This is a genomic window from Spirillospora sp. NPDC029432, assembly GCF_040703975.1.
In the GTDB taxonomy this organism is placed as follows: Bacteria; Actinomycetota; Actinomycetes; order Streptosporangiales; family Streptosporangiaceae; genus Spirillospora.
Window position 1 is genome coordinate 230687 of the sequence record NZ_JBEZWH010000003.1, and the last position, 45186, is coordinate 275872.

The following is a 45186-nucleotide window of genomic DNA, read 5'->3' on the forward strand; positions in this document are numbered from 1 at the left end:
CCCGCCCGGACCGCGAGAAGCCGCCGAGGGATCCGAAGAAAGAGACCCAGTATGAAGAGAACGGTGACGGCCCTGGCCGCGGTCTGCCTGGCGGTGACGACCGTGGGCTGCGACGTCCAGGCCCGCAAGGAGATCGAGGCCGAGAAGAAGGCGCAGGAGCAGGGGCCGCCCCCGCCGGAGCGGATCGCGCAGTCCTGCAAGGTCCAGGGCCGCGCGCCGAAGATCGGGATCGTGCCGATCAACCTCCAGGCGCTGTTCTTCAACCAGATCAACTCCGGTGCGAAGACGGTGGCGGACAAGGCGGGCGCGCAGACCCAGATCGTCAACGGCAACGACGACTCCACCACCCAGGCCAACGCCATCGACGACCTGGTCGCCAACAAGTACGACGCGATCATCGTGGACGCGGTCGACACCGAGGGCATCAAGCCCGCGATCCGGCGCGCGCACGCGGCCGGGGTGAAGGTCGTGGCGGTGGACGCGACGGTCGACGACGAGGCGGTGTCCACGCAGGTCGGCACGGCCAACGCCGAGGGCGGCCGGCAGCTGGCCGAGCATCTGAACAAGATCTCCGGCGGCGAGGGCGAGATCGGCATCGTCGGCGCGCTCAACAGCACGGTCCAGCTGGAGCGGCAGAAGGGCTTCACCGACACGATCACCGCCAAGGGCATGAAGATCAAGACGGTGGTGGACGGCCGCAACATCCAGGAGAACGCCCAGACCGCGGCCGAGAACCTCCTCACCGGCAGCCCCGACCTGCCGTACGCGTACGCCACCGGCGAGCCCGCCCTGATCGGCCTGGCCGCGGCGGTGAACTCCCAGCAGCGCAGCGAGGACGTCAAGGTCGTCGGCTGGGACCTGTCCACGCAGGCGGTGGACGGCCTGCGGGCCGGCTGGATCGTCGGCGTCGTCCAGCAGAACACCTTCAGGTTCGGGCATGAGGCCATGAACGCGGCGATCGACCTCGCCTGCGGCCGCACCCCGGCCGAGGACGTCCCGGTGCCGACGCAGATCGTCACGCCGGAGAACGTGCGGGACTACCTGTACTACCTGGAAAAGTGAGCAGGTGAAGTGAGCATGAGCGACACACCGCTGGTGAGCCTGCGCGGCATCACCAAATCGTTCGGCGCGGTGCAGTCCCTGCGCGGGGTCGACCTGACGCTGAACCCAGGCGAGGTGCTCGGGCTGGTCGGCGACAACGGCGCCGGGAAGTCCACGCTGATGAAGGTGCTGGCCGGGGCGCTGCGGCACGACTCCGGGACGATCGCCCTGGACGGCCGCGAGGTCCGCTTCGGCAGCCCCGCCGACGCGCGCGCCGAGCGGATCGGGATCGTCTACCAGGACCTGGCGCTGTGCGACACCCTCGACGTCGGCAGCAACCTGTTCCTCGGCCGCGAGCCGCGGCGCGGGCCGTTCATCGACCGCAAGGAGATGCACCGCCGGGCCGCGGACATGCTGTCCGACCTGCACGTGCGGGTGAAGTCGACGCACCAGGAGATCGGCCACCTGTCCGGCGGGCAGCGCCAGGCGGTGGCGATCGCGCGGGCGGTCTCGTTCCAGCCCCGCGTGCTGATCCTGGACGAGCCCACGGCCGCGCTGGCGGTCGCCGAGGTCCGCCAGGTGCTCGCGATGATCCGCCGGGTGGCCGAGCAGGGCGTCGGGGTCATCCTGATCACCCACCGGCTGCAGGACCTGTTCGAGGTCTGCGACCGGATCACCGTGATGTACGAGGGCCGCAGCGTCGAGGACGAGAAGATCGCCGACCTCGACATCGAGCGGCTGGTGGGCATGATCACCCGCACGAACGAGGAGGCGGCGTGATGTCCGTCCAGACGGCTCCCGAGCGCAAGGCGACGGTGACGGCGTCCAGCCCTGGGCTCTGGGAACGTGCCAACAAGGCGACGCTGGCGATGCTGGGCGTCACCGTGGTGCTGTTCCTCGGCTTCGGACTGGCCGCCGACAACTTCCTGACGTTCGGCAACCTGACCAACCTCGCCACCCAGATCTCGATCACGCTGATCGTGGCGGTGGCGATGACGTTCGTGATCAGCACCGGCCAGATCGACCTGTCGGTCGGCTCGACGGTCGCGTTCGTGGCGGTCGCCACCGCCGAGCTGCTCCAGGCCGGCTGGGACTCCTCGCTGGTCATCGTGGCCGGGCTGGCGGCCGGGCTGTTCTGGGGCGCGGTGAACGGCTGGCTGTCGGCGTACCAGAAGATCCCGCCGTTCATCGTCACGCTGGCGACGATGTCGGTGATCCGCGGGCTGGCGCAGCTGTGGACCGAGGGCTTCTCGGTGCCGATCGACAAGCGGCTGTTCGTCGCGAAGATCGGGGACGCGGAGTTCCTCGGCCTGTCGGTGCTGGCCTGGATCGCGATCGCCGTCGTGGCCGTGGGCGCGGTGCTGCTGTCCAAGATGCGGTTCGGCACGTACGTCAACGGCATCGGCTCCCAGGAGGAGTCGGTGCGCCGGGCGGGCGTCAACACCGACCGGATCAAGATGATCACGCTGATGCTGGCCGGGCTGGCGGCCGGCGCGGCCGGGATCCTCACCGCCGCCCGGCTGGGCTCCGGCTCGGCCAACTCCGGCGAGGGCTTCGAGCTGACCGTGATCGCGGCGGTGGTGCTGGGCGGCACCAACCTGTTCGGCGGGCGCGGCACGGTGGTCGGCACGATCATCGGCGCGGTGATCACCGGTGTGATCGCCAACGGGCTCACGCTGCTGGGCGTCAGCCCGTTCCTCACCCCGATCGTCACCGGCCTGGTGCTGATCGCCGCGATCTGGATCAACCTGCGCGGCCGGACGTTCGCCGACCTGTTCGCGCACCTATCAGGGAAACGATGACGGAAGTGATGACGGTGACCGGCCCCGCCCCCGCGGCGGGGCTCGGTCTCACCCTCACCCACGAGCACCTCTGGAACGACGTCCGCGGCGCGGTCGGCGAGCCCGCCGATCCCGCGCTGCGGTTCCTGCGCGACGCCCGCACCACGCCCGAGCTGGCCTGGCTGCTGCGCGAGAACCCGTACGCCTGCCTGGACCACTGCGTCCTGGACGACACCGGCGCGATGCTGGAGGACCTGCTCGGGTTCGCCTCGTCCGGCGGCGGCACGGTCGTGGACGTCACCCCGCCGGGCCTGGGCCGCGACCCGCTGGTGCTGCGCTCGCTCGCCGAGCGCAGCGGCCTGCGGGTCGTCATGGGGTCCGGCTGGTATCTGGAGGCGTACCACCCGCCGCACCTGGCGGCCGCGACCGAGGAGGAGCTGGCGGCCGAGCTGGTCGCCGAGTTCACCGGCGGCGCGGACGGCACGGGCGTCCGGCCAGGCGTGATCGGGGAGATCGGCGTCTCGCCGGACTTCACGCCCGCCGAGCACCTGGCGCTGCGGGCCGCGGCGCGGGCGCAGCGCGAGACGGGCGTGCCGCTGTACGTGCACCTGCCCGGCTGGCAGCGGCGCGCGCACGAGGTCCTCGACATCGTGCTGGACGGGTACGGGGTGCCGCCAGGCGCCGTCGTGCTGTGCCACATGGACCCGTCGGGCGGTGACCCGGCGTACCAGAACGCGGTCGCGGACCGGGGCGTCTGGCTGGAGTTCGACATGATCGGCATGCCGTACCTGTATCCCGGCGAGGGCCAGTCCCCGGCACCGCACGAGACCGCGCTCGCCGTCTCCGGCCTGATCGGGCGGGGCCACGGGCGGCGGCTGCTGCTGAGCCACGACGTGTTCCTGAAGGGAATGCTCACCCGGTACGGCGGCAACGGCTTCCGCTACGTGCCCGCCCTCTTCCTGAACCGCCTCGCGGAGCTGGGCGTCCCGGCCGGGGACGCCGAGGACCTGCTGCGGGGCAACCCGGCCCGGCTCTTCGAGTCGGCAGCCGGCGAGAACTAGACCGACAGAGAGCCAGAGAGCCAGAAGGAGTCCCCACATATGAGCCGCGTCCTCATCGCCGGCGAGAGCTGGATCACCCAGTCCACCCACATCAAGGGCGTGGACCACTTCACGGCCAGCTCGTACGTCGTCGGCGTCGGGCCGCTGCGCACGGCGCTGGAGAGCCGCGGGCACGAGGTCGTGCACCTGCCCGCGCACCTGGTGCCCGCGGAGTTCCCCGACGACCCGTCCGGGTACGACGTGGTCGTGCTGTCCGACATCGGCGCCAACTCGATCCAGCTGTCGCCCCAGGTGTTCGAGCAGGCGCGGCCGGGCGCCGACCGGCTCGGCGCGCTGCGCTCCTGGGTCGAGGGCGGCGGCGGGCTGCTCATGGTGGGCGGCTACCTGTCGTTCACCGGGTTCGAGGGCAAGGCGGCGTTCCGCAACACCGCCCTGCACGAGGCGCTGGCGGTCGAGCTGCTCCCCGAGGACGACCGGGTCGAGCTCCCGGCGGGCGGCACCGCGGCCGTCACCGGCGCGTCCCACCCGGCGCTCGGCGGCGTCTCCGGCGAGTGGCCCGCGCTGCTCGGCTACAACCGGACGCGGCCCCGTCCCGGCACCGAGGTGCTCGCCACGCTGAACGGCGACCCGCTCGTCGCCGTCGCCGAGTACGGCCGGGGGCGGTCGGCCGTCTTCACCTCCGACTGCTCCCCGCACTGGGCGCCGACCGCGTTCTGCGAGGACTGGGACGGGTACGCCAAGGTGTTCGGCGGCCTCGTCGAGTGGCTCGCCGGATGAGCGAGGGGCACGGGATGGGCCCGTCGCGGTCGCGGGAGCTCGTCGAGAGCTGCTCCGGCGTGCTGGAGCAGGCGCTGAACGTCCGCTTCATCACGGAGGTGCACAAGGGCGAGGTGAGCGACGAGACGTACGCCGGCTACCTGCTCATCGAGGAGGCGTTCGTCGAGACGGCGGCGCGGCTGCACGGCCTCGCCGTCTGGGACGCCCCGGACCGGGACGCGCTGGAGCGCAACTCCGCCGCCGTCCACGCGCTCACCACCGAGCAGGCGGACTACTTCCGCGCGGCGCGCGCCGCCTGGCCCGTCCGGGCGGAGCTGGGCGAGGCGGCGCTGGCCCGCGCGAACCACCTGTCGACGTTCGCGCTGGAGACGGCGCGGACCGGCGGCTACGCGGCCGTCACGACGATGCTGTTCGCCGCGGAGACGCTCTACCTCACCTGGTGCACGCGCGCGCACGAGGAGGGGGCGGTACGGCCCGGCCCGATCGCGGACTGGGTGGCGCTGCACGCGCGCGAGCCGTTCCGCGGGGGAGTGGCGGCGCTGGCGGCGCAGGTCGACCGGCTCGACCGGCCCGGCTCGGAGCTGGCGCTGTGGTTCACCGGCATGCTCAAGGCGGAGATCGTCTTCCACGACGCCCTCTACGGGTAGCGGTCGCGCGGACGGCCGTGACCTCGATGGCGGCCGGGTGCGGATTCCGTTCCGGACCCGACCGCCATTGATCACGTTCCGGCCCGGTTCCGGACACCCGGCCCGGGGACGCTCCTTTCAGCCCCACCCAGCACAGGAGCGTCCATGCCTCGCAAAGCCCCCTTCGCCCTCGCCGGAACGCTCGCCGCGCTCGCGGCCCTGACGGCGCTGCCGGCCCCCGCGCATGCCGCCCCGGCGCCGCCGTCCCCGCCGGCGCCGCCCGGGTTCGTGCCGCGGACCGACCCGCTCCCGGCGGAGCTGCGGCCCATGATGGCGAACCCCGGCAAGCCCCAGGGCACCGCGAAGGGCGTGGTCATCGGCGGCGACCAGGGCGGCCACCGCGTCGTCGTCATGAACGCGCGGCCCCGCACCTGGACCGAGCAGAGCGCCAGGTGGACGTGGACGCCGACCGCCGCCAACGGCTTCGGCGACGTCGCGGGCGGCTGGAGCCTGCCGTCGGACGTGCGCGTCCGTACGGCCAAGGGCAGGACGTACGTCCTGGCGGCCGACTCGAAGGGCTTCCTGGGCGCGGTGCAGTACCCGTCCGGCAAGCGGCTCTGGGCGACCAACGCGGGCGCGCCCAGCAACCCGCACGCCACGGAGCTCCTCCCGAACGGCAACGTCGCGGCGGCGGCGAGTACGGGCGGCTGGATCCGCGTCTACACCGCCTCGCAGGGCGCCGCGTCCGCGGCGTACACCGAGTTCAGGCTCAAGGGCGGGCACGGCGTCCTGTGGGACCCGCGGCGCGAGGTGCTCTGGGCGATCGGCGACGACGACCTCGTCTCGCTGAAGGTGGGCGGCACCGCCGCCGCGCCGACGCTGGAGGAGGCGAGCCGGATCGCGCTGCCGAGCCAGGGCGGCCACGACCTCGCCCCCGTGTACGGGAACCGCGACCGCCTCTGGATCACCACCAACCACGGTGTCTACCAGTACTCGAAGTCCCGGAAGGCGTTCACGAAGTCGTACCGGCACTCCGGCGACGTCGATCTGCCGGTGGTGAAGGCCGTGGGGAACAACCCGTCCACCGGGCAGGTCGTGCTGACGCGGCCCAAGGCGGGGTGCGCGACGACGTGGTGCACCGACACCGCCGAGTTCTTCGGCGCGCGCTCGATGGACGCGACGCGCACCCTGCCGGGGGCGCAGTTCTACAAGGTGCGCTGGTTCGTGGCCGCGTACCAGTGATGCCGGCGGGCCGTCAGAGCTTCCTGGCGGTCCGGATCGTCTTGGCGAGCGCCTCCAGGATGGGGGCGCAGCCGGCGTAGGAGAAGACCGGCTCCGGGTTCCAGCCGATGACCTGGTTCGCCTTGACGGCGGGCAGGTCGCGCCAGGCCGGCTTGGAGGCCAGGTCCTTGGCCTGGAGGGCCTGGGTGCGGCTGTCGAGCATGAGCAGGTCCGCCTCGTACTTGTCGGCGTTCTCCCAGCTCAGCTCCTCGAAGTAGCCGTCCTTGTTCAGCCTGTCCGGCGTGATCAGCTCGACGCCGAGCTCCTTGAAGTAGATCAGGTCGGTGTTCTTGGCGGGGCTGGAGGCGTAGAAGAGGTCGGCGCTGCCGGAGCAGGCCAGCACCTTCAGCCCGCCGTTGGCCTTGACGGCGGCGCGCACCGACTCGGCGGCCTTCTCGAACCGGGCCTTGTCCTGGGCGACCTTGGCCGACTTGGGGTCGGCACCGAGCGCGGCGGCCAGCTGGGCGTACCGCTCGATCGGCTTGGTCAGCGTGATCGCGCCGGTGGAGATCGCCAGGCCGGGCGCGAGGGCGAAGATCTTGTCGGCGCTCTCGGCCGGGACGTAGAACAGGTTCGGCTCGACGAACATGTTGTCGATCAGCAGTTCGGGGCGCAGCGCGGCGTACTTCTCCAGGTTGAACTCGCCGTACGCGTTCCCGATGATCTCCAGCTGGTCGACCGGCAGCGAGCCCGCCTGCGGGTCGGCGCTGCCGTCCTGCCGCTTGGCCGGGCCGTAGACGCCGACGATCTGGTCGGTGATGCCGAAGTCGCGCAGCGCGGCGCCCGCGCCGACGTAGGTCACGATCCGCCGCGGCCGGGCCTTGAGGTCGATCTTCTTGCCGCGGTCGTCGGTGAACGTCCAGGCCCCGCCGCCCGGCGCGGCCTGCGCGCCGCCGTCGCCTCCGCCGCACGCGCTGATGAGGGCGCCGAGCGCGGCGGCGCCGCCGGCGGCCATGAAGCCGCGGCGGGAGAGCTGGGAGGCCCGGGAAATCGACATGGGTGTTCCGTCCTGCCTTGCGAAGATGATCCGTTGTGCGGGCTTAGGTTAACCTAACCTAATAACTTGTCCAGAGACCGGCGTCACGACCGCGCCGGCCGTCCCCGGAGTCCGTACGTTGCCCCTCACGCCATGTCCCTCATAAAGGCCCCCTCGACCCAGGCGCCGCCCGGTGCGGACGAGGTGCCCGAGAGGCGCGGCGGGCGCCGCCTCACCCGGGCGTCCGGGCTGGTCGCGGCCGTCGCCGTGCTCGCGGCCGTGGCGCTGCTGAGCCTCGCGGTGGGCGCCCGGCAGCTCTCCCTCGCGGAGGCGTGGAACGGCCTGCTCGACAGCGGCGCCGAGCACTACACGGTCGTCCACGAGATGCGCCTGCCGCGCACCCTCCTCGGCCTCCTGGCGGGCGCGGCCCTCGGCCTTGCGGGCGGCGTCATGCAGTCGCTGACCCGCAACCCGATCGCCGACCCCGGCATCCTCGGCATCAACGCGGGCGCCTCGGCGGCCGTGGTGTCGGCGATCTCGTTCCTCGGCATCGGGTCGTTCACCGGGTACGTGTGGTTCGCCTTCTTGGGATCGGGCGCGGTCGCCGTGCTGCTGTACGCGGTCGGCGGCGGCCGCGGCGCCACCCCGGCCCGGCTCGCGCTGGCCGGGGCGGCGCTGAACGCCGCGCTCTACTCCTACGTGTACGCCGTCCAGCTCCTCGACACCGCGTCGCTGGACCGGATGCGGTTCTGGACGGTCGGCTCGCTGGCCTCCGCGCAGCCGGGCACGATCGTCCGGGTGCTGCCGTTCATCGCGGCCGGCGTCCTGCTGGCGCTCGCGCTGGCCCGCCCGCTGAACGCGCTGTCGATGGGCGAGGACGCGGCCCGCGCGCTCGGCTCCCGGCCCGGCGCCACCCGCGCCGCCTCGATCGTCGCGGTCACGCTGCTGTGCGGCGCCGCCACCGCCGCCTGCGGCCCGATCGTGTTCATCGGCCTGATGGTGCCGCACATGGTGCGCGCGCTGACCGGGCCGGACCTGCGCTGGGTGCTGCCGTACGCGGCCGTCCTGGCGCCCGCGCTGATGCTGGGCGCCGACGTCCTCGGACGGGTCGTCGCCCGTCCCTCCGAGATCCAGGTGGGGGTCGTCACCGTGATCACCGGCGGGCCGCTGTTCCTGGCCCTGGTCCGGCGCCGCCGGATGGCCGCGTCATGAGCCGCGATCTGGTCGTCCGCACCGGCGGCGGGCTGTCGCTGCGCTGGCCGCCGCGCGGCTTCGCGGTCGCGCTGCTGTGCGCGCTGGCGGCGTTCGGGATCGGCGTGCTGGCCATCGGCGGCGGCGACTACCCGATGAGCCCGGGCGTGGTGCTGAACACGCTGCTGGGGAACGGCGGGCCGGCCGAGACGTTCATCGTGCGGGAGCTGCGGCTGCCCCGCGTGGGGACCGCGCTGACGACCGGCGCGGCGCTCGGCCTCGGCGGCGCGATCTTCCAGTCGCTGTCCCGGAACCCGCTGGGCAGCCCCGACATCCTCGGTTTCAGCCAGGGCGCCGGGGCGGGCGTGCTCGCCATGATCGTCCTGTTCGGCGGCGGAAGCCTGGCGGTCGCGGCCGGTTCCGTGCTCGGCGGCGTGGCCACCGGCGCGGTCGTGCTCGCGCTGACCGGCCGGAACGGCGCGCACGGCACCCGCCTGGTGCTGGTCGGCATCGGCGTCGCCGCCATCCTCACCGGCGTGAACGGCTACCTGCTCACCCAGGCGCGGATCACCGAGGCGGCGCGGGCCGTGCTGTGGCTGACCGGCAGCCTGGACGGCCGCGACTTCGGCGACTCGTTCCCGCTGGCGATCGCGCTGGCCGTGCTGGTCCCGCTGATCCTGGGCTGCTGCGGCCGGCAGCTGCGGATGCTGGAGATGGGCGACGACGCGGCCAGCGCGCTGGGCGTGCCGATCGGCCGCGTCCGGCTGCTGCTGCTCGGCGCGGCGGTGCTGCTGGTCTCGTTCGCCGCCGCGGCGGCGGGCCCGGTCGCCTTCGTTGCCCTGACCGCGCCGCAGCTGGCCCGGCGGCTGACCCGCGTCCCCGGGCCCAACCTGCTGCCCTCGCTGTTCATGGGCGCGGCGCTGATGATGGCCGCCGACTTCGCCGGGCAGCGCCTCTTCCCCGGGCACCAGCTCCCCGTGGGCGTGGTGACGGGCCTGATCGGCGGGGCGTACCTGGTCTGGCTGCTGGCCGCCCAGCGCAGGTCGGGCCGGATCTAACGCCGACTCGGCAGGCTGGGGAAGGCTCAGAAGGGGCGGTTGCGGCCGCGGTCGGCGTCCATCCGCGCCCAGGCCGCGTCCCACAGGGCGTCGCGGCGGCGGTCGCAGCGGCGGCGGACCAGCAGGTAGGCGACCAGGACGGGCGCGCCGGCGGCCAGCGTGGCGGCGAACGCGGCGTACATGGCGTCGGTCACCGTGCGGCTGTGCGGGCGCGGTCGCACGGCCGGGTCGCCCTCGCGGTCCACCCAGATGCGCCGCGTCTGGCCGACCTCGGCGTCCTTCCAGCTCGGGAGCGTCCCGGTACGGGTCCGCTCCTCGCCGGGGGCCGGCTCGGGGCGCGGCCAGGTGGCCTGGAGGGTCTCGTGGACGTAGTACGGGTCGCGGGAGGTGGTGCCGCCGGTGGCGACGACCGTGGCGACCACCTCGCGGCGCTCGGCGCGCTCGGCGTGCTCGGCCCGGCTCCCGAGGTCGTACGCCCAGGCGGCGGCCCACGAGGCGAGCGGGACGGCGACCGCGACCAGCAGCACGAGGAGGCCGAGCGCGATCCGGCGCTGGGCACGGTCGACCGGCCGGCGCAGTGCGTTGCGCTCCAGGCCGAGTCGCCGCCGCAGCCTGCGGCGCGGCCAGGGCGGTCCCGGCGCCGGGCCCCCGGCTCCCTCGCGCATCGATGCCACCTCCCCGTGGAGCGCGTGCCCACCCGAACCGATTCGGTGCTCCCGGTATGAGGCCCTTGCCCTATTTGTCTAGGATATTCCTCCGGTCGCGAACCGCACAGCATCATCCCGGACGGCGCGGCATGCCGTGGCGCCTCTCAGGCCCGGCGAGGAAAGTCTTCTTTGCCGCGGCGTCAGGCGGACTTGGCACGGCGCACCAGCTCGTCGAAGCCGGCGCGGATCCCCTCGGCGAGCACGTCCAGATCCGGCATCCCGTCGAAGTCGCCGGTGAGCCCGAACGTCAGCCGCCCCTCGTACGAGAAGACCGCGACCCCCGCCCGGACCCCGAACGCCAGCGGCACGAACGGGTACAGCCCGACCAGCCTGCGCCCGAGCACGTACAGCGGGAACGGCGGCCCCGGCACGTTGGTCACCACGGTCTGCACCAGCGGCTGGGTCCGGCTCAGCGCGTACCGCGAGCCCAGCGCCATGAGCGTCGGCGCGAACCCGGCCAGCTTCGCCAGCGCCTCCCCGCCCGCCGCCTGGTGGGTGCGCTTGACCTCGTTCATCTGGCCGCGGATCTCGAACAGCCGGCGGCGCGGGTCCTCCTCGCCGACCGGCAGGTTGACCAGCACGCCCGACACCCGGTTGCGCAGCTCGCCGCGCTCGTCCTCGGCCCGCACCGACACCGGGACCAGCGTCCGCACCCGCGTCCCCGGCTCCAGCTCGCCGCGCCCCTGGAGGACGGCGCGGAAGCCGCGGGCGACCGCCGCGAGGATCACGTCGTTGACCGTGCCGCCGAACGCCTTGCGCACCAGGCGGATCTCGTCCAGGTCCGCGTGCGTCCACATCCAGCGGCGGTGCGGGCCGATCGGGCCGTTCAGCGAGCCGGTGGTGGGGCGGGCCAGCCGCTCCAGCGCCTTGGGCAGCTCGATCCCGAGGCCGCGCAGCGTGGCCGGGCTCGCCAGCCGCCGCGCCGCCCCCGGCAGCCCCGCCGCCCCGCGCAGCGGAGCCGCCGCGACGCCGCGTGCCGTGCCCGCCAGCATCGCCGCGCCCGAGGGCGCCGGCCGGGCCGGCGGCAGCTCGGTCGCCTCGGGGTGCTCGGCGTCCGGCGCCACGTCGAACAGCGCGGTCATCAGGTCCACCCCGCCGACCCCGTCCACGACCGCGTGGTGGACCTTGGTGATGGCCGCCCAGCAGCCGTTCTCCAGGCCCTCCACCAGCCAGATCTCCCAGAGCGGCTTGGACAGGTCCAGCCGCTGCGACAGCACCCGGCCGGCCAGGTTCCGCAGCTGCTCGGGCCGTCCCGGCGCCGGAACCGCCGTGTGCCGCACGTGGTAGAGGATGTTGAAGTGCGGGTCGTCCGCCCAGACCGGCCGGCCCAGGTGCAGCGGTACGGTGCGGACCCGCTGCCGGTAGCGCGGGATCCCGGGCAGCTTGCCCAGCACCGCCCGGACGATCTCCCCGTACGACGGCGCCGGTCCCTCGAAGACCGTCACCGACGCGATGTGCAGCGGGGTGTCGGGGGATTCGGCGAAGTAGAAGCCGGCGTCGAGGCCGCTCATCCGTTCCCAGTCCGCCATGGCGCGCGTCCGTTCTGCCGAGGGGGTGCGTGAGGGCCTTCCCGGCGAAGGCGCGTCCAATCGGGCGGAACGCGATCGGCCTCAGGCGGCCGCCGTACGGGGCTCGCGGGACCCCGCAGCGGTGCGCTCGCGGATGAACGCGCCCGCCTCGTGCAGCGCCGCCAGCCCCTCCGGCACCAGGTCGGCGAAGACCTGGAAGACGTGCACCTGCCCCTCCCAGACCTGGAGCCGGCACGGCACCCCGGCCTCGGCCAGCCGCGCGGCCATCAGCTCGGCGTCGGGCAGCAGCATCTCGGTGGAGCCGACCTGGATCAGCACCGGCGGCAGCGCGGCCAGCGGGCCGTTCACCGGCGACAGCAGCGGGTCGGGCGGGCCGTCGCCGCCCGCGAGCAGCTCGGCCAGCCGCTCCACGCGGCGGGCCGGCAGGTAGGCGTCCAGGGCCGCGTTGGCGTGCGCGACCTTGGCGGTGTGGTCCAGGTCGGTCAGCGGCGCCAGCGCGACGATCCCGGCGGGGGAGGGCAGGCCCTCGTCCATGGCCTTCAGCACGGCCGCGAACGCCAGGAAGCCGCCCGCCGAGTCGCCCGCGACGACGATCCGCTCCGGCGGGGTGCCGCCGTCCAGGAGGTGCCGGTACGCGGTGACGCAGTCGGCGACCGACACCGCGAGCGGGGCCGCCGGCAGCCGCCGGTAGGCGACCGAGAGCACCGGGGCGCCGGACGCCGCCGAGATCCGGGCGATCATCCGGCGGTGCGTGCGCAGCCCGCAGGAGAAGAACCCGCCGCCGTGGAAGTAGAGGACGGCGCGGCCGTCCCCGGCGCCCGGAGCCCGCACCCACTCGGCCGGGAGGCCGTCGAAACCGGCGCGCTCCACCTCCGCCCAGCGCGGCGCCGGCAGCGCCAGCGGGGCGGCCAGGTCGACCGCGAACGCCGGCCGCAGCCCGCGCGGGCTGAGCGGCCAGTGCGACAGCACGGGACCCAGCGTCATGCGCAGCCCGCGGGCCGTCAGCCGGGCACGCAGCGTCGTGCCGGGCCGGGACTCCACCACCGGTTCCATCGGCGCCTCCCTCCGGGGCGGGGCCGCCTCCTGACCTAACGGTCATTTGGCGGCCCGGATCAACCTCGCACCAGGGGAAAAGGCGTGTCAAGGACGGCGAGTTTCAAGATTGTTCCGTGCTAAAACGCCCGGCGCTCCTTGTCAGGAGGGGACGGAAACGGCCTGCGCCGGCGGGGCCTCGCCGTTCCCGCCCTCGTTCCCGTCTTCGCCCGCGTCGCGGTCCCGGACGGCGGCGGCCAGCGCCAGCACCGCGCCGAGCGCGCACAGCCCGGCGGTGATCCAGAAGATCTCCTGGTACTCGGTGCGCAGCGCGTCCCGCACCGCCTCCTCGTACGCGGCCAGCTCGCGCCGGAACTGCTCGGCCGGCTTCAGGAACGGCATCGGCGTCCGGAGATCGGCCGTCAGGGAGTGGAACCGGTAGAAGCCCCACGCCGACAGCGCCGAGATCCCCAGCAGCATGCCCATCATCCGGGCCACGACCACCGCCGCCGACGCGACCCCGTGCCGGGCCGCGGGCACGGCGCGCAGCACCGCCGACGAGACCGGCGCGATCACCAGGCCCAGCCCGAGGCCGGTCACCACCAGGTCCACGTCCATCCGGGGAAGCGGCCCGTACGAGGCGGCCGCCAGGTCCGCCGGCCAGCCCGCGATCAGCAGGTAGCCCACCGCGGAGACCGCCATGCCCGCCGCCATCGGCCACCGCTCGCCCACCCGCCGGGCCAGCGCCCCGCCGAGGACGGCGGCGACCGGCAGCGCCACCAGGAACCGGGTGAGCAGCAGCGCGCCCTCGACGGTGTCCTTGCCGAGGAGCGTCTGGGCCACCAGGACCACGTCCACCAGCGTGACCATGAGCGCCGCCCCGGACAGGAAGCTCACGCCCAGCGTCGCCAGCAGCGGGCCGCGCCGCACGCCGGACAGGTCCAGCAGCCGCGTGCGCGTCCTGGCCTCCCACAGCGCGAACAGGACCAGGACGGCGGCGCCCGCCGCCACCACCGGCAGGCCCCAGGGCGGCAGCGCCGACTCCTCGGGTTCGGGGTTGTAGAGGCCGCCCACCAGCAGGCCGAGCCCGGCGGCCAGCAGCAGTCCGCCGATCCAGTCCACGCCCGGCCGCTCGCCCGGCGGCCGGCCGCCCGGTACGGAGACGTGCACGGCGACCATCGCCAGCGCGGTCAGCGGCAGGTTGATCCAGAAGATCAGCCGCCAGTCGTCCAGCAGCGCCACGACCGCGGCGCCGTACAGGGGGCCGAGCACGCTGCCCAGCTCCTGCGCGGCGCCCACCGCGCCCAGCACGACCGGCCGCTTGCGCTCCTCCCAGAGGTCGCCCGCCAGCGCCATCGTCACCGGCAGCAGCGCGCCGCCCGCGACGCCCTGCACGACCCGGCCGGCCGTCAGGAGCGGCACGTCCTGCGCCAGCGCCGTGACCACCGACCCGGCCGCGAAGAACACCAGGCACGCCTGGAGCAGTGCCCGCCGCCCGAACCGGTCCGACAGCTGGCCCAGCAGCGGCATCGCCGCCACGTACCCCAGCAGGAATCCGGTCAGGACGGGCGTCACCCGCTCCAGCCGGTTGATCGGGATCGCCAGGTCCTCGACCACCGCCACCAGCACCGTGGTGACGACGTAGGCGTCCAGCGCGGCCAGCAGCACCACCGCGCCGCCGGCCCCGATCGCGATCCGGCGGCGGCTCGCGCCCGCGCCCCGGCTCACTCGGGGGCTTTGATCTTGTACGGGGCGTCGAACTCGGTGAACGTGATGACGACCGAGCCCTTCTCACCGCCCTCCGCCGCGGCCGGGATCTCGCCCCTGACCTTGAGCAGCCGGTGGTCGGCCTTGGCCACCCAGATCTGCCCGCTCACATCGGTGGTCAGGCCCGGCACCAGCCCGCCGATCGCGTCCCGGGGCAGCGTCGCCCGGACCCGGTGGGCCTCCTTGCCGGCGACGTTCTCGGTGGCCTCGGCCTTCACCCCGGTCGCCTTCTGGAGCAGGGCGGAGATGCCGCGCTGCGGGTCGAGCACGGCCGACGGGTCGTACATCGCCGCGGCCACCGCCTTGGGGTAGCGCTGCCAGCCGCCGGTCGCGCCCTTGACGTAGAACGTCTCCCCGGTCGCGATGATCTTCATCTCGACGGTCTGGCCGGACTGCTCCAGTGTCACGGTCCCATCGGCGTCGCCGCCGCGCAGCAGCTTCAGCTCGCCGCCCCGTACGGGCACCGCGGGCTTCCCCTCGGTGGACAGCGTCAGCCCCAGGCTCTTGAGGCCGGCCATCGCCGTCGCGGCCTGCTTGAGCTCCTGGGACCCGTCGAACGTCGGCTTCGCGGCGGCGGGCTCGGCACCCTCGCCGCCGCCCCCGCCCGAGCATCCGGTCACCGCCAGGGCTGCGGAGAGAACCGGGACCAACAGCACAAGACGACCGCGCAGTCTGGACATAGGCGGACCCTACCGACCGGTCACCGGCCGCGTCACTCGGTACACGGGATGACATCGCGTCCCCCGTGCGGCGTACTTCCCGGTGGCCCGCCGAGGACGGCCGCCGCTAGGATGGCACCCGGCGTGGCGGGGATCACCGGATCTCCGGCCCGCACGCCCGGGGCGGTAGCTCAGCTGGTTAGAGCAGGAGACTCATAATCTTTTGGCCGCGGGTTCGAGTCCCGCCCGCCCTACCGAACGCACCCGGCCGGGACGCCCGGCCCGCCGCCGAATTGTGCGGCGGCACATTCCGCACGCGATCGCACTGGCCGTATTCACCGGCGGCACCGCTTTTCCCGGCGATGGGCGGACGGCGATACTGAGGGCTCCTCGTCCCGCCCCCCGCTGGAGGAAATCCATGCGTTTTTCGCGTGCCGCGTCGACGGCTCTGGGCGCCGCCGGCCTCACCGCGGCGTCCCTGCTCACCGCCCCCGCCTCGGTCGCTGCGCCCGCCGGTGAGGCAGCGCCCGTAGGGGAATACGCCGCCCTCGGCGACTCCTATTCCTCCGGAACGGGAGCCGGCGACTATATCGACCAGGCGTGCACCCGCAGCGCCAATTCCTTTCCCGCCAAATGGGCCACGGCCAATTCCCCCGCCGCCTTCGCGTTCGTGGCGTGCGGCGGAGCGGTGATCCCGGACGTGCGGAGCGGGCAGCTCGCGGCGCTGGACGCCGGGACCGGCCTGGTCAGCATCAGCATCGGCGGCAACGACTCAGGATTCGCGTCCACGATGATCGTGTGCCAGCTGTTCAGCGCGCGCTGGTGCCGGTCCACGCTGGAGAACGGCCGCGAGTACATCGAGGAGGAGCTGCCCGGGCAGCTCGACGCCCTGTACGGCGAGATCCGGTCCCGCGCGCCGCGCGCGAAGGTCGTCGTGATGGGCTACCCGTACCTCTACAAGGAGGGCGGCACCTGCACCGGCTCCGGCGCGATGAGCGCCGAGAAGCGCGCGATGATCAACGATGGCTCGGACGTGCTGAACGCCGCGATCAAGGCCCGCGCCGAGGCCGCCGGGTTCGCTTTCGCCGACGCCCGGCCCGCGTTCGCCGGGCACGAGATCTGCACCGCCGACCCGTGGATCGACGGCGGCAACGTCCACCCCAACGCCGAGGGGCACGCCAAGGGCTACCTCCCCGCCCTGACGGCGGCCGCGGCCGCCTGAGCGGCGCCGCCTAGCCCGGCCACGCGGGAGGGCGCTTCTCCAGGAAGGAGGCCATGCCCTCCTGCGCCTCCGGGGTCTGGCTGGAAGCGGCCATCACCTCGATCGCGTACGTGTAGGCGTCCTGCTCCGGACGGTCGAGCTGCGCGTACATGGCCTGCTTGCCGAGGGCCTTGCTGCGCGCGCTGCCCCGCGTGGCGCGCTCGAGCAGCTCCCTGGTGGCCTTCTCCAGCTCCCCGTCGGGGACGGCGTAGTTGATCAGCCCCCATTCGGCGGCCGTGCGGGCGTCCACGATGTCGCCGGTGAGGGCCATCTCCATCGCGCGCTTGCGGCCGACGCTGTGCGCGATCGGGACCATCGGCGTGTGGCAGAACCAGCCGCCCTTCCCGCCCGGCGCGGCGAAACCCGCGCTCTCGGCCGCCACGGCCAGGTCGCAGCTCGCGACCAGCTGGCAGCCCGCCGCCGTCGCCAGCGCGTGCACCCGCGCGACCACCACCTGCGGCACCGACTGGATCGTCCGCATGAGGTCGGCGCACGTCTGGAGCAGGCTCCGCACGTCGGCGTGGGACGCGCCCGCCATGTCGGCGAAGTCGTGCCCCGCCGAGAACACCGGGCCCTCCGCGGCCAGGACGATGCCCCGCGCGTCGGTCCCGCCGGCCTCCCGGAACGCCTCCGCCAGCTCCAGGAGGAAGTCCCGGGACAGCGCGTTGCGCCGCCGCGGGCGGTTCATCGTGATCGTGGTGAAGGGGCCGTCGCGCCGGACGAGGAGGACATCGCTCATGCCTTCCCCCGTACCCGCCGCGCCGCTGTCGGACCCGCGTCGTACGGTAGGCGTGGTCGACGGACGCGAGGGGGTACTTCCTTGAAGCTGCTCACCGCCACGAACGTTTCCCAGGGCTACCGCGGCAACGACTTCGCCTGGTGCGTCGAGGGCGAGCTCGTCCATATCGGCGTGGTGTGCCCGCGCGACGACGGCGACCCCGACGGGGGCTGCGGCTGCGGACGCTCGTTCGCCGGCCTCAACTCGCACCGCGCCACCACGACGGCGATGGTCCGCGACGTGCCGGGGTTCACCGACGACGACTACGTGCTCGCGATCCGGTCCAGCCTGGAGCAGCAGGGCTGCGACCCCTCGTTCGCCGAGCACGAGGCCGCGCTGCTGCGCTGCCTGGTGCGCGACTGGCCCGTCGGGGTGATCGTCGAGCGCCGGCTGCACGAGATCGTCGTGCGCCAGGTCGTCCAGCCGTAGGGCCGCTCAGGCGCCGAGCCAGCCGCGGATCTCCTCGTCGGTGCGCGGCAGCAGGCACCACAGCGCCTCCTCCGCCGACGAGCAGAGCGGCACCTCCTCGTCCATGCGCAGCACGCGGAACAGCTCCGCCGGGAACGGCCGCAGGCCCACGAGCGCGATGCCGGTGCCGCACTCCAGCCCCCGGCGCGCGGTGGCCGCGACCGCGCGCAGCCCCTCGGCGTCGAAGAACGACACCCCCGAGACCTCCAGCACCAGCGGCCGGTCGGCGACCAGCTCGCGCAGCCGGCCCTTGACCGCGGGCGCCGAGAGCAGGTCCATCTCGCCGGCCAGCAGCACGTCCGTGTGCCGGTCGCGCTCGACGACGACCATGTCGACGGCGGCGTCCCTCATCGCGTCCTCACTGTGCGAGTCCTGACTGTTCGTCCTGAGCATGCGGCTGGGCGCGGGCATCCGGCCTGAGAGTCCCTCCGCTCCCAAGTGAAGCAGGACTTCCCGCCGGAGTCACCGGGATGCCCGTGACGCCGCTCTCTGTGACGAATCGCTCACCGTATGCTCATCGATTCGTTATCGTGAAAGGCCAGGCCGACTCCCGGAGGGGGACCGCATGCCGTCACTACCTTTCGCGGCCTGGGCGTACGTCTGCGGCGTGGTGGGGCTGGCGGCCGGGCTCATCGCGACGGCCTCCTACGACGGCGTCGACTGGCCGGCGTTCGCCGTCCTGGCGGTGCTGTTCCTGGTCTGCGACTCGACCCCCGCGCGGCTCAACGTGGAGCGCGCCAGGGTGTCGCTGAGCTTCGCCGCCAGCCTGGCGTCCGCCGTCCTGCTGGGCCCCGAGGGCGCCGCGCTGCTCGGCGTGTGCGCGGTCGTCAACGCGCAGCGCTCGATCTCCCCGGTCAAGCGGGTGTTCAACGGAGCCCAGTTCGCCCTCGGCGGCTACTGCGCCGGCGGCGTGTTCGAGCTGCTGGGCGGCCACCGGTTCAGCGGCTGCCAGGTCGGCTGGGTGCTCAACGTGTTCGGCCCGTTCGTCGGGGCGCTGGTGACGTTCGTGCTGGTCAACATGGCGCTGGTGGCGGGGATCCTGCTGCTCGGCAAGCAGGAGACCCCGCGCGAGCTGGCGAGCGCCAGCGGCCAGCTCGCGGTCGGCTGCCTCGGGTACGGCATGTTCGGGCTGCTGATCGCGGGCCTGTGGTCGTGGGTCGAGACGGGCCCGTTCGTGGCGGTGCTGGTGCTGCTGCCGCTGTACGTGGCGCGCTGGGCGCTGCAGCAGACGCGCGCGCAGCGGCAGGCGCAGGCGGCGACGCTGGCGGCGCTGTGCCAGGCGGTCGAGACGAAGGACTACTACACCCGCGGCCACTCCGAGCGCGTCTCCCGCGGCTCGGTGATGATCGCCAAGGAGATCGGGATGGGCCACGCCCGGGTCCGCGCCATCCGGTACGCCGGGATGCTGCACGACGTGGGCAAGCTCGGCGTCCCCACCAAGGCGCTGCAGAAGAAGGGCAAGCTGACCGACGAGGAGTTCGCCGCGATCCGGCTCCACCCGCTGCGCGGCCTGGAGATCGTCCGCGACATCGGGTTCCTGGACGAGGCGCTCGCCGGGATCATGCACCACCACGAGCGGATGGACGGCCGCGGCTACCCGATGGGCCTCGCCGGCGACGAGATCCCCGAGTTCGCGCGGGTCATCTCGGTCGCGGACGCGTTCGACACGATGACGTCCAACCGCTCGTACCGCCGCGCCCGCACCGTCGACGAGGCCAAGGAGGAACTGCTGCGCTGCGCCGGCGACCACTTCGACCCCGGCGTGGTGGCCGCGTTCCTGACCGTGCTGGAACGCGACGGCTGGGCGCCGCCCGGCGCCGTGTCGGTCCCCGGCGACGGCGTCGCCGAGGTGGCGCGGCGCGACCACGACGACCCCACCTCGCCGCTCGAGGTCACCTGACCGCGTTCCCGGCGGCTCTGTGCGGGCGGGCACTGTACCGGACGGTGAGATCTTCGTAGCCTTGTCAGTCCCCGGTTTACGGAAGCGTCGTCTGGAGGCTGCGGTGGAGCGGTCCGCGGTGGTGGCCAAGACCGTGGCCTCCCTCAAGCGCGAGGCGGAACGGGTGGTGGACCTGGTCGTCGACCGGATCGTGGCCGAGATCCCGTCGTACGCCGCCGTACCGCGCGACCGGCTGCGGCCCGGCGTCGCCGCCAGCGTCCACGACGGCATCGGCTTCCTGGTCGACGGCGAACGCAACCCCGTCACCGCCGACGCCGCCGCGGTCGGCGCAGACCGCGCCGAACGCGGCATCCCCGTCGAGGACGTCATGCACGCCTACCGCATCGGCGTCCGCACCGTCTGGGAGCGCTTCGCCCGCGAGGCCCGCCGCAACGACGCCGACCCCGGCGAGATCCTCATGCTCGCCGAGCGCGTCTGGGCATGGGCCGACGGCGTGATGGTCCGCGCCGCCCGCGAGCACCGCCGCGTCGACCTGGAGACCGCGCTGGACGCCCAGCAGCGGCGCGGCGCGTTCATCCGCGCACTGCTGTCGGGCACCCTCGACCGCGCCGGCCTGCACCTCCAGGCGGCCGCGTTCGGCCTCAACGCCGACCGCGAGTACGTCCCCTTCCGCGCCCGCGGCGGCACCGACGCGCGCGCCATCGTCACCGCCCTCGTGCCGTACTTCCCCCACACCAGCCCGCCCGTGACCCTCGTCGACGGCGACGTCGCCGGCCTCCTCGCCCGCCGCCCCGGCCCCAAGGTCCCCGACGACGTCGTGGTCGGCATCGGCCCCTCGGTACGCCCCGCCGACGCCGTCAGCGCCTTCGGCCGCGCCTCCCGCGCACTCGACACCGCCGCCCGCTTCCGCCTCAGCGGCGTCTACGACCTCGCCGACCTCGGCCTCCGCTCCTCGGTCGTCAGCGAGGACGAGATCGGCACACTCCTCTACGAGCGCTACCTCGCCCCCCTCCAAGACCTCCCCGACATCGAACGCACCGTCGTCACCTACCTGTCCGGCGGCATGCACGTGGACGACGCCGCCCGCGCCCTGTTCATCCACCCCAACACGCTCCGCAACCGGCTCCGCCGCTTCGAAGAACTCACCGGCGCCGACCTCCGCGACCACGCCACCCTCGCCGAACTCTGGTGGGCCCTCGCCTACCAAAGCCTCGGCGAAGGGGGTGTTTGATTTTTTGCCCTTGGCGTCAGGCCTGGGAGGCCTTCCTTCGGCGGGCACTGTGTTTATTGCATTGCCCTTGGCGTCGGGCGTTGGACGCCCTCCTTCGGCGGGCACTGCGGCGATCGCTGCATCGCTTCGTCTCGCCTTGGCGGCTCGCTGCGCGATCAGATTCTCGCTTGCGCTCGAATCTGGCCTTCGGACGCGATCGCAACGCATTCGGTCCGCACCACCTGAGTAGGGCTTCCCTGCCGGTCACGTTGGAGGTGGGTGGCGGTTCAGGGGGGTGGGGTGATGGTGCAGGGGGTGCCGGGGCAGACGTCTATGACCTCGCCGGTCTTCAGGAAGGCGGCCTTCTGGCGGCGGGCCTCGGGGGAGTTGCGGGGGTCGGAGTGGGGGTCCCGGCCCGCGGTCGGGGGCGTGTTGGTCAGCGGGGGGACCGGGGAGCCGCTGTCCCAGACGATCATCGCGGAGCCGTCGTACGGGTATGTCCTGATGCCGGGGATGCCCCAGTACGGCACCTTGTCGGGGACGCGGCCGGGTGTCACGGCGGGGGTGTGGAGGCGGGCGCCGATCGTGCGGGCCTGCACATCGGCGGCGACCGGTGCCACCTGGTGGTCGCCGAACGCGACGTGCATCAGCACCTTGTGCGGCGGCGTCCCGGGGAGGGGGTCGCCGGTCATGTGCTGGGCGTAGCCGTTCGCCTCGCCGCGGTCCCACAGCATCTGGATCAGGGCGAGGGCGATCTGCTGGTCGAGTTTGTCGGGGTAGAAGGCGTTCAGGACCTGCGCGTACGTCGGGAAGTCGGAGCTGCGGTTGAGCAGCGTGCTGTAGTTCATCGCCGGGACGCCGAGGACGGCGCGGCGGATGTCGGGGGAGACGGCGGTGAGCGCGCCGCCCATGATGCCGCCCTGGCTGTTGCCGTCGAAGGTGAGGCGGGCCTCGGTGTCGATGAGCGGTCTCCCGTCATCGGTGCGGAACGCCTTGTGGCCGGTGAAACCCCGGGTCATGGCGCGGCCCAGGAACGTGAAGTTCAGCATGCCCTGCTGGAGCCGGTCGGCGATGGTCTGGAAGCGCGTCAGGTCGCCCAGGGCGCTGATGACGTTGGGCACGTCCTCGTTCGCCATGCCGATCCACTTCGTGGCGCAGAAGGCGAAGCCGTGCTCGGCGGCCATCGCCTTGACGTTGCCCGCGGCGACCTCGCCCTCGCTGCCCAGGAGGCCGTGGCCGTACAGGGCCGGGCGGGCGGGGCGCTCGAACGCCGAGCGCGGGATCTCGCACTGGAACGGGACCGGCTGGGTGTTGAGCGGCAGCCGGGCCGGGAGTCCGTCGCGCCCGTAGTGGAACCGCGAGCCGGGCGGTCCGCCGGGCAGGTTCAGGTAGCTGGGCGCGAGGACCGTGCCCTTGATCTCGCGGCCGATCCGGTCGTCGACGTTCTCCTTGACCTCGGTGACGACGAAGGCCGGAGAGCGCCTGCCGAGATCGCGGAGGGCCTCGTCGCGGATGTGCAGCATCCGGCCGGCCAGGCTCGTCCGGCTGGCGACGGTGAAGTCCCAGGCCAGGTGGAGGCCGTCGCGGCCGATGCCGTGGCGCTTCAGGTCGGCGAGGACCCTGCGGTTGGCGCGCCGGCGCTCGTACAGGGGGTCGCCGGGTTCGAGGTGCTCGTCGAGGATCTTGCGGTACGTGGCGTTCGGGGCGATCGGCTTGCCGGAGGCGTCGCGCAGGTCGCGCAGCGCCACCACGTAGCGGTGGCCCTCCACGAAGTTGCGGGCCGGGCGGATGATCAGTGCTTGGCGGGCGGGCGTGGTCGCGTTGGCGTCCAGTTCCGCCCAGTACGGCCAGCGCTCGCCGGTCGCGGTGTCGATGACGGCGATCGGCGCGTCGGGCCGCAGCGAGGCGCCGATGTCGGTGATGGGGGCGGCGCCCGTCCGGGCCAGGTCGATCCCGGGGACGTGGGTGAGCAGCATCGACCCGGGCGAGAAACCGTCGGCGCGGTTCCACTCGGCCGGGCGGATCGGCATGCCGAGCGCGTTGCCGAGCGTGGTCTTCATGTTCACCCGGCGGCCGGTCGGGGTGGAGCCGTCCCGGACGGTGTACCAGTCGCTCGGGAACGGCAGCAGGCACGCCGCCGGGTCGACGGGGTCGCAGCCGTCGCCCGTGGCGGCGGCGCTCGCCGGGGGGATCGGGACGAGCGCCGCGGCGGTGAGGGCGGCGGCGACCAGGGCCAGGGATGCTCGGGCGCGCAAGGCTGACCTCCTGGGGGTGGGGCCTGAGGTGATCAGACCGCACCGTGGCGGGGCGGTCAAGCGCCGTTCGCACGGCGCTCCTCGTGCGCGTTCGCCCGGTGCCGTGTTCCAGCCGTGTTAAATCTGCCCTCGAAGATCGTTCCGGGGGTTTTCACGGGGTCTTGACGCGGGCGATAGTAGGCCGGTCGTCTGCGCTTTCGCGAGGAGGAACGTTCCATGGACGCCGTTCCGGTCATCGATCTCACCGCCTGGTTCACCGGCGATGAGCAGGAGCGCGCCGCGGTCGCGGCGCGGGTGGACGAGGCGCTGAGCGAGATCGGCTTCCTCGTCGTCACCGGGCACGGGGTGCCCGCCGGTCTGCGCGAGCGGATCAGGGCCGCCGCCAAGCGGTTCTTCGCCCAGCCCGAGGAGGTCAAGCGCGCGTACGCGGCCACGGTCGGCGAGCGCGGCTGGCTGCCGCCGGGCGTGGAGGCCAACGGCTACGCCGAGGGCACCGAGACGCCGCCCGACCTGAAGGAGACGTTCGCGATCGGCGCGGACGCCAAGGTCGGCGACCCGCTGTTCGACGCCGAGTGGTTCCTGGCGAACGTGTGGCCGTCCGAGGTCCCCGAGCTGGAGGAGCTGCTCACCGAGTACACGGCCCGGATGCGGGCGCTGTCGGACGAGCTGCTGCGGCTGTGCGCGACCGCGCTCGGCCTGGACCCGGACTACTTCGCCGCGTACACGGGCAACCCGTCGTACACGCTCAACATCAACCGGTACCCGCCGCTGTCGCAGCTCGGCGCGCCCGAGCCCGGCCAGTTCCGGATCGGGCCGCACACCGACTTCGGGACCGTCACCGTGCTCGACCGGCAGGACGGCGTCGGCGGCCTCCAGGTCTTCACCGGCGACACCGAGGAGGACGGCTGGGTGGACGCCCCGTGGGTGGAGGACTCGTTCACCATCAACGTCGGCGACCTGCTGGCGGTCTGGTCGGGGAACCGGTGGAAGTCCAACCGGCACCGGGTGCTGCCGCCCGACCCGAGCGCGCCGGACGAGGAGCTGGTGTCGCTCGTCTTCTTCTACGAGTGCGACCCGGGCGCCCGGATCGAGCCGTTCGCGCCGCCGATCGGCCGCGCCGAGCTGGCGCCCGTGCGCGCTCATGAGTTCCTCCTCGAACGGCTCGACGCGATCACCGTCGGCTGACCCCCCCGCGACCATCGGAAAGGCCCCCTCATGACCGACGTCCACGACGGCGCGAAGACCGAGGAACCACCCGCCGGCGTGGTCGTCCGGGAGGGCGACTACGGCGACCGCGTCGCGGCCGTGGAACCCGGCGGCGCCGAGTTCATCCCGCTCGACCAGCGGCACGGCCGGCCGCTGAAGCTGTTCTGGACGTGGACGTCGCCGCAGCTGGAGTTCGCGACGATCTTCCTCGGCGTGCTGGCGGTGGCCGCGTTCGGGCTGAGCTTCTGGCAGGCGGCCGCGGCGGCGCTGCTGGGCAGCGCGCTGGGCGCCTTGGCGCACGGCGTGCTGTCGGCGCGGGGCCCGCGGCACGGCGTCGGGCAGATGGTGCTCGGGCGGGTGCCGTTCGGGTTCCGGGGCAACGCGCTGCCCGCGACGCTCAACACGATCGCGGGCGGCGTCGGCTGGTTCGCCGTCAACAGCGTCAGCGCGACGCTGGCGCTGGCCACGCTCACCGATCTGCCCAAGCCGCTGTGCCTGGTCGTCGTGGTCGGGCTCCAGGTGACCATCGGATTCTTCGGCCACAACCTCGTTCATACCGTTGAGCGGTACGCGTTCCCGGTGCTGGCGGCGGTGTTCGCGGTCGCTTCGGCGATCATCCTGAGCAAGGCGGACTTCGGTGCCCCGGCGAGCGGCGAGGGCGGCGGGCTCGGCGGCTTCGTCATCGCCACGGCCGCCGCGTTCGGGTACGCGGCCGGCTGGAACCCGTACGCCGCCGACTTCACCCGCTACCTGCCGCCGGACACCGGCCGCCGCGCGGTCGGGATCTCCGCCGGCCTCGGGATCTTCTTCGGCTGCACGTCGCTGCAGATCGTCGGGGCCGCGGCGGTCACCATCGGCGGCGACGCGCTCGGCGACCCGACCGGCACGTTCACCGGGCACCTGCCGTCGCTGGTCGCGCACCTGACCCTGCTGGCGATCACCCTCGGCGCGATCTGCGCCAACGCGATCAACATCTACTCGGGCGCGATGTCGTTCGTGACGATCGGCGTGCGGCTGCCGCCGGCGCTCCAGCGCGCGCTGGCCGCGCTCGGCTTCGGCGTGCTGGGCCTCGTCGTCGCGTTCTTCGGGCTGGCCGACGCGGGGCACGCGTACGAGACGTTCCTGCTGGTCATCGCGTACTGGATCGGCCCCTGGCTCGGTGTCGTGCTGACCGACATGTGGCTGCGCCGCGGCGAGCCGATCGACGCGCTGCTGTTCGACAAGGGGCACCGCAACCCGGCGGGGCCGATCGCGATGGCCGTCGCCGTGGTGGTGTCGGTCGCGCTGTTCTGCAACCAGGAGCTGTACGTCGGGCTCGTGCCGAAGAACGTCCCGGAGGTCGGGGACGTCACGTTCATCGCGGGCTTCCTGCTGGCCGCCCTGGGATACCGCGTGCTCGGCGGCGCGAAGCGGCGCTGAGGAGGCGCTTGTCGGACGCCCTGGGGCCGTACGAGCCCAGGACGGCCGGCACGCCCAGCGCCTCCTCGATCGCCGCCACGGGATCGCGGGGGAGCGGCTCGTAGACGGGCCGGGCGGTGAGGAGCCGCCCGGTCAGCGCCTCCTGCGCCGCCAGGTCGCGGGCGGGCCCGGCCGGGATCGCGTCCATGCCGTCGTACGCGACGCACAGCTTCAGGTCGCCGCGCTCACGGGCGACGTCGAGATGCGTCACGGCGAGCCCGTCGGCGCCGCCGGCGACCTCCAGCGCGTACCGGAGCGCCACCGCGTCCAGGTGGCCGACGCGGAACGCGCCCTGCCAGCGGCCCGTCCCGTTGTGGGCGTCGGGCAGGTCCGCGGTGAGCGCGGGGTCCTCCGTGACGAACGGGCCCGGCCCGTGCCGGGTCGCGTAGGCGCGCAGCACCCCGAGCCGGTACGCGGGCCCCTGCCCCGCCTCCGCGAGCAGCGTCTCCGCGTTCGCGAACGTGGTGGTCGACCAGGTCGTGTACGGGTGGAAGCCGCGCCACTCGTCCAGGAGGACGCCCTGGGCGCCCTCGAAGACCACGTTCCCGGCGCGGAGCAGTCGGTGCAGGTGCTCCTCCCCGACGACGTGGACCCGTTCCGCGAACGCGGTGAAGGCGTCCGCGCAGTCGTCCACGGGCGGGACGGCCTCGCCGCCGGGGAACTCGTCCCGGTACCAGTCGTGCACGGCCGCCAGCCGGCGCCGCAGCCGCGCGGGGGACAGGCAGTCGCCCGCGCGCGGCGCGGTGTCCGGGTGCGCCAGGGCGTAGGCGGCGGTCTCGCCGATGCCCATGCCGCACGAGCCGTGCCGGGCCGCGCCGCGCGCGGTCTCCCGCGCCCGGTTCGCGGCCCGGTGGTACGGCGTCGTGAGCGGCGCGGCGCGGTCGACGGTGAGGCGCTCGATCGCGTCGCCCGCGCCGAGGGACCGCAGGTGCGCGGCCTCCCCGGCGAGGGCGAGCGGATCGACTAGCATGAACCGCGACAGGTGGGTCGCCACGCCCGGCGTGAACGTCCCCGACCCGAACTGGGCGAACGTGTGGTGCCGCCCGTCCTCGGCCACGACGTTGTGCGCCGCCTGCGCGCCGCCGTTGAAGCGGACCACGGCCGCGACCGGCTCCGGCCCCCGCGCGCAGAGCCGGTCCACGACCGTTCCCTTGCCGGCGTCCCCGTACCCGAGGTCGGCGACGATCACGTGCGCCACGCCGCTCCTCAGAGCCGGGTCGTCGCGGACGGCGCGGAGCCGAGTCCGGGCGGGGCCGCCGACGTCGCGACCGGCGCGCGGGCGGCGTCCAGCGGGGCCAGCGCGCGGGACACGGACGCGGCCGCGTCGGAGCCCACCTCGGACAGGTGGCCGAGCCCTTCCTCCAGGTCGATGGCGTCCTCCGCCAGGCCGATCGTCAGCGCGATCGTCTCGCAGACGGCGTCCAGGTCGTCCAGGTAGAGCACGTTCTGGCCGAGGAGGTCCTGCCAGAAGCCGCGCAGCTTCGGGTCGCCGGCGTGGTAGCTGCCCTCGGGGATGATGAAGTACACGTCGTACATCCGCTGGAGCTCGCGGACCAGCTCGCCGATCGGCACGTCCTCGGCCGGCTCGCCGCCGATGATCGCGGCGATCTCGCGCCGCTTGGCCTTCGGGTACGCCAGCTCGTCGCCGAGCATGAACAGGTAGCCGCGCTTGCCCCGCTTCTCGTAGCAGTCGATCGCGGTGTGCCGGGCCATGAAGTACATCGCCAGCTCGTACGACTCGGTCATCTGGCCGCCGCCCCCGCCCTCCAGCAGGATCTTGCCGAGGTCGTCGTCCATCCGGTTGTCGGCCTCGAACTGGCCGACCTGCAGCGGGGCGCGGTCGCAGGTGGCGTCGCCGACGGCGCCGAACATGATGTGCGGGTGCTCCACGTACCCCTTGCGCAGCAGCAGCCCCAGCAGGTCGGGCAGCTTGGTCTGGAGCGTGCGCGGCACCGTCCGCATCGAGCCGGTGACGTCGAACAGCACGGCGATCGCCAGCGACTCGGGGTGGTCGTCGGAGTCGCGGCTCTCCCGGACGGTCACGCCCTTCGGGTCGAGGTCGGGGTGCGTGGCGGTGGCGCCGCCGTCGCTGTAGGCGAAGGCGCTCGCGCCGGTTGACGCGCGGTAGCTGCGCGCCGCGTCGTAGACGTCGGTGGACCAGTGTCCGCTTCCCATGGGTTTCTCCTTCGGGTCTCAGCGGTCGGTGGGCATCGTGAACGGGCGGAAACGGCGCGGGCCGTACAGGCGCTCCAGGAGCTCGTCGAACTCCGCCAGCAGCCGCCAGGCGTCGCGGGGCCGGCGCCGCTGCGAGGGCAGCAGGCAGCCCTTGGCGAACAGCCGCATCGGCTTGGGCGCCTTGTCGCCCATCAGGTGGGTCATGCATCGGGTGGCCAGGTAGATGTCGGTGGCCTCGCTCGCCTGTTCCCGTCCCGGGACCTCCGGCGGGTACCAGTCGGCGTAGCGGTCGACCATCGCGGGGACGCGGCCGGTGCTGGACGGCAGGCAGCCCGGCACCGAGTAGCACCAGTCGACGAGGACCAGTCCGTGCTCGCGCGGATGGATGAGGACGTGCTCGGGCAGCACGGCCCCGTGCAGGACCCCCGCGCGGTGCGCGAAGCCGAGCGCGACCAGCAGCCGCCGCCACATCCAGGCGGCGTCGCGCGGGTCGACCCCGTCCGGGTACGCGGCGCGCACCTCGGCGAGGCTGTGGAAGCCGTCGAGGGGCGCGATCGCGTTGGCGCGGCGCACCGCCCCCGTCGCCGCGTCCCGGTGCCGGAACGACTCGACCAGGCGCGGCACGTACGGCAGGAACCGCCCGTCGCCGTCCTCGGGCAGCTGGCGCAGCGCCACCGCCTCGCGTTCCAGCAGGTCGCCGTCGCGGGGATCGCGCGGCAGCTTGATCACCACGGGGCGCCCGCCGTCGCGGTCCGCGTCGTACAGCTCGGCCAGGTCGCCGCTCGCGCGGCGGGCGCCGAGCCGGTACGCGTGCCGCTTCGTGGTGATCGTCACGGGCCCGGCGTCGCGGTCGCGCCAGAGGGCGGTCAGGCGGGCGAACGCGTCGGTGGTGCGGCCGCCGGTCGCGTCGGGGTGGACGAGCCGGGCCAGCCGCCGGTAGGTCCGCGCCGCCGCCGCGCGGTCGTCCCCGAACAGGTCGGCGGGGGTGCGGGCGCGGTCCAGGCGGTCGAGCGCCTCTTCCAGGGTGACCGGATCGCTGTTCACCTGATCTCCTCTTCGCTGCTCGGCCGCAGCAGGGCCGGGTGCAGGAGGCGGGCGTCGCCCGCGCGGTAGAGCCGCGGCCGCGGGCCGCCCTTGCGGCCGCCGCGGTCGGAGGTGGCGCCGGTGCTCTCGACGAAGCCGGGGACCGACAGGACCTTCCGGTGGAAGTTGCCGGCGTGCAGCTCCTCGCCCCAGACGGCCTCGTACACCGCGCGCAGCTCCGGGATCGTGAACTCGGCCGCGCAGAAGGCCGTGGCCAGCGGCGTGTACTCCAGCTTGGACCGGCCGCGCTCCAGCCCGTCCGACAGGATGCGCGCGTGGTCGAAGGCCAGCCGCCGGGTCGTGCCGGGACGCTGCTCGCCGGCCGCGCCCAGCCCGAGTGCCCCGACCGGCGTCCACGCCGCGTCGGCCGCGTCGCCGCCCGCCCGCGGGTCGGGCAGCTCCGGCGCGAACGCCAGGTAGGCGACCGAGATGACGCGCATCCGGGGGTCGCGGCCCGGCGCCCCGTACGTGCCGAGCTGCTCCAGGTGGACGCGGTCGAGCGCGCCGCCCTCGGCGCTCAGCCCGGTCTCCTCGGCCAGCTCCCGCACCGCCGCGTCGGGCAGGTCCTCGGCGTCGCGCACGCCGTGCACGAACCCGCCCGGCAGCGCCCACATCCCCTCGAACGGCGGCCGCCCGCGCCGCACCAGCAGCACGTGGAGGCCGCCGTCGCGGATCGTCAGCGCGACCACGTCCACGGTGACCGAGACCGGGTCGTACTCCCTGGGGTCGTACGCCGCCAGGAAGTCGCTCTCGCCGTGCCGCTCGCTCATCGCCCCTCGCCCGTCCGTCCCGGATCCGGTAAGTCTCAAGGTAAGTAAGTCTCAGTATGAGTTCATCTCGCTATGAGAAGAACATAGCCGACGAAACGGCGGCCGTCCACCCCGAAAAACCGGACGCCGCCTCCCGTCAGGGAGGCGGCGTCCGGCCGGGCGTGCTCTGCTCAGCGGCGATGGCGGGGCGGCTGCGGGCGCCCGCCGTACTGGGGCGGCCGCTCGGCCCGCTGCGGCGGGGGCTGCTGAGGCTGTGGCCGCTGTGGCCGCTGTGGCCGCTGGGGCGGCTGGGGCGGGCGCGCCGCGTTCCCGGGCCCGGGGTGGCGCTGGGCGAACTGGCCGGTGTCGAAGCGCTCCGGCTGGTACGGCCGCACGCCCGGGGTACCGGCGCCGGGCGGCGGCGGCACGGTCGAGACGGGCCGGGCGCCCGGCGGGGGACCGGCGAGGCCCGCCAGATCCGGGGGCGGGGCGGTCATCAGCGCGGCCGGCGGGCGGCGCGGCCCCTCGTCCAGCAGCCGGCGCATCTCGCTGCGGCGGCGGCCGTACACCAGGTACAGCACCAGGCCGGCCAGCATCCAGACGGTGAAGTAGCCCCAGGTCTGCACCTTGAGGTTCAGCATCAGCCAGCCGGTCGCGAGGATGCCCAGCACCGCGGTCAGCGGGGCGGCCGGCATCCGGAACGGGCGGTGCAGGTCGGGCCGGTCGCGGCGGAGCGCGAGCACCGCCGCGCAGACGAACAGGAACGCGAACAGCGTCCCGATCACGACCATCTGCTCCAGGGTGAGCACGTCGATGGTCTGCGACATCACGACGGCCGCGCCGCCCGCGACGAGGGTCGCGCGGGACGGCACCCGGTAGCGGCTCATCCCGGCGATGCCGCGCGGCAGCAGCCCGTCCCGCGACATCGAGAACACCACCCGGGTGAGGCTGATCAGCACCACCAGGATCACCGTGGTCAGCGCGATCACCGCGCCGATGTTGACCACGTGCCCGACGGGTCCGGCGCCGACCATCGTGAACGGCGTGGTCAGCACGACCTTCTCCGGGTCGAGCCGCCCGTACGACACCATCCCGACCAGGGTGATCGCGACGCCCAGGTAGAGCACCACGGCCACCACCAGGCTGGTGATCATGCCGCGCGGGACCTTGCGCGGCGCGTCGTCGGTCTCCTCCGACGCGGTCGCGATCAGGTCGAAGCCGATGTAGGCGAACGCGATGGCGGGCGCGGCGGCCAGGATGCCCCAGACGCCGAAGACCTGCGGGGTGCCGCCGGTGACCGAGCCCAGCACCGCGTTCAGCACGCTCTGCCCGCCGGCGTCGGGGGCCGGTTCGGCGGGCGGCACGAACGGCGTCAGGTTGCCGGGGTCGAAGTACGTCAGCCCGACCGCGATGACCAGCCCGATCACGATCAGCTTGGCCATCACCATGAACCACAGCGTGCGCAGGCCGAGCCGGCTCCCGGTCGCCAGCAGCACGACCAGCAGGAGCAGGATGCCGAGGGCGAACACGTCGAAGCCCTTGGGCTGCCCGATCACGCCGGCGAGCCACTCCGGCACGGGGACGTTCAGGTCCGCGAGCGCCTGCGCGGCGTACAGCGACCAGGCCCGCGCGACCACGGACGCCGCCAGCAGCAGCTCGAGGATCAGCGACCAGCCGACCACCCACGCCCAGACCTCGCCGAACGCGACGTAGCTGAACGAGTAGGCGCTGCCCGCGACCGGGACGATCGAGGACAGCTCGGCGTACGCGAGCGCGGCCAGCAGGCAGACCGCGCCGGCGATCAGAAAGGAAATGATCACCGCGGGGCCGGCGTTCGCGGCGGCCTGCACTCCGGAGATCTTGAAAATGCCGGCGCCGATCATGACGCCGAGGCCGAGCACGACGAGATCGCGGGTCCGGTAGACCACGCGCAGCCGGTGCCGGCCGCCGTACAGCTGCCCGGTCGCCTGCTCGACGGGCAGTTTTCGGAACATGGTGTTTCGCATGCGGATGTCCCAGGTCATAGGTGCTCCCCAAGGCCTGAACCCGCGCCGCTGTTCGCGAGACAGTGAAGGTGGAAGACCTAACACTTCCCCATATTTAGGTAAAACCGCAATGTCTAGCGCTTGATCGTTTGGAATCGCCGGGGGATGGTCAAGATCGGTAATGCCCGTGCCGGGTGTGGTGCCATGCCGCGTCCGGGCCCGGCCGGGACTCTGGCGCCCCGCCGTGATCGGTGAAACGGTGGTGGCGCCGCGCTCCCGGGCCACCGGCCCGACCGCTACAGGAGGTCCCGTGTCGTTCGCCGCATCGGCCCGCCGCCACCTGATCGCGCCCGCCGCGCTCGCCGTCGCCGCGACGCTCGTCGCCCCTGTGACGGCCCCCGTGACGGCGCCCGCGCACGCCGGCCACGACCGGCCGCCCGGCAAGCGGGCGGTGGCCACCGGGTACGGCGGCGCGGTGGCCACGGTGGACCTGGACGCGAGCCGGACCGCGATCGAGGTGCTCCGGAACGGCGGCAACGCGATGGACGCGGCCGTCGCCGCCGGCGCCACCCTCGGCGTGACCGAGCCGTACGTGGCCGCGATCGGCGGCGGCGGGTACATGACCTACTACGACGCCGAGCGCCGGAAGGTGTACACCGTCGACGGCCGCGAGACGGCGCCGCGGGCGATGCGCGCGGACTCGTTCGTCGACCCGGCGACCGGCAAGGCGATCCCGTTCGACCAGGCCGTGACCAGCGGGCTCAGCGTCGGCGTGCCCGGCACGCTCGCGCAGTGGGACACCGCGCTGCGCCGCTTCGGCACCCGCGACCTCGGCACGCTGCTGCGGCCCGCGATCCGGGTCGCCGAGCGCGGCTTCACCGTCGACCAGGAGTTCCACGACCAGACCGCCGTGAACGCCGAGCGGTTCGCCGACATCGTCCCGACCCGGGAGCTGTTCCTGCCGGGCGGGAAACCGCCGGCGGTCGGCTCCACGTTCCGCAACCCCGACCTGGCGCGCACGTACCGCGAGCTGGCCCGGCGCGGGCCGGGCTGGCTGTACGGGGGCGGCCTCGGCCGCGAGGTCGTCCGCACGGTGCGCGACCCGCGGGTCGATCCCGAGGCCGGGCGGAACGTGCGTCCGGGGCTGATGAAGGACGGGGACCTGGGCGCCTACCGGTCCCGCACGCCCGAGCCCACCCGCGTCTCGTACCGGGGGCTGGACGTCTACGGCATGCCGCCGTCGTCGTCCGGCGGGTCCACGGTCGGGCAGGTCCTCAACATGCTGGAGAACTTCGAGCTCGACGAGAAGGACCCGGTCCAGGCGCTGCACTACTACCTGGAGGCGTCCAAGCTCGCGTACGCCGACCGGGGGCGCTACGTCGGCGACCCGGACAAGGTGGACGTCCCGCTGAAGGAGCTGCTGTCCAAGGGCTTCGCGCGCGAGCGGGCGTGCCTGATCGACCCGGGCAGGGCCGCGGCGGCGCCGGTCGCGCCCGGCTCGCCGGACGGCGACTACGACCCGTGCGCGCCGCAACGAGGCGCGGCGGAGGCGCTGAGGTACGAGGGCCCGCAGACCACCCATCTCGTCGTGGCCGACAAGTGGGGCAACGTCGTCGCGTACAACGTCACGATCGAGCAGTTCGGCGGCAGCGGGCTGACCGTCCCCGGCCGCGGGTTCCTGCTCAACAACGAGCTGACCGACTTCACCGTCCAGCCGCCCGCGCCGGGCGCCGCGCCCGACCCGAACCTGCCGGGCCCGGGCAAGCGGCCGCGCAGCAGCATGGCGCCCACGCTGGTGCTGGAGGACGGCCGGCCGAAGCTGGCCCTGGGCACGCCCGGCGGCTCCACGATCATCACGACCGTGCTGCAGATCCTGCTCAACCGGGTCGATCTCGGCATGGACCTGCCCGCGGCGCTGGCCGCGCCGCGCGCGACCCAGCGCAACACGCCGCAGGTGTTCGCCGAGCAGGCGTTCATCGACCGGTACGGCGCGGCGCTGGCCGGGAAGGGCCACGACGTGGCGCTGTTCGCCGGGCCGCCGCGCGGGGTCATCGGCGCCGCGACCGGGCTGGAGTTCCTGCGGCCGGGCCTGGTGCAGGCGGTCGCCGAGCCGGTACGGCGGGGCGGCGGCAGCGCGCTGGTCGTCCGGCCGCGCCGGTAGCGGGGTCCGGCACGACTACGATCAGGGCATCGGGGAAGGAGTCGTGCCATGGCCCAGGCGTACGTACAGGTGACGACGACCACGGACTCGCGACCGGAGGCGGCCGAGCTGGCCCGGTCGGCGGTCTCCGAGCGGCTCGCCGCGTGCGCCCAGCTCGTGGGCCCGATCGCCAGCACGTACTGGTGGGAGGGCGAGATCGAGTCCGCCGAGGAGTGGATGGTGGTGTTCAAGACCACCGACGCCCGCTTCGACGAGCTGGCCAGCCTGATCACCGAGGGGCACTCGTACGACACCCCGGAGATCATCGCCACTCCGGTCGTCGCGGGCAGCATGGACTACCTGGCCTGGGTCAGCGAGCAGACCGAGCCGGACGACGAGGACGAGGACGAGGAAGACGGCGAGGACGGCGACGAGGACGACGGCGGCGCGGGCCGGGGCGGTGCGGGCGAGACCGTCAGCGTCGAATAGCCGGGAACCGGGAAGCCGGGAAACCCGGGAAAGTCGTGAATGCCGTGTGACGCCCGTCATAGCCGGGAAATAAGCCTTTAGTTACCTTGAGGCACGGTCTCCCGGCGGAAGGACGGCGCGCGGTGCAGGAGGACTACGGCCTGTTCGGGCCGGGATCGGTGACCTGGCGGGTGATGGGCGAGCCCGTCCTGATGGTCGGCGGCGTCCGCGCCCTGCTGCTCCAGGCGCTGCATCCCCGGTCGATGTGGGGCACCGCCCAGAACTCCGAGCTGATGAACCCGCGCGAGGCGTGGTCCCGGCTGGAGCGCACGGTCGAGTTCGTCCGCGTCCGCACCTGGGGGACGGAGGCCGAGGTCGAGCGGGTCGGCCGCCGCGTCCGCAAGCTGCACTCCAAGCTCACCGGCCTCGACCTGCGCACCGGCGAGACGTTCCCGGTCGACGACCCCGAGAACCTGCTCTGGGTGCACATGGGCGAGGTCGACTCGTACCTGGACATCGCCCGCCGCGCCGGGGTGCCGCTGAGCCGCGCGGACGCCGACCGGTTCGTGGACGAGCAGCGCCGCGCCGCCGCCGTGGTCGGCCTCGACCCGGCGGACGTCCCCGCCTCGGTCGGCGAGATGCGGGCGTACTACGCGGACATGCGCGGCCGCGTCTGGGCGTGCCGGGAGGCGCGCGAGGGCCTGCTGCGGATGTTCAACCCGAACGTGCCCCGGAACCTGCTGCCGCTGAAGCTGGCCGCGCCCGGCCTCGGCATGCTCGTGGTCTCCACGCTGCCGCGCTGGGCCCGGCGGATGTACGGGCTGCCCGGGCTGCCCACCTCCGACCTGGCGGCCACGGTCACGCTGAAGGGCCTCTACCGCTCCACCAAGGTCATCCCGGAGCATGTGCGCTACCGGCCGGACGCGCTCCGGGCGCGCCGGCTGACCCGCGAGCGGGAGGAGAGCGCGGCGGCGCTGGGTGTCGCGTCCTGAGCGGCGGGGCGGGCCGTACCGTCAGCCGCGGCGCATCAGCCGGCCGACCGCGGCCATCAGCTCGGTCGACATGGCCTCGGACTTGCCCTCCTCGGCGCCCTCGGCGACGCAGTGCCGGACGTGGCCGTCGAGCAGGCCGAGCGCCACCTTGTCCAGGGCCGCCTGGACGGCGCTGATCTGGGTCAGGACGTCGATGCAGTAGCGGTCGTCGTCGACCATCCGCTCGATGCCGCGCACCTGGCCCTCGATCCGGCGCAGCCGGGTCTGCAGCTGGTCCTTGGTCGCGGTGTAGCCGCGGGTCGGGGCGGCCTGAGTGGGAGTCTCGGGTGTCGTCATCGTCGTCCTCGCAATCGGGCCGGCGTCATCGGTCCGGACGGGGCGCCGCCGGCGCGGCAACCCCATAGGGGTATCGTATCCGCCGGTCCCGGCATTCCCCCGGGCGCGAACGGCCGCTCAGCCGGCCGGCGGGGGGACGTTCCACGCGGCGATCACCGGGCGGTCGTGCTCGGTCCCGAGCGTGGACAGGGTACCGGTCTCCAGCCGGAACAGCCGTCCCGCCGCGGGCTCCAGCCCCAGCCAGCGGGCGGTCAGCACGCGCAGCAGATGGCCGTGCGCGACCAGCGCGACGTCCCCCTCGGCCAGCAGCGGCCGCACCCGGCCGAGGACCGCGTCGGTGCGCTCGCCGACCCGCTCCACCGACTCGCCCGGATGGTCGGCGTCCCCGGGGATCACGCCGTCCTCCCACAGGAACCAGCCCGGCCGGTCCTCCCGGATGCGCTTGCTGGTGATGCCCTCGTACCCGCCGTAGTCCCACTCCCACAGGTCCGGGTCCACGTCGTCGACCGCGAGCCCGGCCAGCTCGGCCGTACGGCGGGCGCGCTCGGCCGGGCTGGACAGCACCCGGGCGAACGCCCGCCCGGCCGTGACCGGCGCGAGCGCCCGGGCCTGCTCCTCGCCGCGCGCGGTCAGCGGCAGGTCGGTGCGCCCGGTGTGGCGCCGGGCGCGGCTCCACTCGGTCTCGCCGTGCCGCACGATGATCAGGTCGCCCATGGGGCCACTGTACGGGGGTCAGGCGAGCACGGACTCCAGCGGCACGTGCGGCAGGCCGTGCGCCTCGGCGACGTGGTCGTAGGTGAGCGCGCCGTCGTGCACGTTGAGGCCGAGCGCCAGCGCGCGGTCGTCGCACAGCGCGTCCCGCCAGCCCTTGTCGGCGATCCGCACCGCGTACGGCAGCGTGACGTTCGTCAGCGCGTGCGTGGAGGTGTTGGGCACCGACCCCGGCATGTTGGCCACGCAGTAGAACAGCGACTCCTCGACCCGGTACGTCGGGTCGTCGTGCGTGGTCGCGTGGGAGTCCTCGAAGCAGCCGCCCTGGTCGATGGCGATGTCCACCAGGACCGAGCCGGGCCGCATCCGCGCCACCAGCGCGTGCGGGACCAGCGTCGGGGCCTTGGCACCGGGGATCAGCACCGCGCCGATCACCAGGTCGGCGGCCCGGACCTCCTGCTCGACGGAGTACGCGGTGGACACCACGGTCCGCAGCCGGCCCTGGTAGATCGCGTCGATGTGCCGCAGCCGGTCCACGTTCACGTCCAGCACGGTCACCTCGGCGCCCATCCCGGCCGCGATCTGCGCCGCGTTCAGCCCGGACACGCCGCCGCCGATCACCACGACGCGGGCCGGGGCCACGCCTGGAACGCCGCCGGGCAGCACGCCGCGGCCGCCGCTGGAGCGCATCAGCGCGGCGGCGCCGACCTGCGGGGCGAGCCGGCCGGCCACCTCCGACATCGGCGCCAGCAGCGGCAGCGCCCCGCCGGGCAGCTGGACGGTCTCGTACGCGATCGCGGTCACGCCGGACGCCAGCAGCGCGTCGGTGCACGATCTGGAGGCCGCCAGGTGCAGGTACGTGAACAGCGTCTGGCCGCGCCGCATCCGGTGGTACTCGGCCGGGACGGGCTCCTTGACCTTGAGGACCAGCTCGCCCTCGGCCCAGACGTCGTCGGCCGACTCCAGGATCTTGGCGCCGGCGGCGGTGTAGTCCTCGTCGGGGATCGCCGACCCCGTTCCGGCGCCGCGCTGGACGAACACCTCGTGCCCGCGGCGGGTGAGCTCATGGGCCCCCGCGGGGGTGATCGCCACCCGGTACTCGTGGTTCTTGATCTCGCTGGGTACGCCGACCTTCATGGGGTCCTCCGGCGATGCCGATGGGCGCTGTGCGCGCACAGCCTGGGCATGGACGGCGCCCGCGGCGGGGGGTGTCCCCGCGCGGGCTCTTCCGTCACTCCCAGCGTGCGGCCGCGCGGGCGGCGCCGCCACACCGCAACATGCATGGCGATGCGGCGAAACCCTTACATGCCGTAAACCCCGGCCGGGCGGGCTCGGCGGCGCGGCGGCAGCCACTCGTCGGCGATCGCGACGGTCAGCTGCTCCAGCAGCGGGCCGCCCTGCCGCATGCAGCGCCCGGCGTCCGGCTCGATGTCGGTCAGCGCGTACACCGCCTGGATCCTGGCCTTCCTGAGCTGCTCCCCGGTGAGCCCGCGGCGGCCGACGGCGGCGACCACCGGCACCCCGGCGCGGGCCGCGGCGCGCGCCACCCCGATCGGGGCCCGGCCGCGCAGCGACCGCACGTCCAGCGTCCCCTCGCCGGTCACCACCAGGTGCGCGCCGCGCGCCCGCTCCGCGAACCCCAGCAGGTCGAGCATCAGCCCGATCCCGGGCTCGATCGTGGCGCCCAGGAACGCCAGCGCGGCGAAGCCCACCCCGCCCGCCGCGCCCGAACCGGGCCGGTCGCGGGACGCCGTACGGGACGCGGCCTCGGCGATGTCGGCCCAGCGGCGCAGGCCCAGGTCCAGCACCCGGATCTCCTCGCGGGTCGCGCCGCGGCGGCCCGCCTGGCCGGTCGCGGTGCCGTTGCGGCCCAGCAGCGTGCCCTCCGGCTCGCCCGCCACGACCACCTGGACGCCGGACAGGTCGGGCATCCCGCGCAGGTCGAGGGCGTGCAGCGAGCGCAGCGCCGCCCCGCCCGGCGGCAGCTCCTTGCCGAGCGAGTCCAGCAGCCGCCCGCCCAGGCCCTGGACGAGCCCGGCGCCGCCGTCGGTGCAGGCCGCGCCGCCCACGCCCAGCACGATCCGGCGGGCGCCCAGCCGTACCGCGTGCGCGAGCAGCTGGCCCGTTCCCAGGCTGGTGGAGCCGAGCGGCCGGGGCCGCCCGCCGGGCAGCCGGCGCAGCCCGGACGCCTGGGCCAGCTCCACCACCGCGGTGCGGCCGTCCAGTGCCAGCGCGGCGGTCACCGGCCGGCCGGTCGGCCCGGAGACCTCCACCTCGACCCGCCGCCAGCCCGCCGCGATCGCCGACTCGGCCGTGCCGTCGCCGCCGTCGGCGACCGGCAGCTCCACGACCGGCACGTCGGGCCGCGCGCGGCGCAGCCCGGCGGCCAGGTGGCGGGCGACCTCCGGCGCGGTCAGCGAGCCCTTGAACCGGTCCGGCGCCAGCAGGACGTGGCCGTTCCGGGGCCGGCCGCCGGAACGGTCCGCGGGTGGGTCGGAGGGGGAGTCCGGGGACTGCACAGCCACGCCTTTCAGGGACCGGGGGAAAGTCACTACCTTCTGCTTACGCCATGACGGCACTATTTGACACCCGGGACGGCCGCCAGGACGTTCAAACCCGGGGAGAAGGCCGGGGTGGCCGTGCGGTGCGGCCCGGCCGGTCGCCGGCCCGGGGCCCGGTCAGCTGCCCCGGTACGTGGAGTACCCGAACGGGCTGAGCAGCAGCGGGACGTGGTGGCGCTCGCCCGGATCGGCGATCGTGAAGATCACGCTGACCTCCGGGTAGAACGTCGAGACGCCCAGCCCGGCGAAATACGGACCCGTCCCGAACCGCAGCCGGTACGTGGCGGACCCCGCCCCGCCCGACGGCGGCCCGGCGGGTGGAGCGCTCCAGCGGCCGTCGGCGTCGGTCGCGCCCTCGGCGAGCGGGCGCCAGGTGTCGTCCAGGTAGGCGTCGAGCCGTACCGGCACGCCGGCGGCCGGGCGTCCGAGGCGGGTGTCCAGGACATGGGTCGAGACATGGGCGGACACGTGGCCCAGTACGGGGTCCGAGGCTGCGGTCATGACGTTAGTACAGCAGCCCCGGAGCACTCCCACGGCCCGGGCGCCGAGTTCGGCGGAACGCTGCGTGACCGGCCGAGTCCGCTATAGCCTGCCTTGGTGCGAATGCGATGACGCGGCGCGCGATCCCCGGGCGGGACCCGGGCTGGAACCTCGTAGGCGGTGGTCAGACGATGGATCGGGAGACTCTGGGGCAGCGCATCCGCGCGCTGCGGATCAGGCAGGGGATCAGCCAGGCGCAGCTGGCGTTCCCCGAACTGTCCGACAGCTACATCTCGCTGATCGAGAGCGACAAGCGGGTGCCGGCGCCCAGCGTGATCGACCTGCTCGCCCAGAAGCTGAACTGCTCGGCCACCTACCTGGTGAGCGGCGTCAGCGAGGACGTGGTGGACGAGCTGCGGGTGACGCTCGACTACGCCGAGATCGCGCTGCGCAACGGGGCCGCCGAGGAGGCCCGGGAGCGGTTCGCGGAGGTGCTGGCCAACGCCGACGCGGTCGCGCTGCCCAGCATGCTGCACCAGGCCCGCTGGGGGCACGCGCTGGCGCTGGAGGCGGCCGGCCGGCTGGAGGAGGCGATCGCCGGGCTGCGCGCCCTCACCGCCGAGGCGTCCGCCGACGCCGACCTCGGCCACTGGGCCAGGGTGCACGTCGCGCTCAGCCGCTGCCTGCGCGAGCGCGGCGACATCAGCGCCGGGGTGGAGGTCGCCGAGGAGGCGCTGCGCCACCTGATCGCCACCGGCGCCGACTCCACCGACGCCGCCGTCCACCTGGGCGCCGCCCTGCTGGCCGCGTTCATCGAGCGCGGCGACCTCGTCCGGGCCGGGCAGCTGGCCGGCCAGCTGGTCGAGCGGGCCGAGCGGATCGGCAGTGCCCGGGCGCGGATGGCCGCGTACTGGGAGGCCGCCTACGTCGCCGAGATCCGCGGCGAGTACGAGGACGGCGTCGCGCTGGCCGAGCGCGCCCTGCTGCTGGCGGGCGACGACGGCGCCGCGCCCGCCGACGGCGGCCCGCCCGAGGACCCGCGCAACCTGGCCCGGCTGCGGATCGTGTACGCGGGGCTGCTGCTGCGCGCCCGGCCCGAGGACGCCGGCCGCGCCCGCGACCTGCTCAACCGGGTCCGCGGCGAGATCAACGCCAGCTCCGCCGGCGAGATCGACGTCGCCTGGTGCCTGACCGAGCTGGCCCGCGCCGAGACCGCGCTGGGCCGTCCGGCCGAGGCGGTGGCGCTGGCCGAGCAGGCCCTCGACCTGCTGGGCGGGGCGCCGCGCCGGGCCACCGCGTGGGCGCTGACCGTGCTCGGCGAGGCGTGCGTGCGGCTGGGCCGGCGGGACCGCGCGGTCGAGGTCCTCACCCAGGCCGCGACCCATCTGGAGGAGATGGAGTCGGTGCGGGAGGCCGCGCAGGCGTGGTTCGACCTGGCCGAGCTGCTGGCCGAGACCGGCGCCCCCGAACGGCCCGGCCTGGACGCGTACCGCCGCGCGCTCACCTGCGCCGGCGTCTGACCCCGGCTCCGTGACCCCCGCGCGATTCCCGCTGCGTGATCGACATCGGCGGAATCGGGAGGAACCCGTCCTGGGATGATCGCGTCGGTTCAGTGTCGCCGGTGCGGCGGCGTCCCGTCGTGACGCGTCCCAGCTGAGGAGTTCTTCGCTACATGTTCGGAGTGGTACGGCCGTGCGAGCACGTCTTGTGCGGATCCCTGTTCAAGGACTGGATGGCCCACCTGTGCGGGCTGTGCCTGACGCTGCGCGACCGGCACGGCCAGGCCGCCCGGCTCGTCACCAACTATGACGGGCTGCTCGTGTCGGTCCTGGTGGAGGCGCAGCGGCCGGAGCTGTCGCCCCGCCGGAAGGCGGGCCCGTGCGCGCTGCGCGGGATGAGGACGGCCGAGGTCGTCGAGACGCGGGCGGAAGGGGCGCGGCTGGCCGCGGCCACCTCGCTGCTGCTGGCCGCGGGCAAGACCCGCGACCACGTCGCCGACGGGGACGGCCCGTACCGGCGCCGGCTCGTCGCCGCCGCCGCGGGCCGGATGGCCGACCGCTGGGACGCCGCGGGCGGCGGCACGAGCACCGCGGTCGGCTTCGACCCGGCGGTGCTGCGGGACGCCGTCGCGCGCCAGCCGGAACTGGAGGCGGCGGGCGGCCTGGGACTGCTGGAGCTGACCGAGCCGACCGAGACGGCCGTGGCGGCCGTCTTCGCCCACACGGCGGTGCTCGCCGGCCGGGAGGGCAATGCCGAGCACCTGGCCGAGGCGGGCCGCTTCTTCGGGCGGCTGGCGCACCTGCTCGACGCGGTCGAGGACGTGCACGAGGACCTGGCGGCCGGCGCGTACAACCCGCTCCTGGCCACCGGGACGAGCCCGGAGGAGGCGCGCCGGCACTGCGACGACGCGCTGCACGGCCTCCGGCTGGCCCTCGCCGACGTGGAGATGGAGCAGCCGCGGCTCGTCCGGGCCCTGCTGGACCGCGAGGTCGGCCGCTCGGTGGAACGCTCCTTCGCCGCGTACCCGGCGGGGCCGCCCCCGCAGGGACCGTACGGGCACCCGCAGCAGGCCCACCACCCTCACCAGCCCTATCCCCAGCAGCCGTACCCGCCGCAGCAGCCGGGGCACTACCCGCCGCCGCACCAGGGCGGCGGCGGTGGCGGCGGCTGGTCCGGCGGCGGCGGTGGCGGCTGGGGGGACGGCGGCGGGCATGGCGGGCATGGCGGGCACGGCGGCCGGCCGCCGCGCCCGGGGCTGCCGATCCCGTGCTTCACCGGCACGCTGGTGTGCTTCACCTGCGGCGTCTACCAGCCGAAATGGAGCAAGCACCACGGCAGGAAGTGCGGCGACCGGTGCTGGTGCACGCGGCACTGCGACGGGAACTGCGACCCCGGCTGCGGCGACTGCTGCAGGTGCTGCGAGTGCTGCGACTGCGGCCTCTGAGCCCGTACCGCCGGGGCCCGCGCGCCTCGGGGTGAGGGGGGACGGCGCGGTCGAGGGTGCTCAGTAGGCTAGAAGGGCCCCGAACCCATCTGGAGAGACCCGGCCGCCCATGATGACCTTCACCCCGCCGCGCCGGCTGCGCCGCCCGGCCGCCGTCGTTGTTTTGGCCCTGGTGTTCGGCGCGGCCAGCGCCGCGCCCGCCCTCGCCCACGCCCCGGCCGCGGCCGCGGGGGACTCCTCCGGTACCGCCAACCTCGTCATGATTGTGGTCGGGGCGCTGATCGGGATCGGGATCGGGATGGTGATCGTGTTCCGGGCCAAGCGGAAGAATCCCGCCCAGGGCCCCAAGCCGGGCGCAGGCAAGGCGTCCGGCGAGGCCGGCGACCGGGCCGGCAAGCGGGGCTCCGGTGAGTAAGGCGGCCGCGGCCGCGACGAGGGCCGGCGACGGCAGGGCCGCCGTGGTGCGCGCCGCCGCGGTCGCGCTGGCCGCCGCCGTCGCGGGGCTCGCGGCCGCGCTGGTGCTTGGCGGCGCGGCGGCCGAGCAGGTGATCCCGGGGCTGGCGGACGCCGGCACCGTGACCCGCTGGGGCCTGCCGGTCTCCCGGACGGCGATGAACCTCGCCGCCGCCCTCGCCGTGGGGGCGCTGATCGCCGCCGTCTTCCTGCTGCCCCTCACCGGCGGCGGCAGGCGCGAGGCGGCCGGCCTCGGCGAGGACGCGGTCGCCTACCTGCGCGCCGGCTCGTGGGCCGCCGCCGCCTGGGCCGCCGCCGCGGCGGCGACGCTGGTGTTCACCGTGGCCGACGTGCTCGGCCAGCCGGTGGGGCAGATCCTCACCGGCAACGAGCTGAGCAGCTACGTCGGCCAGCTCCCGCAGGGCACCGCGCTGATGCTGGTGGTGCTGCTCGCCGTCGTCGTGGCGCTGCTGGCCCGCACGGCCGCGACGCCCGCCGCCGCGGCCGGGCTGCTGGCGCTGAGCGCGATCGCGCTGCTGCCGCCGCCGCTGACCGGCCACTCCTCCTCGGCCGCCAACCACTCGGTCGCCGTCACCGGCGTGGCGCTGCACGTCCTCGCGGTGGCGCCGTGGGTCGGCGGGCTGGCCATCGTGGGCGTGCACGCGCTCTCCCGCCGCGACCGGCTCGGCGTGATGGCCGAGCGGTTCAGCCGGATGGCGCTGTGGTGCTACATCACCGTCGGGGTCAGCGGGCTGGTCAACGTGATCGCCCGCATGCCCGACCCGGCCGAGCTGGTGAGCACCAACTACGGGCGGCTGGCACTGGGCAAGGTCGTGGCGTTCGCGGCGCTGGGCTGGTTCGGCTGGTGGCACCGCCGCCGCACGCTGCCCGCCCTGGCCGCCCGCAAGCCCGGCGCGTTCGCCCGGCTCGCCACCGTCGAGGTGGCCGTGATGGCCGCCACGATGGGGCTGGCGGTCGCGCTGGCCCGCACGGCGCCGCCCGCCCCCACCACCGACGAGTCGGCCGTCAAGGTCCTCATCGGGTACGACATGCCGCCCGCGCTCACGCCGGGCCGGCTGGCGACGCTGTGGCAGTTCGACTTCTTCTTCGCCGCGCTGGTCCTGGTGCTCGGCGGGCTCTACCTGGCCGGGGTGCTCCGGCTCCGCAAGCGCGGCGACGGGTGGCCGGTCCTGCGCACCGTCTCCTGGTTCGCGGGCCTGCTCACCATCTGGGCCGCGACCCAGACCGGGCTCGCGACGTACTCGCCGATCCTGTTTAGCGTGCACATGGTCCAGCACATGGTGCTGAACATGCTGACGCCGATCTTCCTGGTGATGGGCGCGCCCGTCACGCTGGCGCTGCGCGCGCTCAAGCCCGCCGCGATCCGCGGCGACCGGGGCCCGCGCGAGTGGCTGACGGCCGCGCTGCACAGCCGGTACGCCGCGTTCGTCGCGCATCCGGCGGTGGCCACCCTGATCTTCGTGGTGAGCACGTTCGCGCTGTACTTCACGCCGCTGTTCGAGGCCGCGATGCGCAACCACCTCGGGCACATCGCGATGACCGCGCACTTCCTGGCGGCCGGCACGCTGTTCTTCTGGGTGCTGATCGGCGTCGACCCGGCGCCGAAGAAGCTGCCGTACCCGGGCCGCATCCTGCTGCTGTTCGTCACGATGCCGTTCCACGCGTTCTTCGGCATCGCGCTGATGAACCTCGGCGAGCCGCTGGCGCGCGGCTGGTACACGGCGGTCGACCCGCCGTGGGGCGCCTCGCTGCTCAAGGACCAGCACACCGGCGGCGCGATCGCCTGGGGCTTCGGCGAGATCCCCACGTTCATCGTGCTGATCGCGCTGGCGTTCCAGTGGTACTTCGACGACCAGCGGCAGGCCCGCCGCGAGGACCGCAAGGCCGACCGCGCCGAGCAGCGCCGCGCCGCCGCCGTGGCGGCCGGCGAGGACGTCCCCGCGGCCGCCGAGGAGGACGATGAACTGGCCGCGTACAACGCCCGGCTGGCCAAGCTCGCCGAGCACGACGAGCGCTCCCGCAAGACCTGACGCCAGGCCCGGCCGCCTCCCCCGCGCGGGGGAGGC

The 45186-nt window shown here is 74.1% G+C and carries 42 protein-coding genes and 1 tRNA gene (1 of these 43 running past the window's edge); 24 read left to right on the forward strand and 19 right to left on the reverse strand.

The window, feature by feature from the left end; translation table 11 throughout:
- From AB0881_RS03815 to AB0881_RS03850, 8 genes are all read left to right on the forward strand, one after another.
- On the forward strand, positions 1 to 55 hold the 3' end of the coding sequence (locus tag AB0881_RS03815) for a carbohydrate kinase family protein (RefSeq protein ID WP_366613924.1). 872 nt of this gene lie to the left of the window's left edge; 55 of the gene's 927 nt are visible here — the last part of the coding sequence; its start codon lies beyond the left edge, outside the window; its stop codon occupies positions 53 to 55.
- Entirely contained in the window at positions 52 to 1062 is a 1011-nt protein-coding gene (locus tag AB0881_RS03820; protein ID WP_366613925.1) for a substrate-binding domain-containing protein, read from the forward strand. Before AB0881_RS03815 ends, AB0881_RS03820 begins: the two co-directional genes overlap by 4 nt.
- Before the next feature lie 15 nt (positions 1063 to 1077).
- Positions 1078 to 1821 carry an ATP-binding cassette domain-containing protein gene (locus AB0881_RS03825; protein WP_366613926.1) on the forward strand — a complete coding sequence of 248 codons (744 nt, stop codon included), beginning with the start codon at positions 1078 to 1080 and terminating at the stop codon, positions 1819 to 1821.
- Entirely contained in the window at positions 1821 to 2843 is a 1023-nt protein-coding gene (locus tag AB0881_RS03830) for an ABC transporter permease (protein WP_366613927.1), read from the forward strand. The genes AB0881_RS03825 and AB0881_RS03830 overlap by 1 nt, the downstream gene beginning before the upstream one ends.
- The gene (locus tag AB0881_RS03835) at positions 2840 to 3883 is read left to right on the forward strand and encodes a phosphotriesterase-related protein (RefSeq protein WP_366613928.1); all 1044 of its coding nucleotides are present in this window, start codon (positions 2840 to 2842) and stop codon (positions 3881 to 3883) included. The genes AB0881_RS03830 and AB0881_RS03835 overlap by 4 nt, the downstream gene beginning before the upstream one ends.
- 39 nt (positions 3884 to 3922) lie before the next feature.
- Positions 3923 to 4660, forward strand: coding sequence for a glutamine amidotransferase (locus tag AB0881_RS03840; RefSeq protein WP_366613929.1), 738 nt, complete (start codon positions 3923 to 3925; stop codon positions 4658 to 4660).
- Positions 4657 to 5307, forward strand: a complete 651-nt coding sequence (locus AB0881_RS03845) for a TenA family protein (RefSeq protein WP_366613930.1) — start codon at positions 4657 to 4659, stop codon at positions 5305 to 5307. Before AB0881_RS03840 ends, AB0881_RS03845 begins: the two co-directional genes overlap by 4 nt.
- 144 nt (positions 5308 to 5451) lie before the next feature.
- Positions 5452 to 6528: a DUF6528 family protein gene (locus AB0881_RS03850; RefSeq protein WP_366613931.1), complete on the forward strand. Its 1077-nt coding sequence runs from the start codon at positions 5452 to 5454 to the stop codon at positions 6526 to 6528.
- A gap of 13 nt (positions 6529 to 6541) precedes the next feature.
- Here AB0881_RS03850 and AB0881_RS03855 read toward each other — a convergent pair whose 3' ends face one another.
- Entirely contained in the window at positions 6542 to 7564 is a 1023-nt protein-coding gene (locus AB0881_RS03855; RefSeq protein WP_366613932.1) for an ABC transporter substrate-binding protein, read from the reverse strand.
- A gap of 132 nt (positions 7565 to 7696) precedes the next feature.
- Here AB0881_RS03855 and AB0881_RS03860 point away from each other — a divergent pair, with 132 nt between their 5' ends.
- Both AB0881_RS03860 and AB0881_RS03865 read left to right on the forward strand, forming a co-directional pair.
- Positions 7697 to 8755 (forward strand): iron chelate uptake ABC transporter family permease subunit, encoded by a 1059-nt coding sequence (locus AB0881_RS03860; protein WP_366613933.1) that lies wholly within the window; start codon positions 7697 to 7699, stop codon positions 8753 to 8755.
- Complete coding sequence (locus AB0881_RS03865; protein ID WP_366613934.1) at positions 8752 to 9792, forward strand: iron chelate uptake ABC transporter family permease subunit; 1041 nt, start codon at positions 8752 to 8754, stop codon at positions 9790 to 9792. Before AB0881_RS03860 ends, AB0881_RS03865 begins: the two co-directional genes overlap by 4 nt.
- 26 nt (positions 9793 to 9818) lie before the next feature.
- Here the strand turns inward: AB0881_RS03865 and AB0881_RS03870 are convergent, their stop codons facing one another.
- The 5 genes from AB0881_RS03870 to AB0881_RS03890 all read right to left on the reverse strand — a co-directional run bounded on the left by AB0881_RS03870 (position 9819) and on the right by AB0881_RS03890 (position 15483).
- Complete coding sequence (locus tag AB0881_RS03870) at positions 9819 to 10457, reverse strand: hypothetical protein (protein WP_366613935.1); 639 nt, start codon at positions 10455 to 10457, stop codon at positions 9819 to 9821.
- Positions 10458 to 10639: 182 nt separating this feature from the next.
- Complete coding sequence (locus tag AB0881_RS03875) at positions 10640 to 12028, reverse strand: wax ester/triacylglycerol synthase family O-acyltransferase (protein WP_366613936.1); 1389 nt, start codon at positions 12026 to 12028, stop codon at positions 10640 to 10642.
- An 81-nt stretch (positions 12029 to 12109) separates the two neighbouring features.
- Positions 12110 to 13081: an alpha/beta hydrolase gene (locus tag AB0881_RS03880; protein WP_366613937.1), complete on the reverse strand. Its 972-nt coding sequence runs from the start codon at positions 13079 to 13081 to the stop codon at positions 12110 to 12112.
- A gap of 141 nt (positions 13082 to 13222) precedes the next feature.
- Positions 13223 to 14788 (reverse strand): MFS transporter, encoded by a 1566-nt coding sequence (locus AB0881_RS03885; protein WP_366613938.1) that lies wholly within the window; start codon positions 14786 to 14788, stop codon positions 13223 to 13225.
- Positions 14785 to 15483, reverse strand: a complete 699-nt coding sequence (locus AB0881_RS03890) for an LppX_LprAFG lipoprotein (RefSeq protein WP_366613992.1) — start codon at positions 15481 to 15483, stop codon at positions 14785 to 14787. The genes AB0881_RS03885 and AB0881_RS03890 overlap by 4 nt, the downstream gene beginning before the upstream one ends.
- A 183-nt stretch (positions 15484 to 15666) precedes the next feature.
- Here AB0881_RS03890 and AB0881_RS03895 point away from each other — a divergent pair.
- Together AB0881_RS03895 and AB0881_RS03900 are read left to right on the forward strand one after the other, a co-directional pair.
- Positions 15667 to 15740, forward strand: a tRNA-Ile gene (locus AB0881_RS03895).
- A gap of 164 nt (positions 15741 to 15904) precedes the next feature.
- On the forward strand, positions 15905 to 16708 hold the full coding sequence (locus AB0881_RS03900; protein ID WP_366613939.1) for an SGNH/GDSL hydrolase family protein: 804 nt from the start codon (positions 15905 to 15907) through the stop codon (positions 16706 to 16708).
- A gap of 10 nt (positions 16709 to 16718) precedes the next feature.
- Here the strand turns inward: AB0881_RS03900 and AB0881_RS03905 are convergent, their stop codons facing one another.
- Positions 16719 to 17486, reverse strand: a complete 768-nt coding sequence (locus tag AB0881_RS03905) for an enoyl-CoA hydratase-related protein (protein ID WP_366613940.1) — start codon at positions 17484 to 17486, stop codon at positions 16719 to 16721.
- 81 nt (positions 17487 to 17567) lie between these two features.
- Here AB0881_RS03905 and AB0881_RS03910 point away from each other — a divergent pair, with 81 nt between their 5' ends.
- Entirely contained in the window at positions 17568 to 17954 is a 387-nt protein-coding gene (locus tag AB0881_RS03910) for a hypothetical protein (protein WP_366613941.1), read from the forward strand.
- Between the two features lie 6 nt (positions 17955 to 17960).
- On the opposite strand, the gene AB0881_RS03915 is transcribed toward AB0881_RS03910, so the two are convergent.
- Positions 17961 to 18344: an STAS domain-containing protein gene (locus AB0881_RS03915; RefSeq protein ID WP_366613942.1), complete on the reverse strand. Its 384-nt coding sequence runs from the start codon at positions 18342 to 18344 to the stop codon at positions 17961 to 17963.
- A 214-nt stretch (positions 18345 to 18558) separates the two neighbouring features.
- Between AB0881_RS03915 and AB0881_RS03920 the strand changes: the two genes are divergently transcribed.
- Together AB0881_RS03920 and AB0881_RS03925 are read left to right on the forward strand one after the other, a co-directional pair.
- Positions 18559 to 19893, forward strand: coding sequence for an HD-GYP domain-containing protein (locus tag AB0881_RS03920; RefSeq protein ID WP_366613943.1), 1335 nt, complete (start codon positions 18559 to 18561; stop codon positions 19891 to 19893).
- A 103-nt stretch (positions 19894 to 19996) separates the two neighbouring features.
- On the forward strand, positions 19997 to 21124 hold the full coding sequence (locus AB0881_RS03925; protein WP_366613944.1) for a helix-turn-helix domain-containing protein: 1128 nt from the start codon (positions 19997 to 19999) through the stop codon (positions 21122 to 21124).
- Between the two features lie 266 nt (positions 21125 to 21390).
- On the opposite strand, the gene AB0881_RS03930 is transcribed toward AB0881_RS03925, so the two are convergent.
- Positions 21391 to 23358: a hypothetical protein gene (locus tag AB0881_RS03930; protein ID WP_366613945.1), complete on the reverse strand. Its 1968-nt coding sequence runs from the start codon at positions 23356 to 23358 to the stop codon at positions 21391 to 21393.
- A 216-nt stretch (positions 23359 to 23574) separates the two neighbouring features.
- On the opposite strand from AB0881_RS03930, the gene AB0881_RS03935 reads away from it, so the two are divergent.
- A complete protein-coding gene (locus AB0881_RS03935; RefSeq protein WP_366613946.1) occupies positions 23575 to 24543 on the forward strand; it encodes a 2-oxoglutarate and iron-dependent oxygenase domain-containing protein in 969 nt (322 codons plus the stop codon).
- A gap of 30 nt (positions 24544 to 24573) precedes the next feature.
- The gene (locus AB0881_RS03940) at positions 24574 to 25983 is read left to right on the forward strand and encodes a cytosine permease (protein ID WP_366613947.1); all 1410 of its coding nucleotides are present in this window, start codon (positions 24574 to 24576) and stop codon (positions 25981 to 25983) included.
- On the opposite strand, the gene AB0881_RS03945 is transcribed toward AB0881_RS03940, so the two are convergent.
- From AB0881_RS03945 to AB0881_RS03965, 5 genes are all read right to left on the reverse strand, one after another.
- Positions 25919 to 27220 carry an adenylosuccinate synthetase gene (locus AB0881_RS03945; protein WP_366613948.1) on the reverse strand — a complete coding sequence of 434 codons (1302 nt, stop codon included), beginning with the start codon at positions 27218 to 27220 and terminating at the stop codon, positions 25919 to 25921. The two genes, AB0881_RS03940 and AB0881_RS03945, sit on opposite strands and share 65 nt — an antisense overlap.
- 8 nt (positions 27221 to 27228) lie before the next feature.
- Positions 27229 to 28197 carry a hypothetical protein gene (locus tag AB0881_RS03950; protein WP_366613950.1) on the reverse strand — a complete coding sequence of 323 codons (969 nt, stop codon included), beginning with the start codon at positions 28195 to 28197 and terminating at the stop codon, positions 27229 to 27231.
- 18 nt (positions 28198 to 28215) lie between these two features.
- Positions 28216 to 29241, reverse strand: coding sequence for a molecular chaperone DnaJ (locus tag AB0881_RS03955; protein WP_366613951.1), 1026 nt, complete (start codon positions 29239 to 29241; stop codon positions 28216 to 28218).
- Complete coding sequence (locus AB0881_RS03960; protein ID WP_366613953.1) at positions 29238 to 30050, reverse strand: NUDIX hydrolase; 813 nt, start codon at positions 30048 to 30050, stop codon at positions 29238 to 29240. The genes AB0881_RS03955 and AB0881_RS03960 overlap by 4 nt, the downstream gene beginning before the upstream one ends.
- A gap of 170 nt (positions 30051 to 30220) precedes the next feature.
- The gene (locus AB0881_RS03965; protein WP_366613955.1) at positions 30221 to 32053 is read right to left on the reverse strand and encodes an amino acid permease; all 1833 of its coding nucleotides are present in this window, start codon (positions 32051 to 32053) and stop codon (positions 30221 to 30223) included.
- 271 nt (positions 32054 to 32324) lie between these two features.
- Here AB0881_RS03965 and ggt point away from each other — a divergent pair, with 271 nt between their 5' ends.
- From ggt to AB0881_RS03980, 3 genes are all read left to right on the forward strand, one after another.
- A complete protein-coding gene (gene ggt / locus AB0881_RS03970) occupies positions 32325 to 34175 on the forward strand; it encodes a gamma-glutamyltransferase (protein ID WP_366613957.1) in 1851 nt (616 codons plus the stop codon).
- A gap of 48 nt (positions 34176 to 34223) precedes the next feature.
- Complete coding sequence (gene cutA / locus AB0881_RS03975; RefSeq protein WP_366613959.1) at positions 34224 to 34643, forward strand: divalent-cation tolerance protein CutA; 420 nt, start codon at positions 34224 to 34226, stop codon at positions 34641 to 34643.
- Positions 34644 to 34765: 122 nt separating this feature from the next.
- Positions 34766 to 35614: an oxygenase MpaB family protein gene (locus AB0881_RS03980; RefSeq protein ID WP_366613961.1), complete on the forward strand. Its 849-nt coding sequence runs from the start codon at positions 34766 to 34768 to the stop codon at positions 35612 to 35614.
- Between the two features lie 21 nt (positions 35615 to 35635).
- Here AB0881_RS03980 and AB0881_RS03985 read toward each other — a convergent pair whose 3' ends face one another.
- The 5 genes from AB0881_RS03985 to uraH all read right to left on the reverse strand — a co-directional run bounded on the left by AB0881_RS03985 (position 35636) and on the right by uraH (position 39723).
- Positions 35636 to 35950 carry a metal-sensitive transcriptional regulator gene (locus AB0881_RS03985; RefSeq protein ID WP_366613963.1) on the reverse strand — a complete coding sequence of 105 codons (315 nt, stop codon included), beginning with the start codon at positions 35948 to 35950 and terminating at the stop codon, positions 35636 to 35638.
- Positions 35951 to 36067: 117 nt separating this feature from the next.
- Positions 36068 to 36664: a histidine phosphatase family protein gene (locus tag AB0881_RS03990; RefSeq protein ID WP_366613965.1), complete on the reverse strand. Its 597-nt coding sequence runs from the start codon at positions 36662 to 36664 to the stop codon at positions 36068 to 36070.
- An 18-nt stretch (positions 36665 to 36682) separates the two neighbouring features.
- Complete coding sequence (ald, locus tag AB0881_RS03995) at positions 36683 to 37798, reverse strand: alanine dehydrogenase (protein ID WP_366613967.1); 1116 nt, start codon at positions 37796 to 37798, stop codon at positions 36683 to 36685.
- A 164-nt stretch (positions 37799 to 37962) separates the two neighbouring features.
- Positions 37963 to 39180, reverse strand: coding sequence for a glycerate kinase (locus tag AB0881_RS04000; RefSeq protein ID WP_366613968.1), 1218 nt, complete (start codon positions 39178 to 39180; stop codon positions 37963 to 37965).
- A gap of 159 nt (positions 39181 to 39339) precedes the next feature.
- Entirely contained in the window at positions 39340 to 39723 is a 384-nt protein-coding gene (gene uraH, locus AB0881_RS04005; RefSeq protein ID WP_366613970.1) for a hydroxyisourate hydrolase, read from the reverse strand.
- Positions 39724 to 39893: 170 nt separating this feature from the next.
- Between uraH and AB0881_RS04010 the strand changes: the two genes are divergently transcribed.
- The 4 genes from AB0881_RS04010 to AB0881_RS04025 all read left to right on the forward strand — a co-directional run bounded on the left by AB0881_RS04010 (position 39894) and on the right by AB0881_RS04025 (position 45150).
- Entirely contained in the window at positions 39894 to 41222 is a 1329-nt protein-coding gene (locus AB0881_RS04010; RefSeq protein ID WP_366613972.1) for a helix-turn-helix transcriptional regulator, read from the forward strand.
- A 152-nt stretch (positions 41223 to 41374) separates the two neighbouring features.
- Positions 41375 to 42646 carry a DUF5685 family protein gene (locus tag AB0881_RS04015; RefSeq protein ID WP_366613973.1) on the forward strand — a complete coding sequence of 424 codons (1272 nt, stop codon included), beginning with the start codon at positions 41375 to 41377 and terminating at the stop codon, positions 42644 to 42646.
- 109 nt (positions 42647 to 42755) lie between these two features.
- Positions 42756 to 43061, forward strand: coding sequence for a hypothetical protein (locus AB0881_RS04020; protein ID WP_366613975.1), 306 nt, complete (start codon positions 42756 to 42758; stop codon positions 43059 to 43061).
- Positions 43054 to 45150, forward strand: a complete 2097-nt coding sequence (locus AB0881_RS04025) for a bifunctional copper resistance protein CopD/cytochrome c oxidase assembly protein (protein ID WP_366613977.1) — start codon at positions 43054 to 43056, stop codon at positions 45148 to 45150. The genes AB0881_RS04020 and AB0881_RS04025 overlap by 8 nt, the downstream gene beginning before the upstream one ends.
- Positions 45151 to 45186: the final 36 nt, after the last annotated feature.

Excerpts from the sequence above, each read along its gene's own strand:
- AB0881_RS03865 (WP_366613934.1), top strand. The coding sequence starts at position 8,752 with ATGAGCCGCGATCTGGTCGTCCGCACCGGCGGCGGGCTGTCGCTGCGC.
- AB0881_RS03880 (WP_366613937.1), bottom strand. The coding sequence starts at position 13,081 with ATGGAACCGGTGGTGGAGTCCCGGCCCGGCACGACGCTGCGTGCCCGG.
- AB0881_RS03960 (WP_366613953.1), bottom strand. The coding sequence starts at position 30,050 with ATGAGCGAGCGGCACGGCGAGAGCGACTTCCTGGCGGCGTACGACCCC.
- AB0881_RS03915 (WP_366613942.1), bottom strand. The coding sequence starts at position 18,344 with ATGAGGGACGCCGCCGTCGACATGGTCGTCGTCGAGCGCGACCGGCAC.
- AB0881_RS03990 (WP_366613965.1), bottom strand. The coding sequence starts at position 36,664 with ATGGGCGACCTGATCATCGTGCGGCACGGCGAGACCGAGTGGAGCCGC.
- AB0881_RS04015 (WP_366613973.1), top strand. The coding sequence starts at position 41,375 with ATGTTCGGAGTGGTACGGCCGTGCGAGCACGTCTTGTGCGGATCCCTG.
- ald (WP_366613967.1), bottom strand. The coding sequence starts at position 37,798 with ATGAAGGTCGGCGTACCCAGCGAGATCAAGAACCACGAGTACCGGGTG.
- AB0881_RS03965 (WP_366613955.1), bottom strand. The coding sequence starts at position 32,053 with ATGACCTGGGACATCCGCATGCGAAACACCATGTTCCGAAAACTGCCC.
- AB0881_RS03850 (WP_366613931.1), top strand. The coding sequence starts at position 5,452 with ATGCCTCGCAAAGCCCCCTTCGCCCTCGCCGGAACGCTCGCCGCGCTC.
- AB0881_RS03905 (WP_366613940.1), bottom strand. The coding sequence starts at position 17,486 with ATGAGCGATGTCCTCCTCGTCCGGCGCGACGGCCCCTTCACCACGATC.
- AB0881_RS03870 (WP_366613935.1), bottom strand. The coding sequence starts at position 10,457 with ATGCGCGAGGGAGCCGGGGGCCCGGCGCCGGGACCGCCCTGGCCGCGC.
- AB0881_RS03840 (WP_366613929.1), top strand. The coding sequence starts at position 3,923 with ATGAGCCGCGTCCTCATCGCCGGCGAGAGCTGGATCACCCAGTCCACC.
- AB0881_RS03920 (WP_366613943.1), top strand. The coding sequence starts at position 18,559 with ATGCCGTCACTACCTTTCGCGGCCTGGGCGTACGTCTGCGGCGTGGTG.
- AB0881_RS03950 (WP_366613950.1), bottom strand. The coding sequence starts at position 28,197 with ATGGGAAGCGGACACTGGTCCACCGACGTCTACGACGCGGCGCGCAGC.
- AB0881_RS04010 (WP_366613972.1), top strand. The coding sequence starts at position 39,894 with ATGGATCGGGAGACTCTGGGGCAGCGCATCCGCGCGCTGCGGATCAGG.
- uraH (WP_366613970.1), bottom strand. The coding sequence starts at position 39,723 with ATGACCGCAGCCTCGGACCCCGTACTGGGCCACGTGTCCGCCCATGTC.
- AB0881_RS03825 (WP_366613926.1), top strand. The coding sequence starts at position 1,078 with ATGAGCGACACACCGCTGGTGAGCCTGCGCGGCATCACCAAATCGTTC.
- AB0881_RS03835 (WP_366613928.1), top strand. The coding sequence starts at position 2,840 with ATGACGGAAGTGATGACGGTGACCGGCCCCGCCCCCGCGGCGGGGCTC.
- AB0881_RS03845 (WP_366613930.1), top strand. The coding sequence starts at position 4,657 with ATGAGCGAGGGGCACGGGATGGGCCCGTCGCGGTCGCGGGAGCTCGTC.
- AB0881_RS03940 (WP_366613947.1), top strand. The coding sequence starts at position 24,574 with ATGACCGACGTCCACGACGGCGCGAAGACCGAGGAACCACCCGCCGGC.
- AB0881_RS03855 (WP_366613932.1), bottom strand. The coding sequence starts at position 7,564 with ATGTCGATTTCCCGGGCCTCCCAGCTCTCCCGCCGCGGCTTCATGGCC.
- AB0881_RS03820 (WP_366613925.1), top strand. The coding sequence starts at position 52 with ATGAAGAGAACGGTGACGGCCCTGGCCGCGGTCTGCCTGGCGGTGACG.
- AB0881_RS03985 (WP_366613963.1), bottom strand. The coding sequence starts at position 35,950 with ATGACGACACCCGAGACTCCCACTCAGGCCGCCCCGACCCGCGGCTAC.
- AB0881_RS03830 (WP_366613927.1), top strand. The coding sequence starts at position 1,821 with ATGTCCGTCCAGACGGCTCCCGAGCGCAAGGCGACGGTGACGGCGTCC.
- AB0881_RS03935 (WP_366613946.1), top strand. The coding sequence starts at position 23,575 with ATGGACGCCGTTCCGGTCATCGATCTCACCGCCTGGTTCACCGGCGAT.
- AB0881_RS03860 (WP_366613933.1), top strand. The coding sequence starts at position 7,697 with ATGTCCCTCATAAAGGCCCCCTCGACCCAGGCGCCGCCCGGTGCGGAC.
- AB0881_RS03875 (WP_366613936.1), bottom strand. The coding sequence starts at position 12,028 with ATGGCGGACTGGGAACGGATGAGCGGCCTCGACGCCGGCTTCTACTTC.
- AB0881_RS03900 (WP_366613939.1), top strand. The coding sequence starts at position 15,905 with ATGCGTTTTTCGCGTGCCGCGTCGACGGCTCTGGGCGCCGCCGGCCTC.
- AB0881_RS04020 (WP_366613975.1), top strand. The coding sequence starts at position 42,756 with ATGATGACCTTCACCCCGCCGCGCCGGCTGCGCCGCCCGGCCGCCGTC.
- cutA (WP_366613959.1), top strand. The coding sequence starts at position 34,224 with ATGGCCCAGGCGTACGTACAGGTGACGACGACCACGGACTCGCGACCG.